Source organism: Kiloniella sp. EL199 (genome assembly GCF_900313065.1).
Taxonomy (GTDB): domain Bacteria; phylum Pseudomonadota; class Alphaproteobacteria; order Kiloniellales; family Kiloniellaceae; genus Kiloniella.
Map to the genome: position 1 here is coordinate 57,672 of NZ_OMPU01000004.1, position 57,671 is coordinate 115,342.

Here is a 57,671-nt window from a genome sequence, read left to right on the forward strand (position 1 = left end):
GGTAAACATCCGTGCATCACGAACCATACGTTCAACCGGATTACGTCTGGAATAACCAGCTGCGCCATGCATCTGTAATGCGTTATTTGTCACGGACACAGCCATCTCAGACGTAAAGAGCTTTGCTTGCGCAGCCTTTGTTTTATCTGGGAATCCTTCCCCGGAAACAGCTTCATTTATCAAAGCCCTTGCCGCACTGATCTGAACGGACATATCGGCAAGCATCCATTGAAGTCCCTGAAATTCGCAGATTGGCCGCCCGAACTGCTCTCGTTTTTGGATAAAGCTTTCAGCCTGTTCATAGGCTCCGACCGCAATACCAAGTGCAACGGCAGCAGCCCCCACACGTTGCCCATTATAGGCCATCATAAGATCACCAAAGCCTTTTCTAAGACCAGATGGCGGCTGTAACATCATGTCAGATGGTACATGCAAATCTTTCAAATGAACCTCAGTTTCAGGAATTCCCCGTAACCCCATCGTTGGCTCACGTCGCCCAATGGATAGTCCTTCGGCACCTGGCTCTCCTCGGATAACAAGAAAACCTGCAATTCCTTGAGGCTCATCATTTTCATAAACCCGCGCGAAGATAAGATGTAGTCGCGACACGCCACCACCGGTAATCCAGTGTTTTGTACCGTTCAAGACATAGCCATTACCGACTTTATCAGCACGCGTAGTCATTTCAGTGGCGGCAGAGCCACTTTCAGGCTCCGTTATACATATGGCCGGTTTATCACCATCCAGAACCAACTCAGCAGCGAGTTTTTTTTGCTTTTCCGTGCCATAGGCCATGATAGCCCCAATGGCACCCATATTGGCTTCAACAGCAATACGACTGGTAACGCCACAGGCTTTTGCCACTTCTTCAACCAACACAACAGCTTCTCGATACCCGGCCCCCGCGCCCCCATAAGCCTTTGGTATTGTCATGCCCATAAAGCCAGCATCCCGTAAAACAAAGCAGTTTTCCCAAGGATACATCTCTGCAGAATCAATCGATGCAGCCCGAGGTGCAAAGACATCCTGTGCCAGACTTCGGGCGCGTTGCCGAATGTCTTCAATCCCAAACAGACGTGATTTCTCTGTTTTATCAGAAGCTTCCGAGGCATCTAAACGATCAAGATCTGCAAGCATTTGGTTTCTCCATCCGGTTTCCCCGGGCAACAGGGCATAGGTATTCACTCCCTTTATTATCTCGCCCTTGATTTCTTCAAATCAAACGAATTAAAATGACTTTTTCCTTCAATTATTTTGATGTTATTTCATGGGTATTCGCCAACTCCGCACTTTAATAGAAATTGCTGAAACCGGCAGTTTTCAGGCTGCAGCAGAAAAGTTGGGATTAACTCATTCCGCAATCAGCATGCAGATCAAGTCATTAGAGGACGAGTTACAGACAGCACTGTTTGATCGAACTCGGCGTCCACCAGACCTTAATCCTGCGGGCATTCGGTTGTTGGGGAAAGCACAAGAAATCATCAAGCTTTACGATTCCCTATCGGAAGCGGGATCGAAAACCGGGGATCTGTCCGGCCTATTGAGACTGGGGGCCATCCCAAGTGCAACATCTTCCTTTTTACCCGAAGTCCTTGCCCAACTGGGACAAGAACACCCACGTTTGCATGTCCGGCTCGAAAGTGGGTTGAGCACCGAACTAACCCGTGAACTGATACAGGGAAAACTGGATTGTATTATCATCACAGAAGCCCAGCGTCTGGACGCAGCACTGAAATCAACAAAACTCAGAGAAGAACGTCTTGTCGTCATTGCCCAGAAAAACATTGAGAATGAAAAAATCGCCAAGACCAAAGATGGGGATATTGCCCTCTTAAGCCAACTGCCTTTTGTCCGTTTCAACCATCTAACGGGGGTTGGACGTGTTATAGAACAAAGCCTTAAAAACAGAGGCGCAAACCTCAGAGAAGCCATGGAACTTGATTCTCTCGAAGCCATCCAGCGTATGGTTGCCAAGGGTTTGGGTGCAGCAATTGTTCCCGAAAGCAGCCTCGAAGACAAATCAAATCTGTTGGTTCGTCCCTTTGGCAAGCCAAGCACAACACGGACAGTTTCACTGGTCGAGAAACATCGCGGACAACGCCCGGATCTGACAGGAATTCTAGCGACAACACTAAAAGAAATCCTGAATAGCTAATTCAGAAAAAGCGGCACCAAGCCAATCTAATAAATGGACCTACTAGAACAAAGAATTGGCCCTATCCTGCGATGTGTAATCACGAGTCCAAAAAGATTACATCAGGAAAGATGAGATGAAGCGCAATTTCGCGTATGGAGCCGAAGAAATGTCCCTGGATACCGCGTCCGCTGCAACAAACTTGCACAGTAAACCCAGTGTTTGCCCCCTCGATTGCCCCGACACCTGTAGTCTGTCCGTCGTAACGGACGGAAAACACATCATTCAGGTCCGCGGGTCTGATGCCAATCCTTACACTGCTGGCGCTATATGCAAAAAGGTATCCGACTATTATCCAGACTTCATTCATGGAGAACGCCGTTTAACGCAACCTCTATTGCGAACCGGTCCCAGAGGATCATTGGAATATAAAGCTATTAGCTGGGATGAGGCCTTTGATCATATATACAACGGCTTAAATTCTGCTATTGAAAAGTATGGTCCTCAGTCCGTGCTACCATTCAACTATGCAGGACCACATGGACAGCTCGCTGGTGGTTCAATGGATTTTCGATTTTTCCATAAACTAGGCGCGACCCAACTCGACAGAGGCCCTCTATGTGGAGCTGTGCGCGGAACAGCCTACACCAGTCTGTTTGGGAACGCCCCCGGTATGGAGCCAGAACAAGCGGTTAAATCTGATCTGATTGTTGTGGCGAGTAATAACGTCACGGTCTCGAATTTGCATTTAGCGCGGATTATTAAAACAGCCAAAAAGAATGGCGCAAAGCTAATTGTTATTGACCCCAAGAAAGTAAAAATAGCGGAACAGGCTGATCTTTTTATTCAAATCAAGCCCGGGACAGATATCGTTCTCTTTCTGGCACTGGCTGCTGAGCTGGAAAAGCGTTCTGCACTAGACACCGATTTTATTAATCGTTGGGTCTATGGAATAGACGAATATCTGAAGGCCGCAAAAAAATACTCCTTGGACGACGCTGCAAAAATTTGCCAAATTCCCATAGAGCAGATTCAAGAGTTTTTGAATATCTATACCACTGCAAAAAATGTTTCCATGTCAGTTGGGAATGGCGCAGAACGCGGCCATTCTGGTGGCTCCTCTATCCGAGCCGCAATGGCCCTTCAGGTTATAACAGGTAACATGGGGCGGGCCGGTGCTGGTGTCATTGCCAAACAAGGTCTCGCGTTCCCTGCAACAACAAACAAACTCAGACGCCCGGATCTGGCACCGGAAGGAACCAGAATGCTCAACATCGTTGATGTTGCCAAACACATACTCGACGATAGTCTGGCTCCACCGATCAAAGCTGTCTTTATCTATAATCACAACCCGGTTTGTACCCACCCGGATCAAAACAGAATGCGTCGGGCGCTCAGCCGGGAAGATGTTTTTATCGTGGGGTGTGATGTCGAGATGAACGACAGCATGACCTATGCTGATGTTATTCTGCCAGCATCAAGCCATTTCGAATTCCCTGATATCTATGCCGCTTATGGTCAAGCCCATCTGCAAAGGGCAGAACCTGTTATTCCCACTGTGGGAAGTTCCCTACCCAATACCGAAATCTTCCGTAGACTGGCCGCACGCTTCGAATTTAACGATGATACATTTAAAGCAGATGATTACCAACTGATGGATGAAGCCTATGATCCCGATGCACCACAGATGAAGGGCCTTCGCCCCAGCGAAGTACCTATTGATAGATCTTTGCCCATGCTGGCTGAAAACGATCAGGAACTCATCATGTGCCAAACAGTTTTCCCAGCAACAAAATCAGGGAAAATAGAACTCTACTCTGAAGATTTGGAACAACAGTTTGGATATGGCCTTCCCCGTTATGAAGAAGTCGAACAGGATCTTCCGTTTGCCTTGATCTCCCCTTCGTCCAGTAAACGGACAAACGCAACCTTTGGCGGGCACAAAGACTCAATTGCCATAGAGCAACTAGAAATTCATCCAGAAGATGCTCAGACAAAGGGTATTACGGACAACTCAAGGGTCAAAATATGGAATGCGCTGGGGGAAGTTATTTTACTGGCTAAAGTGACCGACAAGGTGAAACCCGGTGTTTTTTATTCACCAAAGGGTACATGGCTAAAATCAAGTGCTTCCGGTCAAACGGTTAATGCCTTGATCAATTCAGAAACCAGAACAGATATCATGTCCGGTGCTTGTTATAATGACACCTTTGTTGATATAGCTCCGGCTTGAGAACACTCAACTTACATGTTTGCTGTGCATAAAAAAGGCCGCTGAAAAGCGGCCTTTCACATAATCTAGTTGGCAAAAAATCAGAGACCTTTTTGCCCCATCTCCAAGAATTTATCACGACGCTTTTGACGAAGCTCTGCACCACCAAACTGAGAAAGTTCTTGTAAATGCTTTTCGATGCTATCGCCCAAAGCAGCAATACATACATCTTTAGCACGATGCGCACCGCCCATTGGTTCTGCGATAACCTCATCAATTACCCCAAGAATTTCCAGATCTTGAGCCGTCAATTTAAGAGCTTCAGCAGCTTCTTTAGCCTGATCACCAGAGCGCCAGAGAATAGAGGCACAGCCCTCGGGAGAAATCACGGAATAGATTGAATGTTCAAGCATCAAGACAGTATTCGCAGCGGCCAGAGCAATCGCACCACCTGAACCACCTTCGCCGATAACAGCCGAGACAAGTGGAACTTTGATCGCAAGGCACTTTTCGATACTACGTGCAATCGCTTCGGATTGACCGCGCTCTTCTGCCCCAACACCAGGATAGGCACCAGCCGTATCAACCAAGGTGATAACAGGTAACTCAAAGCGTTCTGCCATATCCATCAAACGCTGTGCTTTACGGTAACCTTCCGGGCGTGCCATACCGAAGTTGTGCTTCACACGGCTGTGCATGTCAGCGCCTTTTTCCTGACCAATCACAACAACGGATTGACCACGAAAACGCCCCAAGCCACCCAAAATGGCAAAATCTTCGGCAAACGCCCGATCCCCGGCCAACGGTGTGTAGTCTTCGATCAGCGCCTCAATATAGTCCTTGCAATGAGGACGATCAGGATGGCGCGCAACAAGTGTTTTTTGCCAAGGGCTCAACTTTGCGTATGTTTGGCGCAACAGCTTGTCAGCCTTTGCTTCCAGCTTGGAAACTTCGTCGGCAATGTTCACATCACTGCTGCTGTCAGACAGATGCCGCAGGCCTTCAATCTTACCAGCAAGCTCAGCAATCGGTTTTTCGAAATCTAGGAAATTTTGCATAAGGCGTTGTCTATCACATCGTGAAAATCAGTCAACAAATATAGTCGTCGCATAGTATCTTTCAAACGCGCAATTTCAAGTTTTTGCTTAATTCTGGTTACGCAAGTTATTCCCCGATCAACATAACAAAAGGCCACACATAACAAAGACCGGCCCTTTCAGGGGCCGGCCAACGTCATAACTCAAATCCTGTTATGCAGTCTTAACCTTCGGATGCTGCATCAACTGAGGCAATTTCTTTCGCCTTTTCAACCATCACACTTGCCTGTCGAATAGAGGCAATATCAATAAGCCTCCCATCCAGAGAAACAGCTCCTTTACCTTCACGCTGGGCCTGTTCCATCGCGTCTAGAATGCGGTTCGCTTTGTTTACTTCGGCTTCTGACGGGCTGTTAACCTCATTTGCAATTCCAATCTGGTTCGGATGGATCGCCCACTTCCCTTCACAGCCCAGAATTGTCGCTCTGTTTGCTTGGGCACGATATCCTTCCGGGTCAGAAAAGTCACCAAAGGGGCCATCAATAGCACGAAGGCCGTTCGCACGTGCAGCAACAACCATGCGCGCAATAGCATAATGCCACATATCTCCCCAGTGAAAATCTCTTGGTGTGTCACCATCAATATCTGTTAAAACACCATACATCGGATTGGGGCCGCCGATGCCTGTCGTTCGGGCCTTCGTCGATGCTGCATAGTCCGCGACACCAAAATGCAGGCTTTCATTTCGTTTCGATACAGCCGCAATTTCATTGATATTCTGCATACCCAAGGCCGTTTCAATAATCATTTCAAAGCCAACAGCTTTCTGGCGACCTTTGGCTGCTTCAACCTGTGTGCACAACATATCCAATGCATAGATATCTGCCGCAGTACCTACCTTGGGGATCATAAACAAATCCAGTCTATCCCCAGCCTGTTCGAGCACATCAATCACATCCCGATACATATAGGAAGTATCCAGACCGTTAATACGAACCGACAGGGTTTTGTTCCCCCAATCGATATCGTTTATTGCCTCTATGACATTTTTACGCGCCTGCTCTTTATCGTCTGGTGCAACCGCATCTTCCAAATCCAGAAAAATTACATCTGCTTTGGATGCCGCCGCTTTTTCAAACAATACGGGATTACTTCCCGGGACAGCCAGTTCACTACGATTGAGACGTGAAGTGGTTTCTTCTGGAATTGTAAAGCTCATGTCTTACTCCCTTGGGTTCCGGTTCGCTTTCGATTTCAGCCAACTCTTATTGTGCACCGCAACATAAACTGTGACCTGACAAATGAATTCTGTCAAGCTCGTGGAAATTCTGTGAAAGAAAAATTGCGCGCGTTGCCACAAAAACTGGCGCGAAAATACCCGATCAAGACCAGAGGATAGTTCTGAAGTTATGACAATATTCGCTATATAAAAGTGATCAGGATAAAAGAGATCAGGATTTTGAAGACAAGGGATGCTTTTCAAATACCAGTTTCTGCAAACGCTCCTGCAAAACATGGGTATAAATCTGGGTTGTCGAGATATCAGAATGTCCCAGCATTTTCTGTACAGATCTCAAATCAGCACCATTTTCCAACAGATGGGTCGCAAAAGCATGACGCAAAACATGCGGAGATACCTTGGATGGCATGACGCCACTTTTTATAGCTAGCTCTTTTAGAAGCTGACCGACGCGATGACGTGTCAGGTAACCACTCTTCCCACGAGAAGGGAAAACCCATCCCGCATCTTTGACTTTATCCTGCCCGAGATTTATAAAAAAATTATCACGTATTAGAAGATACCGGTCCAGTGCCTCACGCGCCTGAGGACTAAGAGGAACAAGCCGCTCTTTATTTCCTTTTCCCATTACAGTTAAAATACGGGAGTCACGCTGCGTTTGGGATATCTTCAAAGATACGAGTTCACTCACCCGCATCCCAGTAGCATATAACAGCTCGATTAGCGCACAAAGGCGCAAACCTTCGTCTGTCTGATCGTCTTGTGCAGCTTTCAAAAGAGCATCGGTATCTTCCACAGAAAGAAATTTTGGCAACGCTTGCGCCATACGCGGCGTGCCTATTTCCGCGACAGGATTATCTTGTCGCACACCTTCTTCCATAAGAAATAAATAAAACTGTTTTAAGGAAGACAAGTGGCGTGCCTGCGTTCGGGCACTTAGCGCCTCTACGGTTAGATCAGCCAAATAAGCCTTAATATCCGATGCTTCAACAGCCACTATATCTTTTCGGCGGCAAGACAAAAAATCATCAAACCGCATCAGATCACGTTCGTATGCTTCCAGAGTATTTTGGCTGGCCCCGCGTTCAGCAGACATCATCTCCAAAAAAGTGGAGATTCTGGATGCAGAAAACATCAAGAACCAGCCATCAATTAGATGCCACTAAGAACAGTTGCTTCAATTGCCAGCGACCGCGCTTCATTTTGTAGTCCAACGGAATAAAGAGCTTCCACGACACCTCCCAAGGCAAGACTGTGCGTATCACCAGGACCTTCTTCGCCCAGAATAATCAGACTAAGAAGAACTACCTCTGCCAAACGTCCGCCGTTTTGTGCATCCTTCAGGGCATAGAGCAAAGCTGCCGATGGCGCCAAACCGGGTGATGTTATTTCCAACGAAGCAAGCTCGCCCCAGCTCAGACGGGTATTTTCACCAAGCGCCTGCATACACGAGCGTAACATAACTAACTGTTGATTTAGAACTTCAGGCCCGACATCACTTTGCGCGGACGCCCAGCCCTTCAAGGTGCCATAGCGTTCACCACCTTCCATGCCGGAAAGTCGGGCATAGGGCCAAAGCGCCGTCAAATTGGCAGCTGCGGTTTCCTCGCTCAACATATACTGACGCGCCAAAAGCAGCCACGCATCCGCCCGTTCACGCTGTCCTGCCAAATAAAGCGTACGCCCAGCAGGTAGAGCAAACCACGTTAAATCCGCCGAATGAGGAATTTCAGCCACCAGATCTGCAATGACTCGTGACATCAGGAACGCTGTTCCATCAACCTCTGCCTGATCAAGAGCTGCTTTAACAATCTCGGCCCGTGCTGCAGGCACAGCCTGCAACTGCGCTGCTTGCAGGAACAGTGCTCGTAATGCAGAGCCATCGCGTTTGATTTCACCGCCGACAACAGCATCAATCTCTTCCGGTTCAAAAGCATAACCGCTATAAAGATTAACGAGTATATCTGGCGCTAACGCCCCGCTTTTTACAGCCGCCTCAGCCGCATAAACACGCCGTTCCAAAGAGTATTCTTCTGCCTTGACCAAAGCATCTCGAACACCGGGGTTCAGAAAATTGTCCAGCTCTTCAGGTAGTTGAGAGCTTGAAAGAGCTGCCAGTGCCCAATGTATGGGTTCAACACGTCCGGCACTTTTACCGGACAGTTTGATATTTGCCCCTGAAGCAGCAAGAGCAAGTTCTTCAAAAAGGGGGTCCGCTTCTTCGCCTGTTTCCCTCAAAAGATCCAAGCCTAGAAGTGCCTGATCAACCTGTTTTTGCAAAAAGTGGCAATAGACCATGCCACGTATCCAGTAACTGTCTTTACCTGTTGCAGACTTTCCCTGAATAACCTGACAGGCATCGCCATTTTTTCCAGTCATCAAAAGACTGTCACTTCGGTAACGTGCCTGTTGCTCGCTATCAGAACGTGTTGGAATTCTCTGAAACAGATTATCAAGATCCGAATAAGCGCCTAACTCAGCTAATTTTTCCAATCGAAGAGAAAGAAGGCTTTGCTCACTCTGCAATGGTTTGTCATCCAACGGCCGTCCGGCACTGGATAACAGCATTCTCTTTGCCAGATTGTTGCCTATCGCGGAATTGTAGCTCACAGGCATCTGCTTAATCAGAGCAAAAACATCCTGCAACGAACTTTGTCGCCACATGTCATAACCAAGCCCGCCTTGCCCGGGACTAAGTGTGCCTATGCTGTCCAGATCAAGACCACCAAGACTATCGACTTGTATCCCGCCAGAGCTAACAGGTGTACTTTCAATACCAGGCGTAGCAGGAGTCTCTGATAAAGGCTGACCAGTTATCGATTGATCAGATGTCGGTTGCTGCGGGATTAATTGAGTCTGCGCATAAGAGGACGCGCCTATACCAACAGAAAATGCCCCAATGGAAAGCCTTAAAGCAGTCCCCACGAGGATCGACTTGGACAAATTGGCAGATTTAGACAATTTGGCAGAATCAAGTAATTTGAACGACATCTTATTTGGTAAGGCGATCATTGGGAATGACCTTTTCCACATTTGCAGAAGGCGCGGGAATATCCCACGTCAAAAGGAAAACACCCCCTGCAAGCAAAGCACCGATCAGGATAACAAAGACAAAAAGGCCGAATTTCTTCATGGAGCGTAAGCTTCACTCTATCTGTTTGGGTCAATAAGCTATTCATAACACCATATATCTATCACTAGAGTATGGCGAGATTGGGACAGTCTAAAACCCGGTTTTGTATCTGTAAACAACCTGTTGGGGTACAGCTCTTTTTATTTGGACTTCAGTTGAGGGACAATCCTTCTGTATGCCCATCCACTGTCAAAACCTGACCTGAAATTTTGCTTCCCTGTGGTGAAGAGGCAAAGAGAATCATATTCGCGATATCTTCCGGTGAGACGAAAGTTCTCATTGATGTCTGTTTTTCGAATTGTTCACGCACCACATCAGGCGAAACATTTTGCGCTTGGGCAGATGCTTCAATGACCCGATCCATCCGTGGTCCTGACACAGAACCTGGCGCAACCGCATTTACCCGAATACCATAAGGCCCAAGTTCCATGGCCATTGTTTTGCTTATACCAACAACAGCCCACTTAGCCGCGGCATAAGGTGTCCGATAGGGAAATCCGAACAATCCCCCAGTAGAAGAAAGATTGAAAATTGCACCACTTCTTTGCATTTTCATCAAAGGGATGGCTTCGCGAGAAAAAAGAAACTGAGAATCAATATTCACAGAAATGCATTTTTGCCATGCATCATAATCCAGAGTTTCCAGTTCACCTGTGGGACCAGCAATACCCGCGTTATTAACCAAAACATCCAAGCCAGAAAAGCTTGCTTTCAAATCAGCGAATAACGTCTTAACTCCCGCCTCATCTGTCACATCAAGCAAGCTTTTCGTTAACTGGCCTTCCTTTTTAGGATCGCTTTCAAAAGAAAAATCATCCAACGCTTTGGGATCAATATCACAAACATGTACATTAGCCCCTTCGCGAAGAAAGGCCTCTGCTGTGGCCCTCCCCAACCCTGCGGCTCCTGCTGTAATAAGAACGCGATATCCCTGAAGATTTAAATCCATCCATCAAGTCCTTCCAAGCTCAGTTTTCCATGAATAACCCTAGAGAGTCAAAAGAAGTACACCATACAGATTTTCTGAATTTTGAAACAAAATGCGTCATACAAGTTGATATCATTCAAAATCAAATTCTGAACAACACCAAGAGCACATCTACCCCATACTCTCTTTTTTCTCTTTAACAATGAACCGGGCCATTGCCCGCGCAGAACAAGCACGACTGGAATAGGCGGCGACATAGGTACTTAGATCAGGATGAGAGCGAAGTTCATAGTCACTTCGAAGCGCACACACCACCATCTTACCCTTGGTCATCTGAACAAGTTGTTCCAGCCGCTCTGCCTGAAAATCAACATCATAGTCCATACCCGGCAATGGATAGTCTTCGGTAACACCAATCACAATATCCTCGTCACCAAAACAGCGTTCACCAGCAAGATAATCTTGCAACTCGGCCTCTGATAAAATCTCTATATCCGTCCCAGCGTCTGCCGACATTTTTTTAAGTTCTTCGCAAAGCACATCAAAAGCGGCACTGGGATCATTTGGTCCAATACCACGTGTATTAACGACCATCTGATGAGCCTCGGCAGCACTAAGACCAAGTAGTTTTACTTTGCCAACAAGGGGAAGAAGATTGTCTCTGTCCTTGACAATACGAATGGCTTTTTCTGCAGCAAGATCAGCAAGACCACGATGTTTTTCAGTTGAAATATCCTGAAGATTTGCGTTGCAAAGGTCCATATTCGTTGCCAATTGAATCCGCAGGCAGAAAATTCTTTCCAAAGCATCTTCAACCACATCCAAAGCAAGATCACCTGCTGCAACAGCCTCGACGACACCATCAATAGTTGCCCTTTGCTTGGCGATATAATTTGTTGCATCATGCTCGTAATGCTCTTCAGATAACATGACAATGTCGCAACCAGCTTTCAGCGCAAGAATAGCAGATTCAGCAGGATCATAGTTCTTCCGCATCCCCCACATGTTCATGCTGTCAGTCACAATCACCCTCTGAAAGCCCATTCTGTCGCGTAATAAATCACGCATAATCTTGGGGGAAAGAGTTGCAGGAAAATCAGGATCAATTTGTGGAAAATTAATGTGTGAAGTCATGATCATTGGCAATCCGGCATCAATGGCCGTCTGAAAAGGAATCAGATCCTGATCCAGTAAATAAGACAGACTTCTATCGACAGTTGGCAACAAGCGATGACTATCTTCACTGGTATCACCGTGTCCCGGAAAGTGTTTTCCGCAGCACACAATGTGATTATCCAAAGCCCCTTCAACAGCAGCCCTCACATGCCTGGCAACTTTATCGCGATCTTCCCCGAACGAGCGTGTTCCAATAATTGGATTATCCGGATTGCTGTTGATATCGGAACAAGGGGACAAGATAACATTGTAACCACATGCCATCATTTCTCGTGCATAGATACCATAAACCTCATGCGTTAAAGATGTATCATCCGCAGATCCCAAAGCAAGATTTCCAGGGCCTGTCGTGGTTTCAGAAACGGCGACACCCCATGCTCCTTCCTGATCCACGCCAAAAATCAGCGGCAGATCAAGCATTGTCAAGCTTGCCGCAGCTTGCAAAGTTTGCGTCAGATTTCGAGCTTCGGATACTGTCTCGGCGTTATCCTGGGAAATGTAGAACCCGGATATATAACGTTCCTGAACAAGTTCTCTGGCATAGGTGAGATCTTTGCCACCAAAGGCCAACATAAAGAGCTGCCCCACCTTTTGTTCCAACGTAAGCTTCGCTATTAACTCACGCGCATCCGCACGTGCATTTTCCAACACACCCATTGTTCTTTCCTTCAAATTTTGTTGCCTGAAGTAAGCTAAACCCTGCCTAAAGACATACAGAACGTCTTAAGATAAACGCCTGATCAAGCAGCCCGTTTTGCACCGGTGATAAGCCCTACAAGATCATCTGGCGTAATATCCTCAATCAGTACATTCGCCGCAGCACGTCCGTGACGTAAAACCACCGCACGGTGACAAACTTCCATAACGTGTTGAATATTATGGCTAATCAAAAGTACTGAGATACCCTGTGAGCTAATCAGTTTAATCAGGTTATTCACCTGAGCAGCCTGCTCGACCCCTAACGCCGCTGTTGGCTCATCCATAATAACAATGTCTGCACCCCAATTTACAGCACGGGCAATAGACACAGCTTGACGCTGTCCGCCCGACAGATTTTTGATTTCTTCCTTGAAAGATGGAATACGGGAATTCAGGCGTTTCAGGGCAATTTCACTCTGGCGACTCATTTCCTTGTGATCCAACCACCCAAAGAATTTCAAAACAGGGTTCGATGAAAGAATCTCGCGATTCAAAAACAGGTTCTTGGAAACATCAAAATTCGGGATAACAGCCAAGTCCTGAAAAACAGTTTCAACGCCTTGATCCCGTGCATCTTGTGGAGATTTAATATCGACTTTCTGTCCATTGATCAGAATTTCGCCGCTATCTTGAGGATGCACCCCAGAGATACAGCGAACCAACGTCGATTTACCGGCACCGTTATCCCCGAGAAGTCCAACAACTTCGCCTTTCAAGATTGAGAAACTGACGCCCTTCAACGCTTGTACACCGCCAAAGGACTTGTGAATTTCTTTCACTTCCAAGGCATTATCCGGCACATGATATTCAGCAGTCATCTTCTGTCCTCCTTAACACCAATGGCAACGGCAACGATAAGAATAAGACCTCTTGCGATGATTTGCTCATTTGTGGAAAACCCCCACAAAATAAGGCCATTGTTGATAACGCCCATCAGCCAGGAACCAACAACAGCCCCTGCAACGGACGCCCGCCCGCCAAAAAGGCTTGTGCCACCAATTGCCACCGCCGCTATAACAGTCAGCAAGTCAGCTTCACCAAGGCTATATCTCGCCCCATGCAAACGTCCGGCATACAGCATTCCCGCCATTGCAGCCGCTCCACCAGCAATCACCATTGCTGTGATTTTTACCTTCACCACATTAATGCCGAGGGCACGGGATGCCGTGGGGTTACCGCCAACGGCCAACAGATGACTGCCAAATCTGGTTTTCGAGAGAAAAACCCACCCTAAAACCAATGCGAACAGGGTCCAGATAAACATAACCGACACGGGGCCAAAGCTTCCTGAGCCAAAAATATAGGTGAAGCTATCGTTCGTGATCGGAATAGATTCAAGATTAGTAATGACCCGGGCAATTCCAGAAATCACCCCCATTGATCCAAGAGTGATAAGTAACGAGGACACTTTGAGCCATTCAGTCAAAACACCGTTTATTAACCCAACAAGCATACCTGCACTCAAGCCTGCAAACACAGCCACAGGCCAAGGGACAATATCAACCAGCAAACCACAGACAAGCGCAGACAAAGCAACAACAGAGCCAACAGAAAGGTCAATATGCCCCACAGCCAGAGCAAATGTCATACCCACGGCCATGACTGTAATCGGCGTGGTCTGTCGAATAATGTTCATAAAGTTCGGAGTTGATAAAAACGCCGTTTCAGAAAGCACGACAGCAAAAAAGGCAATTACGAGTATCAACGCGTAATAAACAAAATACTCTCGGTTAAGAATTTTATGAAACACCGGAGAATGTGTTTCAGACAGGAAAGTCATATCAATACCTTAGTTAAGGCCTCATCAATCAAAATAACAAAGATACCCACAAAAACTGCAATGCTTTGCAATTCAATCCTTATCAATCAGGGAATTATATCGAAAAGACCCGAAAGATAAAAAGAGAGGAATGGATAACGATACCATCACCCATTCCCCAGAGGATAAGTGATCTTTGTAAGGTGAAAAGCTCTACAACTATTGCAGCGCATCACTCAGTTTTTTCGGGATTGGGCGACGTAAAGACTTCTCCCAGGTGACAGCCAGATTATCCCTGGTCACCTTATCATAGCCAACGACAGAAAAGGCCGGAGATTCTTTATCCAAAAGTCCATAGACACCAAGCATTGCCATAGCTTGACCGATTTCATAGGGTCTGTCCGCAACCGTACCGTACATGTTACCTTGTTTGATCATATCCAGCGCATTATTTTGCCCCAGATCATGCGTGATAACCTTCACATCACTCCGCCCCTGTGCTCGTAATGCTTCAATCACACCTTCAGCCGCGACATCCCAGGCAACATAAATTCCCTTGAGATCCGGGTTCTGTAGAACCATTGCAGAAGCAAGCTCAAAAGTCTGCCCCTCTTCAGTGAAGCCTTTTCCCGAGACAATTTCTACATCTGCATGTTTTTCCTGAATGGCAGTACGAAAAGCGTTGTCACGATTATTGGTGATGAAATAACTGGCATCATGATAAATGAAACCGATTTTACCTGTCCCGCCAATTGCATCGCTCATCATTTCTGCCGCAGCAACGCCCATACCGTACATATCATCAGTTACAATACCTGTGTATTCGCTATTGGGTTTATATCCTGCAATTGGATTAGACAGCAGAACAAGTTCAGTTCCCTTATCTACAGCAGGTTTGAAAGCTGCTCCACCACTGACTGGATCAATAACCAATGTCAGAATAATATCAGGATTCAGAGCCAAAACATTTTCGACATCACTCGCCTGTCGCGCAGAGTCAAATTGCGCATCTGTTGTCGCAACAACTTCAATGCCCAATTCCTCAAATTTTGTCTTGGCTCCTTCTGTAACTGCATTAACCCAGTCACCAGAAGCATGCCAAACCAATGCCGCTTTGTAGTTTTTGTTTTTGATCGCAGCTGCTTCATCAGAGTTAATAGCAATATTACCTGCAGGTTGTGCCGCATTTCCATTTGGACCTTCTGGCGACTTGCTTAAATCAATCCTTTCAAGCGGTCCCGCCTGGGTCGCTGAAATGCCAACGGCAATTCCGGCCATCAACAAAGAAACCCAGGATAATGTTTTAATTTTTTTCACACCAAGCACGTCAGTCTCCCGTTTGTTATTTATTTGTTCATTTAATGGTATTAAAAATTTCATATTTGTCAAATATTTTGACAAATCATTATTATTAAAATAAATTCAATATGTTATATATTTAAATTTGCTATTTTCGTTTTACCCGGTAGATTAAAACGCACAAATTACAAATCCGAATTACAAACAAGGCCTTTAGCTTCATGCCCCCAAAAGGGACCAATTTAGAACAGACGAAAGCCCACAATCTGCGCCTGGTTTTAAGTGAAATACTTTCCGGCGATGAAATCTCACGTGCAGATATTGCCAAACGTACAGGTTTGACTCGCCAGACAATTTCTAACTTGGTCGAGAAACTCCTTGAAGCAAACTTTGTTACCGAGGGTAATTACAAAAAGGGTGGTGCAGGAAAACCCTCACGGATACTCCAGATATCATCGACAGCTGCCTTTAGTATCGGTATTCGGATTGAAATCAACAAAATTGCCATTAGTCTGGTTGATCTATCTGGAAACCTGATGCATTCAGAACAGGTTGATGCAACCTATTCCACTGATGAAGATGTTATTCGCCTGATCGAACCACTTTGTCTTGATGTCCTAAGAGATACCAAGACCGACATCAGGCGCGTGCTAGGCATCGGAATCATCATGGCAGAAAATGACGATCGAAATCACCGTCACGCCACCAGCGATCTGATAACAGATCCGAAAAACATTGCTGAACTTCTATACAAAGAACTGAAGATACCCACCTTTCTTGAAACCGCTGCCGCTGCTGCTGCTTTAGCAGAGTTTCTACAAGGAAGTGCTCGAAATTTCAGAAATTTCATCTACCTCTTTATAGGACCTGACTTGTCCGCAGGCCTGATGGTTGATGGTAAAATCTATGGCGGCAGATCAGCGCGCGCAGGATCTATCGGGCACCTTGTTGTGAATATAAACGGCCCTATTTGCACCTGTGGCAATCCGGGATGCCTAAATGGGTATATATCTTTGGAATCATTGACTACCTACTTGCAAAAACAAGACAAAATACAGCGTGATCCCTATGATTCTTTCGCAGACATCCCCCCGAATGATCCAAGGGTGATATCCTGGCTTGAACAACAAGCTGAATATTTCAGGGTTGGTATAAATTCACTCGAAAATCTTTACGATCCTGAAACAATCATATTAGGAGGTGATTGTCCTGATTGGTTTCTTGAAGCTGTTATCCGTTTATCCAGACCATTTATGCGATCGATCAGCGAAAGAGGAGAAAGAGACCTTCCACGTGTAATCAAATCGCCGCACGCAGATCAAATGGTACAGAAGGGAGCGGCAACCCTGCCAATACATGCTGCCTTAGGGGAAGAAAATGCAGCTTATAAATCCCAAGCACAGTTTGGCGTTTCTTACCAAAGACTTTCAGAGTTGTTGGGCCATTACATCAATGAGAAGTGATCTCCCCGACCAAATTATATTCCAGAAGCGAACAAAGACCGGAATTCGCACTTAAATCTGCCTCTCGACATTCTTTTCCTTTTGTTTCAGAGAAATCCTTTCTATAGGCTAGGCTTAAGTGATTAATGTGAATCGGTAAAAGGTACGATGTCATCAAACGGGAACTTTACTCCCCCAAAAACTGTTGTTCTCGTTGGTTTAATGGGTGCAGGGAAAACATGTATAGGCAAAAAGCTGGCACAGGCTTTGAAATTGCCTTTTGTAGATGCTGATGTCGAAATAGAAAAAGCTGCGGGCTGCACAATTTCCGAAATCTTTGAAGAGCACGGCGAAGCCTATTTTCGCGACAGAGAACGATTGGTTATTCAACGTCTGCTGGAAGGGCCCGTTCAAATTCTGTCAACAGGGGGCGGTGCCTTCATGGACGAACTCACCCGAAATACCATAGCCGAAAAAGGTATCTCGCTCTGGCTCAGAGCAGATCTGGATATTCTTGTTGAACGGACATCTCGTCGTAATCATCGGCCTCTTCTTCGAAACAGTAACCATCGCGAGATATTATCCCGATTAATCGAAGAACGTTACCCCATTTATGAACAAGCAGATATCATTACTGAGTCAGAAGAAGGTTCCGCAGACCTGACAACAGGTAATGCCCTGGAAGGACTTCAACGCTTTTGCCACAAATCGTTGTAAATAAAAGCGGAACAAGTCAGTAACGAAGCCACCTACGAAGATAGAATAGAATGCGCACAGAAACCTATGAACGGCTAACACTTGATTTAGATGACCGCAGCTACGACATCCTTGTCGGCGAAGGTTTAGTCGCCAATGCTGGCTCACTTGTTCGTCCCTTCATAAAACAGGATCGAACTTTCATCATTACAGATGAAAACGTCGCCAAACACCACCTGCCGACTCTGGAAACTGCTCTTAAATCAAAAGATATAAAAAGTCACACACTGATTTTACCTTCTGGCGAGCAAACCAAAAGCTTTCGCCAACTGGATCACGTAATCGACTTTCTGCTTGAGCACAATATCGATAGAAAATCGACACTCATAGCCTTTGGTGGCGGCGTCATTGGCGATTTGGCTGGCTTTGCAGCAGCCGTTGTAATGCGAGGCATTGATTTTATTCAGATCCCGACAACTCTGTTATCTCAGGTAGATAGTTCAGTTGGCGGAAAAACAGGCATTAACACAGCACGAGGTAAAAATCTGGTTGGCAGTTTTCATCAACCAAAACTTGTTCTTGCTGATACAGGCTTACTTGAAACCTTGCCTAGAAGAGAGCTCCTCGCCGGCTACGCAGAAGTTGTGAAATACGGGTTGATTAACGATCCTCAGTTTTTTGAATGGCTGGAAGACAAGGCAGGAAAAGTTATTTCCGGCGACATATCTGCCCGAACACATGCCGTGCTTGTTTCCTGTGCAGCAAAGGCCAAAATCGTTGCCCAGGACGAAAAAGAGTCTGGTGCACGGGGACTGCTTAATCTGGGACATACCTTTGGGCATGCTCTAGAGGCAGAAACAGGATATAATGGATCTTTGCTTCATGGCGAAGCCATCTCTATTGGTATGGTTATGGCACATGATTTATCAGCCGAGCTTGGTTTGTGTTCGGAGCAGGACGCCAAAATCGTTCGCGCACACTTTGAGAATATCGGCCTGCCGATATCAACAGATTATGTATCTTCTAATGCTTTGGGTGGAAAAAAACTTGAAGTTTCCCGCCTGATGGATCACATGAGCAGAGATAAAAAAGTAAGTAACGGACGCCTGACCTTTGTTATGACAAAAGGCATTGGTCAGGCTTATCTGGATAACGCGGTAGACATGGCGGTGGTTTCTGATTTTATGAAACGCTTTATTGCCTGAATGCTCGTTCCGCCTTATCCACAACCCCTGAAAGGGCCATGGAAACAGAGTTAATTCTCTCAATCGGTGCCATTGTGGTACTGCTCGCAATCTCCGCCTTTTTTTCTGGCGCAGAAACCTCAATGACAGCGTCTTCAAAGCCACGCATGCATACGCTTGAGCAAAGCGGGGACAAGAAAGCCAGAATTGTTAACAAGCTTTGGAGTGCAAAGGAAAGGCTTATCGGGTCAATCCTGCTGGGAAATAACCTCGTCAACATTTTAGCATCCGCTCTAGCGACCTCGGTCTTGATCCGCCTGTTTGGTGAGGCTGGTGTTATATATGCGACCCTCGCGATGACCGCTCTGGTACTTATATTTGCCGAAGTTCTCCCCAAAACTTATGCTTTGAGACACTCTGACAAAGCAGCTCTTACCTCTGCGCCAATCTTGCGACCAATCGTATTCATTTTTGGACCGATTGCACTCGCGGTTGAAATCATCGTTCACGTCATCCTGACGATATTCACCAGTACAAAAGCAGATTTGGAAAACAGCGAAGTTGCTGAAGAAGAATTACGTGGTGCGATTGACCTTCACGAAGGTGAAGGAAAAGAGGTCCGCCACGAGCGTGAAATGCTCAGATCTATTCTTGATCTAGATGATGTTGAAGTCGATGAAATCATGACCCATCGACAGGATGTCAATTCAAGCGACATTGACCAGGCACCAGCACAAGTTATCGAAGATGTTTTATCCAGCGCCTATACCAGGATCCCGCTTTGGCAAGATAAGCCCGACAATATCGTTGGCGTTTTACATGCCAAAGCCTTGTTACGTGCAATTCGTGCTCATGAAGGCGAGTTGGATAAAAACACGCTGATCGAAATTGCCAGCAAGCCTTGGTTTATCCCGGAATCGACAAGCCTTCTTGCCCAGCTCCATGCCTTCCGGGATCGACATGCCCACTTTGCCATCGTTGTCGATGAATATGGCGAAATGCAGGGTATCGTTACACTTGAAGATATTTTGGAAGAAATTGTCGGTGACATATCAGATGAACATGACATTGACATCGAAGGTGTTCAGACCGTTACAGAGAATGAATTCATCATCAACGGTACTGTAACCATCAGGGATTTGAACCGACAATTTGAATGGAGACTTCCCGATGACGAAGCGGCAACATTGGCCGGGCTTATTTTACATGAAGCACGCCAAATCCCTAAAGTAGGACAAACCTTTGTTTTCCACCGCATGAGGTTCGAAATTCTGGAACGTAAACGTCATCAGATAACGTCAATACGTGTATCTCCTGTCCCGGAATAACCTAAAACGGAAACTCTATAATAACAGAGGTCACCACATATGCCCCTACCCCCGGCAAAGAAGCGAAAACATCTTCATCAACGACGTTATGACTTTCAGGGATATGAGCGTGAAGATAATCTATGGGATATTGAAGGACGCATTACAGATGTTAAATCCTACCCCTTTGACAACCAGTTCAGGGGCACAATCGAACCTGGCGAAGCCCTTCATGATATGTGGATCCGCTTGACAGTTGATATTAACTTTATCGTTCAGGATGTAGAAGCCTGTATTGATGACAGTCCCTATTCAATTTGCCCTTCAATCACACCAAACTTCAAAAGAATCATTGGATTGAAAATTGGTCCGGGATGGCGTAATGCCATTCGACAAACTGTTGGCGGCACTGAAGGATGCACACATCTTGTTGAAATGCTGGGGACAATGGCAACAGTTACATTTCAAACCCTTTATCCGGCGATGATAAGAAATCAGGCAAAAACCAGAAATGAAAAGAAGCCTTTGAGGCGCCCGGGTATTATTGGCACCTGTCACGCGTATAGTTCTGATGGAGAGATTGTCAAGCACGAATGGCCGGATTTCTATACCGGCAGCTCCTAGAGTACCGATAAGAAACCGCAGTTATTTATTTCTTAGATATTGTTGGATATTGCGACACAGGAATCGGCTTCCAGCCTCTTTTTTCCTGAGCTGCTGTTCTGAAATACGATAACGTAAAAACCCGGATTGCAGCAGTTAAACTTGATTGAACCCGCCTTCCTTCAACAAGATTACAAATCTCGTTCAAGGCAAGGCCTTCACGTTCGCAAATCTCGCCTAGCCCTCGCCACATCATAGGCTCTAAACGCAATGATGTACGCCGCCCGCGAATCGTTACATTCTTCAGAACCAGGTCATTTTCTCCAGCCAGTCGCTTCATCTCCTTTTGGAGATCTCGTCGACTTTGCGAAAGAAATGACATCTTATCATTTTCTTTCGCCATTCAGGAAACACCTTTACCTGTAGAATCTATCTCTGCAGGAGTGTTTGCCTTAATCTGCAAAGCGTGAATTGTTGATGCAAGCTCTTCTTTTAACAACTCATGAACCATTCGTTGTCTGTTAATCCGATTAACACCCGCAAACTTTTCAGAAACAACTTCTATCGAAAAATGGCTTTCCCCGCCTTCACGATATCCAGCATGGCCAATATGATGATGCGAATCATCCGTTACCACAAGGTAAGAAGGCAATAATCCTTCCCGCAATCGCGCGTCAATTGTTTCTGTCATTCCCATGGTACTGCACCTATTACCCATAGATATCAACTTGATAATGCCAGTATAGTACCTATCAATACACCACATTTTCAATGTAATTTAAAAAATTACCCTTAAAATGACGTTAATTCACGTTAATTTCACGCAGTTATTGTTCGGGATGACCGATAAAACAAGACCCACTACTGATCATTCACCTGCTCACAAAATGTAAGCATACAAAACCTTTGGTCTTAATTATTCCATAAGGCTGGTACTTGTATCAGAACCTAAGAATCACCATAATTCGACTATGAAAAAATCTATGCATGACGCTTCGTTACAAACACCTTGGGACCCGGCAGAAGCTAAAAACTGCTGCGAGGCCAAAGGCTGTGAAAATGCCGGCGAGTATCGTGCACCAAAATCCAGATTTAAATTAAATAGCTACTATTGGTTTTGTCTCGACCACGTCCGTGAATACAACACTGCCTGGAATTACTGCAAGGATATGGACGTTGCCGACGTAGATAAATTGCGCCGACAAGATGCCGTTTGGGGAAAACCAACCTGGCCACTGAATGGAGCAGGAAAAGAAAACTACGCAAAAAAACTGGATGATTTGGATAAAGCCTGGCGTTCTTTTGCCGGATATGACAACAACCAGTCAGAACAAGCACAAAAATTTATACCCGAGGAAGAACGAAAAGCTCTTCGTGTATTGGGACTCGAAACAATAGAATCCTTAAAAGAGATCAAAAAACGCTACCTGACACTGGTTAAAGAACTGCACCCGGATACAAATGGTGGCGCAAAAGGAGCAGAAGATCGGCTCAAAAAGGTCAATCAGGCCTATAGCCTTTTAAAAAACAGCATTTTTGTAAAAGAAATACTTCAAGAAACCGACCTGACGTCCTAGTGTAACGTCCGAGAAACAATAACACCCTAACAGCAAGTATGGATGCGACGATGTCCTCTAAAGTAATTGGCCATGGCGAAATGATCATGGGCGGCCCGGATACAACAGTTTCAGCTCGTGAAGCTTTTGGTATAGACAGTGATATGCAGGTACCTGCATTCAGTACACGTAACGAATACGTTCCAGAAGAAGATCCAACGTATCAGTTTGATCATGACACAACATTGGCGTTGCTCGCGGGCTTTGCCTTTAATCGTCGCGTGATGATTCAAGGATATCATGGAACAGGTAAATCAACCCACATTGAACAGGTGGCATCTCGCCTGAACTGGCCTTGTATTCGTGTCAATCTGGATAGTCACATCAGCCGTATTGACCTTGTTGGTAAAGACGCCATCGTCCTGAAAGAAGGCAAACAAGTCACTGAATTCCGCGAAGGTTTGATGCCTTGGGCGCTACAACGTCCTGTTGCTCTGGTTTTTGATGAATATGATGCCGGCCGTCCTGATGTAATGTTTGTTATTCAACGCATTCTAGAGGTCGAAGGTCGGTTGACTCTGCTTGACCAGAACCGTGTGATTACGCCACATTCATCTTTCCGATTGTTTTCAACAGCAAACACTGTTGGGTTGGGCGACACCACGGGACTTTACCATGGGACTCAACAACTCAATCAAGGTCAGATGGATAGATGGAACATCGTTTCCACACTGAACTATCTTCCGCACAAGGATGAGATGAATATCGTACTGGCCAAACATCCAGAATACGATACGGAAGAGGATCGTGATCTCATTGCAAACATGGTTTCCTTAGCTGATCTAACACGGAGCGGCTTCATTAATGGTGATATTTCTACCCTTATGAGTCCGCGTACTGTTCTGTCATGGGCCGAAAATGCAAAAATCTTTGATAACATTGATTTTGCCTTCCGCCTCACTTTCCTGAACAAGTGTGATGAAATGGAACGACCACTCGTGGCAGAGTATTTCCAAAGATGCTTTGGACGCGAACTCGCAGATGGCAGTGAAAAATCTTCGTCATAATCGACGAGGATCAAGACGGTAAGTGCAGGTATGAGTAAAGCTGAAACGCCCTTAGAACAGTTTAAACGCGCGACATCATCCACAGTCAAAGCTATGGCAAAGAAAAGCGAGCTCAGTGTCGTTTTTTCCGCGAATGGCCGTGGCTTGAACGGTGATGAACTCAGGCTCCCCATGCCTGCCAAAGATTTACCCGAAGAGGATGTGCAGCGTATTCGCGGACGGGCAGATTCAGCATCTCTCCGCCTGCGGTACCACAATACAAAAACACATCAAAAGCTGAAACCGACTGATAGCCAGGCCGCTGCTATATTTGATTCGGTTGAACAAGCCAGGTGCGAAGCCCTGGGCATGTCCCGTATGGAAGGAGTAGCCCAAAACCTTGAAGCCCTGCATGAGGATACGCTTGATCAATTGGGGTATGGCAATGCTGTTACCTCAGATGATGTTCCCCTGAACGAAGCTATGGCTGTTTTGGCCCGGGAAGCCCTGACAGGAAGACGCCTGGAAAAAACATCTGCCAAAATTGCTGAAATCTGGCGCCCCAATCTCAGTCAGGAGATTTTCGAAACTCTTGATGGCCTGGGGGAACACGTAGCAGATCAGGCACAGTTTGCCCGTGCTTTACAGGATCTGCTCGGCCAACTTGATTTTGATCTTGAGGACAGCGAAGAATCAGAGGCTGAAGAACAGGATGATCAGGATCAGCTCGACGATACGTCCGAAGATCAGGATCAACAACAAACGTCAGAACAATCAGCCCCTATGGAAGCTGAAAGCAGTGATCAGGGTGACGCCGAAGGTGCACCCGATGACGGCGGGGAAAGTGACGGACAGCAGATGGATGGCCAGGGTCAGGAATCTGCAGGGTCACCAGATCAGCAGCAACCAGAGTTTGATTCTGATCACAACTTTTCTGCGGCTCATGGCTATTCCTCGTTCACGACACAGTTCGACGAAATTATCGAAGCACAGGATCTGTGCGAAGATGAAGAGTTATCCCGCTTAAGAGAACTGCTGGATAAACAGCTCTCTCACCTGCAAGGTGTCATCTCCAAACTGGCGAACCGTCTGCAACGACGTTTGATGGCACAACAAACCCGGAACTGGGAATTTAATCTGGAAGAAGGTTTACTTGATACAGCGCGCTTGACCCGCGTTGTAACAAACCCCTTGCACTCACTCAGCTTCAAACAGGAAAGCGATACTGAGTTCAAAGATACGGTTGTAACACTCTTGATTGATAATTCCGGTTCTATGCGCGGACGCCCGATTACCATCGCGGCAATGAGCGCAGATATTCTTGCCAGAACACTGGAACGATGCGGTGTTAAAGTCGAAATCCTGGGCTTTACCACAAAAATGTGGAAAGGCGGACAATCACGGGAACGCTGGATTGAGCAAGGTAAACCCGGAAATCCGGGCCGCCTGAACGATCTTCGACACATCATCTATAAAAAAGCTGATGCCCCGATGCGCCGATCCAGAAAAAACCTCGGTTTGATGCTGCGCGAAGGTATTCTCAAAGAAAACATTGATGGGGAAGCTTTGTTGTGGGCGCACAACCGTTTGCTCGCCAGAACAGAACACAGACGTATTCTCATGGTTATTTCTGATGGTGCCCCTGTTGATGATTCGACCTTGTCTGTAAATAGCGGTAGTTATCTGGAAGATCATTTACGCGAAGCCATTGATCTCATCGAAAAACGCTCACCTGTCGAGCTTCTTGCAATTGGGATTGGGCATGATGTTACCCGCTATTATAAACGCGCCGTCACAATCAGTGACGCTGAACAACTTGGCGGTATAATGATGGAGAAACTCGCAGAGCTGTTTGCGGAAAGCCCAAGAAGCACCGATAGTTCTTTGGAAAGTATCAAGCGTTAACCTTACCTGAAGTTCTGACTAACTTTTTGATCCCACAGCTTACATCAAGCTTGTGGGGTTATTTCTAATAATGATTCGCAAATATACTTGACACTTATCAATCACAGAACTATTAGTTGCGAATGATTTTCAATATCGGCTTTTATAATGGTGCCTGACAACTTAAAGAACACACAAAGTCCCATAGATGCCCCCGTGGATAATATGGGCAATCGCTCTGGCCAAATGCCACGAGTTTCTGCAGAAACTTTGATGCAAAATAACAGAGAAATCGTCATTGAATACCAAGGTAGTGATTACCGTCTTCGCATAACCTCTAATAACAAGCTGATACTTACGAAATAACCTCGTCTCTCGGGTGCAAAGAGAGATCGCCAGCCAGCTCGCCACCTTGTCAATCTGACAAAAAGCCAGCCAGCCAGCAATGTTACATCAACATTCTCCGGTTTGGTTTTTTTGATAAGGTGCATGATCCGTGCAATATATTTCTTACAAAGGGCTCTTGCTTGCAAGCGCGGCTCTGGCTCTCCTATCCACGCCTCTAAAGGCACAGGACAACACTTCTGTAGACAGTGAAGATACAGAAACAGTCGCCTCGGACCAACAGCCTGTCTTTACCTTTGATACTATCTCTGTAACCGCTTCGCGTGACGAAAAGCTTGCGATTGATAGCCCTGCCTCAATCTCAATCGTAACCGAAGAAGAGATTGATCGTCGTCAAGCTGAAACAGTGCACGATCTCCTAAAAGATTTACCGAGTGTTGAGTTAGAAGGTGGGACAAGAAATACAGTTATAAAACCATCCATACGCGGCTTGGGTGGACAACGGGTTGTCACACGAATTGATGGCGCCCGGCAAAACTTCAATTCTGGGCACAAGGGCGGTTTGTTTATTGATCCAGCTTTGTTAAAGCAAGTTGAAGTTCTTCGTGGGCCTGCCTCAACAATTCACGGCACAGGGGCCTTGGGTGGCGTGGTTGCTTTTGAAACAAAAAGTGCTGACGACTTTCTGGAAGCTGATGAGAAATATGGCGCTCAAATTTCGACTGGCTTCAGCACAGTCGATAATGGCGTTCATGGTAATTTAACAGGTTACGCCCGTCCCATAGAAAACATTGATCTCATGGCAAGTGTAACACGACGCAAAACAGATGATTACGATGCTGGTGACGGAAAGAAGAGAGCCTATACTGATGATGATTTGGTTTCAGGCCTTATCAAAGGTGGCATTGACATTGCCGATTTCCATCGATTAGGTCTTTCATACAGACTATATCGTGACGATCATAATCTACCTGCCACACCAGATGGATTGAGTACCTCTTCAATCGTTGAACGCGAAAGTAAAGAAGACAGCTTTGTTTTAGATTATAACTACGACAACCCCGATAATCAGTGGTTTGATAGTGCTTTTAAAGCTTACTATAACGTAACAGATATTGATGAAGTCAGAATTTCAGACGGACGCCACCAAGAACGAACCTTGGAAACATTGGGCCTGGAAGGCTTCAACACATCTCATCTGAGCTTACATGATAACGCTCAGTTGGCTGTAACCATTGGCGGTGAGATCTTCCAAGATACCCAAGAAGGTGAAAGTAACGGCGCCGATATTGGCGGATATCCCGATGCCGAGCGTAATATTTACGGTGTTTATCTAGACAATACTTTGACTCTTTTTGAAGACCTCGAACTAACCGCCGGTCTTAGATATGACTCCTATTCTCTCGAAGCAGACGGAGAACAGGATTCAGAAGAGACATCGACATCCCCTCGCTTTGCCGTCAGCTATCAAGTACTGCCGTTCCTACAGCCATACGTAAGTTATGCGGAAGCTTTCAGAGCCCCGTCATTAGGAGAAACTTACGCTTCAGGATTACACTTCCCAGGCGGAGGACCAGTACCAAACAACTTCTTTGTTGCGAACCCGAATTTAAAACCGGAAACAGCAAAAACATGGGAAGTTGGGGCAAATATCAAGCACGACAACCTTTTCCTCAATGACGATGCACTACGGGCCAAAGTTTCTTACTTTAGGAATAACGTTGATGATTTCATCGAACTAAATGTCGATGTTGCTGGCGGAACCACAACAAGCAGCAACGTAACAAAAGCAAGAATACAAGGTTTTGAAGCCGAAATTCATTACGACACACCTACCGTTTATGGATCACTTAGTGGTTCGAGAATTCGTGGTAAAAATTCGGACACTTCAGAACCCCTATCAGGCATTGCCGGTGACAAAGCAGCTTTGATGTTAGGATATCATTTCCAGGATATCGGTCTTGATCTCGGTGGTCGTGTTCTTGCTGTTCGTGATCAGGAACGCGTCCCTAATGGAAATGATGAAATCGACGGTTACGCCACCTTTGATGTCTTTAGCACTTGGGATGCCCGCGACTATGTTCCTGGCCTAAAAATCAATGCCGGTATCGATAACATTCTCGATAAAAACTATCGACGCGGAGCCGCCGTTCTGGATGAGCCCGGACGTAACTTCAAAGTTACAGCCAGTCTGAAATTCTAGGGGGTGTCATGCAGGGGGTCACAGTGATTAGATGGATCATCAGTTGCACAGTTGCATTTGCCCTTCATCTGGGCATACTGCTCTGGTCTGGAAAAATCCTGCCCCCTGCTTCGACAATATCATCAGAAAGTGCTTCTCTTGAATCAGGGAATCAACGTTCGGTTTCTTTGGCCACGGCTAACTTAAAAGACACGTCACCAGCCCCAGTAGAAAAAAATACGCCTTCAAAAAAACCAAGTGTACCAGATACAAAACCAGAACTGGCACTAGTAACTTATCCTGACAAACAACAATCTGTTATCAAGACAGTTCAAAAGACAGACACAATCCCGGCAGAAAGCCGCGCTCTAACTGAACTTCTACCAAAAGCAGAAACACCAACAAAAGAAAAAGTTACTGAGAACAAAGTTCCGACAGTTCCACAAGTCGTTCAAGAAAAAGCTGTTATTCCCCCAAAACCAAAACCCAAGCCCAAAGCGCCTTTGAAAGTTGCGGCACTGGAAACATCTACAAAGGTTAAAGAGAAACAGCATTACGACTTAGAAAAAAACGCCAAGCCTGAAAACCCAAAGAAACAAAACGTTTCCCCCGAAGCAACCAAAGTGCTTTCACCAACGACTTCGGAAAACATAAAGCCCGAAAAACAGCAGGAAACGGCACAACAGGCGAATATAACGACTGTTCAAAGCCCACAAAACAAAGCATCAAATCAATCCGGTTTCCTGAAGCAAGCAGGTCAGAGCACAAAAGGCTTAAACCAAAAGGGATCGTCCAACAATCAAATCGCTTCACTGACATACAACGATTTGCCACTGCTCACTCAGCCATCTTTTTCGCGCCCACCGCGTCCACCAGAATATCCACAACGGGCGAAACGCAAGAAACTGCAAGGCAACGTAGTTCTCAGAGCCAAAATAGATCGAAGCGGCATTGTACAGGAAATCCGTGTCTGGCGTTCATCAGGGCATCGCTTGCTCGACAAAGCAGCAGAAAAAGCCATGCGTCAATGGCGTTTCACCCCAGCACGTCAAGGCGGTATCACAACCGCCTCGTGGGTAGAGTTTCCCATTAATTTTTCGATCAGATAACAAGATTGCAAATTCAGGAGCATCGTCATGCATACCGCCCCCTCAATTGAATACAAAACACCACTAGAAGCATGGACAGATCTAAGCGCAGGAACAGCAAAGGGATATGCCCGCGACATTGCCCGCGCGATGAATATTACAGAGGGGCAACTTGTTGCGGCTGGCGTAGGTGACAATGTCATTCGCCTTGAAGCCGAATGGGGGCAACTCATTCAGGAGCTTGGTTCACTTGGCGATGTAAAAATTATTACCCGTAATGAGCATGCTGTTCATGAGAAGGTAGGACTCTTTGATAAAATCAGTGCAAAAGGCCCCATGGGCATCGTCCTTAATCGTGAGATCGACCTGAGACTATTCCTAACCAAATGGGCATTCGGCTTTGCAGTCACAACCGAAACCAGCAGCGGAAAGAGAAAAAGCCTTCAGTTCTTTGATCACGAAGGTACTGCTATTCACAAGATTTTTCTGACTGCAAACTCTCATGAAGATGCTTATCAAACACTTGTTGATCGCTATAAAGCAGTGGAACAATCTTCTGAACTTCAACTGGAAAGTTACGATCCTGCCAACGCCCCGGCTACAGATAACACCATTGATCTTGAATCTCTAAAAAACGGGTGGGCGGCTCTAAAGGATGTGCATCAGTTTCACGGACTTTTGAGAAAACACAACTGCGACCGCCACCAAAGCTTCAGACTGATTGGCAAAGAGTTCGCCGAGAAACTAACACCAACTGCCTTAAAAAGTGTGTTGGAGCAATCCGTAACGGACAACATTTCCATTATGGTTTTTGTAGGCAACAAAGGATGCATTCAAATACACACAGGCCATATTGAAAAAGTTAAAGAAATGGGACCTTGGATCAACATTCTTGATTCCGGTTTCAATCTGCATCTCAGACAAGATCACATTGCAGAAATCTGGCTGGTTAGAAAGCCGACCAAAGACGGCGTTATCACAACCCTCGAAGTTTTCAACGACAAACAGGAAAGTTTTGCTCTGTTATGCGGAGAACGTGAAATGGGCCAACCGGAAAACATTCACTGGCAAAACATGCTCGAGAATCTGGAGCGTCATGCAACAGTTTCAGCTGCTGCAGAATAGTTGGTGGGAAAATAGTAAAATGTATAGAGATACCCCCATGTTTTTTAGCCCTGGTTATATACCAAAGCGTTATAAAACAATCATAGTGTTTTTGGTTTGTCTTTTGACTACAATAATTGGCAGCCAGGCAAGCGCAGATGCAAACCGGATCATAACGCTCGGAGGCCCTGTTACAGAACTTGTCTATGCTCTTGAAGCAGGAGACAAAATTGTTGCTACAGATACAACCAGTGAATACCCGGCAGAAGTCCTTGACCTACCCAAAGTGGGCTATATCCGGCAACTCTCTGCGGAAGGTCTTTTAAGCCTGAAGCCTGACCTGATTATTGCTTTGGAAGGCTCTGGCCCTACGCATGTTTTGGAAACTATTCAGGCCGCAGGCATCAAGGTGGTCGAAATACCCAAACTGGTCAACATGGCATCCGTTGCCACAGGGATTGAGTTGATTGCGGCCCAAACCAATCAACAGGCATTGGGAAAATCACTCAGCACAACGATATCAGCACAACTTAAAAAGCAATATACCGCAGTTAAAGATCTGCCTGAAAAACCTTCTGTTCTTTTCCTCCTGAACACAGGCCATGGCGGTCCCATGACTGCAGGCGGGGATACTGCCATTGATACAATCATCACCTACGCTGGTGCAAAAAACATCGCGGCTGATTTACAAAGTTTCAAACCTTTGGCCAGCGAGTATATCCTTGGCAACAACCCTGATTATATCCTGATGTCAAAAAAATCTCTCGAGATAAGTGGTGGCGTTGAAGCCCTTGTGAAAGACCCGCTTTTGGGAAAATTGTCCGCGATACAGAATGGTCGCATCGTCACACTTGATGGTACGCTTCTTTTTGGCTTGGGGCCAAGAACCATAGATGCTGTGGAAACCCTGTCTTCCCAGATCAACAAACAGAAACTCTGAACGAACAATGGCCCAGGCCCTGGCAGCAACCCCAAAACGTCGCAAACTAAAAAACAATAAAAAGCCTTATTATACTTTAGGAGGGTTGTTTTTTATTCTTATCATATCTTCAATCATATCACTTGGTATTGGGGGGGTAGCAATTTCGCCCCTGTCAAACATTGAACATTTTGCAGCTTATATCGGTTTGGGCGAAAGCAAACTTGAATTACACCAAGTGCTCGTCATAGAATCGATTCGCCTCCCCCGGATTGTTCTGGGACTTGTCATCGGTGCCTCTTTGGGACTTTCCGGTGCCGTGTTGCAAAGCCTGTTCCGTAACCCCTTGGCTGACCCAGGTTTAATTGGTGTTTCCTCCGGTGCTGCATTGGCTGTTGTTTCCATCATCGTACTGGGCGACACATTCTTTGCTGCATTTTTAGAGTTGACCCGTAATTTTGCACTCCCTGTTGCCGCCTTTACCGGAAGCTTGCTTACCACAGCATTAATTTATCACCTGTCCAGACGTGACGGCCTGACAGATGTAGCCATGATGGTGTTGATGGGCATTGCCGTGAATGCAATTGTTGGATCACTTATCGGGTTACTCACCTATCTGGCCGATGATGCAGAACTAAGATCTCTGACCTTTTGGTCCATGGGGAGTCTTGCTGGCGCGGGGCAAGCAGCGTGGCCCTCTGTTTCAATTATGATTATTGCTTCACTCTTTTTGCTGAAACTTTCAAGCCCTCTCAACCTTTTCCTTCTGGGCGAAGCCGAGGCCCACCACTTAGGCATTCCAACAGAACGAATCAAACAACAGGCCGCTATTGCGGCTGCTTGTGCGACGGGTGCTGCAGTGGCTGCGGCAGGCATGATTGGCTTCATAGGCTTGATTGCCCCCCACCTCTCTCGCTTGATTGGCGGGGTGGATAACCGCTTTGTTTTACCGGCTGCTGCCTTGATTGGGGCAAACCTCATTGTTATTGCCGATACGATCGCCCGCATTATTGTGTTACCAGCCGAGCTTCCTATCGGACTGGTCACAAGCTTTATTGGCGGCCCTTTCTTCTTCGCTCTTCTGTTCCGTGAATTCAAAAAGAGGCGCATGTGACTCTCAGAGCAATCGCAATTGATATAGAGATCAATTCAACGAAGCTACTAAAAGGTATATCGCTGGAACTCACTCCGGGGAAACTCTTGGGTGTCTTGGGGCCTAATGGTGCCGGAAAATCAACTTTGTTAAAGGCACTATCCGGTGATCTTTCCCCGACACACGGAACAATTACCCTTGATGATATCCCTCTTCAGAAATGGCAAAGTATAAACCTCGCCAAACGACGTGCCGTCATGCCACAAGCATCACAGTTGGTTTTCCCTTTCTCTGCACATGATGTGGTTGCCATGGGGCGATGGCCTTACGAGAAGCTATGTTCACCTTTTATCAACAGGCTCGCGGTAGAAAAAGCCATGATCCTTGCGGGCATAAAGCATCTCGCGGATCGTCCTTACCCCGTCTTGTCGGGGGGTGAAAAACAGCGCGTGCAACTCGCCAGAACCTTAACCCAGAGCATCGGCCTGACAGGCGATACAGAAACAAAATTTCTGTTACTGGATGAGCCAACTGCAGGTTTGGACATTGCACATCAGCACGCTGTTCTAGCCGCAGCCAAGAAACAGTGTAAAGAGCGAGGTACGGCAGGTCTTGCTATTCTCCACGACCTCAATCAAGCCGCTCAATACTGTGATTCAATTGCAATCATTTCAAACGGCACATTAATATCCAACGGTCCAACTCCTGAAGTGATGGAACCTGAGCTTTTGTCTGATATTTTTAGCTGCAATATATCAAGATCTATAGATAGTACATCTTCGACCCCTGTTTTTCTTTCTTCAATCTGAGCCGAGAAATATCTTTTAGTTCATATTCTTATGCCCTTCGGGGCTTCTTTCTTAGCAAACCAAAATACTTTGCCTTACAAAAGTCACAGCCTCTTCACCCTAAATTCATAAAGAATGCCAATAATCGTTTATGATACTTAGAACAAGTGGGACAGAGGCAGGCAGGAATGATCACCAGAGTCCTATGTATTATAGCTAGCATAGCCATCTGCTTGATGGGCTATACAGCCTATCTGGACAGAAGTTTGGAGGTCATCGAAGTCGCTAAAATTCCCCTCACGATCAAAGCCGTTCCTGTTCCGAACCAACAGCCAATCGCCCGAACAACAGAGTTTAAAAAAGCTCCTTCTCTTCATTGGCGCGGCGGTATTAAGATCAGTTCACCTCATAAACGCTTCGGCGGTTTGTCAGGGCTGGAAGTTTCAGCGGATGGGCGTTCTCTTTTAGCTATTGGAGACAAAGGACTCTGGTTTACCGGACGTTTGAATTACGACTTGAACGGTAACCTTTTATCTCTCACAAACGGTTTGCTCTCAACGATGAGGGGAACACAAGGTCAAAACTTGATTCGCAAAAAGGATCGGGATAGTGAATCAATTGCTCTGGCAGATAATGGGGCAATTTATGTTAGTTTTGAACGCGATCATCGCATTCTTGAATATTCAGCACCTCTAGCAACAACAACAGGTTCTATCCGTTTACCACGTGAATTCACAGATATCGCCTCAAACAACCGCGGTATCGAGGCTCTGACCTGGCTCACTGGTGATTGTCTTTTGGCCATCCCGGAACGAACAACAACAGCAACATCAAAACAAGGGAGCGTCATAGAAGCCTATCTATGGCACCAGCAGAGTTGGGACAAACTTTATCTTGAACCCAATAATAACTTCCTTCCAACCGGGTTAAGCAGCACTCCCGAAGGTGATTTGTTACTTCTTGAGCGAGAGTTTTCTTTTTTGGAAGGTTTCAAAACCAGCTTGAGGTTCTTTCCCGCATCAGAAATTCAAACTGCTTTATCCATGCCAGATTATGTAATGCGAGGAGATGTACTTGCGACATTTGAAGGTGCACAATCCATTGATAATATGGAAGGCATCAGTAGTCGGATCGGTGCAAAGGGCGAGATCCTGATCTATCTCTTGTCAGATGACAATCTTAGCTTCGCACAGGATACACTATTATTGATGTTCGAATTACAAAAACAAAGAAAGCCCGCTGGCAAAAGCACAGCGGGCTGTTCTAAGAATAAGACTGCTTATTCAGCTGCTTTGGAAACCAAAGCTTTCTGAACGCGCTTTTTCATTTCCCGAGCTTTTTTGCCCAGTTTTTCAGATGGTGTTGACAGCAAGAATGCGTCAAGACCACCGCGCTTTTCGATGGTGCGGATAGCTGCAGTGCTCAGACGGAACTGAACAGTCTGACCTAGAGCATCGCTCAACATCGAAGTCTTTTGAAGATTTGGCAGGAAGCGACGCCGTGTTCTATTCTTAGCGTGGCTCACATTGTTGCCAGTCTGTACCTCTTTGCCGGTAAAGTCACAACGGCGTGCCATGGTTTTAATCCCGTAAACTCGATGAAAATAAAAATCTAATGCCAATACGTCGGCTCGGCGCGAGTTTTAAGACACAGTCGTCCGAGGGTCAAGATAAAAGCACGATTCATTCAAAGATTCGTAACGAATCTGTAAAAACGCCAAGTTTACAGCGTTTTATTATCATACATCAGGCCTTGAGAAAGATATTCAGCAGCTTTCTCGCCGCCGTAGCAGGCGCAATTCTACCAGAAACTACATCGGATTCCACCTTTTCAAGAGCCTTATCAATCTCTGGCTTGTCCTTAAAAGCAAGCAGAAGAGATTCTTTAATCTCACTCCACATCCAGGAAACAGCCTGCTTCACCCTCTTATCAGGTATCTCATTACTTTCCCAAAGCTTAGTTCTGAATTCTTCTATCGCTGACCAGATTTCATCAATACCTTCATTATGCAGTGCAGAGCATTTCTTAACCCTGGGCTTCCAGTTCGAACTGGAAGGGCGCATCAAGCCCAAAGCCGCATGGTATTCTGCTGCGGCCCGATTTGCTGCCGGCGCAAGATCACCATCCGCTTTGTTGACGACAACCATATCCGCCAGCTCCATAATCCCCTTTTTAATGCCCTGTAACTCATCACCACCGCTCGGCAGTAATAGAAGCAGGAACATATCAACCATCTCAGCAACAGCTGTTTCTGACTGACCAACACCTACGGTCTCAACCAAGATGACATCAAAGCCCGATGCTTCGCACAACAACATAGCTTCGCGAGTTCGTCGCGCAACCCCGCCAAGCGTTGCCCCAGCCGGAGAGGGGCGTATAAAGGCTGCCTCTTGCCGGGACAGAATCTCCATACGGGTCTTGTCCCCAAGGATAGAACCACCCGTTCGCTGCGACGACGGATCGATGGCCAAAACGGCGACACGAAAGCCTTTACCGATTAAATGCATCCCGAAAGATTCAATGAAGGTTGATTTACCGACCCCTGGAACACCGGAAATACCAATCCGGATAGACTTCCCGCTCATCGGTAAGATTTGTTCCAGCAAAAGGTCTGCATCTTCCCGGTGATCTACCCGAGTTGACTCAATAAGGGTAATTGCCTGTGCCAATGCACGCCGTTGCCCATCAGCAATACCCTTAATCAGCGTCCCGATCTTGTCATTATCTTTCGTCATAATGTCGCTTAACCTACTACACTATCTCACCAACCGGATCATCTTGCCCAGCTGCCTTCTCAACTTCAGCAACCTTCTGTGCAACTTCTAACTGACGACGCCACATTTCAGCATAGTGCCCTTCTTTTTCAAGCAACTCACGATGCGTACCACGTTCTTCAATCCTGCCTTGTTCAAGGACGATGATCTCATCCGCATCAACAACAGTAGAAAGACGGTGGGCAATAACCAACGTCGTTCTGTCTTTGGATACATCATTGAGGCTGGCCTGAATTTCCTGCTCTGTTCGACTATCCAATGCAGACGTTGCCTCGTCAAACAACATGATTGATGGATTTTTAAGAACTGTTCTGGCAATGGCAACACGCTGTTTTTCTCCGCCAGAGAGTTTCAACCCACGTTCTCCCACGACGGAATCATATCCATCCGGTAATGACAGAACAAAGTCATGAATCTTGGCAAGCTTTGCAGCAGATTCGACCTCTTCACGCGAAGCATCCGGTCGTCCATAAGCGATGTTGTAGAGAATTGTGTCGTTAAATAACACGGTGTCTTGAGGCACGATACCAATCGCCTGACGAAGAGATCCCTGTTTCACCTTAGCAATATTCTGCCCGTCAATTAGAACTTCACCAGCATCCAAATTATAAAAACGGAAAAGCAGACGACTGATTGTGGACTTACCAGCACCACTAGAGCCCACAATGGCCAGCTTTTTACCTGCAGGAACTGTAAAGCTAACACCTTTCAGGATAGGCCGGCGCTCATCGTATCCAAATTGGCAATCTTTAAACTGAATTTCAGCACCGCTAACGGTCAACTCATTTGCATCCGGCTCATCTTTGATCTCAAGATCTTTGTGGAGCAACTCGAACATGGTATGCATGTCTATAAGTGCCTGACGAATTTCCCGATAGACAAACCCCAGAAAATTCAACGGCATTGCAAGCTGCAACAGATAAGCATTGACCATGACAAAATCACCCACGGTCATTGCACCATCTACAACACCATAGGCAGACATGATCATCATCAGACTGGCCCCGAGCGAAATAACGCCGGACTGGACAATGTTTAGGCTGGAAAGGCTTGTTCGGCTGCGAATAGCCGCGTGTTCATAAGCAGCAAGACCGCGATCATAACGTTTGGTTTCATGCTCTTCATTGCCAAAATACTTAACTGTTTCAAAGTTTAATAAACTATCCACAGCTTTGGTATTGGCATCGTTATCAGCCGCATTCATATCTCGGCGTAGCGTTATCCGCCATTCAGTAATACGGAGAGTCAGGAAAATATAAGCAAGGATTGTCACAAGTGGAACGACCGCAAAACGCCAGTCAAACAAGAACCAAAGCAGGATACAGACAACCGTTATTTCAATAAGCGTCGGAATGACATTGAACATCAAGAAGGTGAGCATAAACTCAATCCCCTTGGTTCCCCGATCAATCGCTCGGGTTACGCCCCCAGTTCTGCGTTCGATATGGAAGCGTAAGGAAAGTGAATGCAAATGCCGAAAGGTAACTAGAGCCACACTTCGGATGGCATTCTGCACAACCTTTGCAAACAGGCCTTCACGAATATTATCAAAAGCAATAGCACCAACTCTGGCAGTACCATAGGCTATCAAAAGGCCAAGCGGGACAACAAGCAGCGTTGGGTCATCTATACTCAACGCATCAACCGCACCTCTTAGAATATAAGGCACGGACACATTTGTGAGCTTTGCAAAAATCAAAAGCGCAAAACAAAAGATAATCCGAGCCTTAAGATCAAAGCGACCTTCCGGCCAGAAATAGGGCAGCAGTGTTTTTAGAGTATCCAACTGGCTGTTATCGCCCTCTGACTTAGGAACATCTTCACGCATCCGGCGCATATATCATCACTCCATACGGCCAATAGAACGTGCCAGCAAGACATAGAGCTTTCCAACATCTGCAGTCATAAATGTTGCAGATAGAACGTCCTCGCTATCGCATTCACGGGCCTGAGACATCAGGTTATCAAATTGATCCAGATAGCGATTCACCTGATTTCTGAAGGTCTGATTTGTCTCAAAATAACGTTTAACTTCACGTGTATCGTAAAGATCTTTTTTCTTTAAAATGGACCGTGCAAAAATCGAACGGTCCCCCTTGTGATATCGTTTCCAATATTCTTCAGGCAAGTCCTCGTCCAAAATTTTATTCAAATCAATGGCCGAAGAATTGAGATCATCAATAAGAATTGTCGCGCCACGCAAGAAGGCATCGCGTTTATTCGCCGAGCGATCTTCCCTTAATTTCAGGGCCTGACGTGTCGCTTCTTCTGAGGCATGCGCCAGATCCCGGGCCTGTTGCCCAAAAGCATCTGCAAGCGACGAAACCTTACCATGTAGTTCCGTGACTTTGTTACTATCTTTCGAGAACGTCTCACTCAGTTTTTCCGCGCTTTTAAGAGCACCATCCGCTGAACCTTTCAAACTGGAGGCAGCCTTTTCAGCACGGACACCAATATCCTCAACCTGTTTCAGGGATTCTTCCGCCAAGGCGGCAAGCTTCTCTCTTTGCTGATCAACATGATCTTTCAAGGTATCTGCTGTTTGGCGCGATTCATCGGATGCCTTGCTCAATGCTTCGGTACGGGCGTCCAGCGAAGTACGAACATCTTCCAAAAGGGTACTGAAATCATCCGAAAGCGTTTTGAAGGCATCCAGTTCGTCATGAACTCCGTGACGAAGATCCTGCACGGCCTGATTAGCTGCACTTGATCCATCGGCAAGCGCCAGTGTCTGAAGTTGAAACACTTTGGCGACTTCCGTGGTATGACGCACGGCCTTATCAGCGGCAAGCTCCATAAGCCTTGTCTGATCCTTAAGTGCCTTGGATGCCTCTTCAACATTCTCCTGCGCACTTTTACTAACCTGTCCGATTTCACGGGTATGCTCGCTCAAGCCACCCATAACAACATCGGCGAGATCGCTGAGCCGTTCGGATGATTCTTCCAGACTCACAATTCCCGGGCGGATTTTTTCCGCTGCTGCCACCAAAGTATCCTGCGCTTGGGCTGTTGCCTCCGTCAATCGAGACGCTTCTTCTCGACCGGCCAGAGAAACGGCTTCGCCTAAATCCTTGGTTACGAGCGTCAGGTTATCAGCAACTTCCTTGCCGCTTTTATCAAGTTCTCCCGCCTGCACTCTGAAACGTTCGTTCATTTCTCCCGCACGTAAAGCCACGTCCGCAAAAAGCTCTCGGACTTCTTCTGCATCTTTACGCATTGCATCAGAAAGGGAGACCGCTTTGTAACCAATTTCAGCAGCAAGCTGTTCCATGGCCTGATTCTCGCCAGACAATCTTTCGCCAAGTTCCGAAACTTTAGCGCCTGCCCCTTCAAGTAGCTGCTCAACGTCTCCGATACGGTCTTTGATCAAGCCTTTGAATTTTTCACCCTCGGCATCAATTGTGTCCTGAACAAGCTTCAAGGTTTCAAGGTCTTGTTTGAGGCTCTCGCGCATGGTTTCACTGCAAACTTCTGCGGTCGTACCAGCTGCGGCCATATCCTCAGCCTGTTGCTTTAACATTTCACTGGCATCTTCAGTCCGCCCGATCGTGCGCTCAACCGCTTCGTCCAGAACATCGACAGAATCACGCAATGTCTTGCTAATCGTCTCGGCCATAACCTCACTGCGCACTCCGGAACTTTCAAGGGCCGTAACCTGCTCCTTAACCGCTTCACGTGCATTTTCAAGGCTGGAATGAATTGAATTATGGACGTCTTCGAGCGAACTTTGCTGTGTCGTCAGCGTTTCCTGAATCTGCTCTGTTTGCGAAGATGCCCGAATAGCAGCACCAGTAAGTTGCTTTGTTTGTTCTTTAAATGCGTTAATCAAACCTGTCAGGCGCTTTTCTACTTCCCCCGAAGCGCTATTCAGGCTTTCGGCCTGTTCCTGTAGCTGACGCGTGATATCTTTGACCCGAGTATTTTCTTCGTCATCGGGATAGGTGAGCTTATCCAGTTTCACAAGAAGCTTACGTGTTTCACTTGAAAGCGCCGCACCTCTGAGAATAAAAAGCAATATGGACCATAAAAGAACAAGCGGCAGTGTAATTCCAGCAAGCACTTGCCCCTGTTCCTGAGGCACCATGCTTTCTATCACATCCAAACCAACCTGATTTTTAAAATACTGGTAACAAATCCACAGCCACGCCCCTGATGCTGCCACCCCGAACAGCGCCAAAGTTCTTGTGATCCAGGTATGCCCTGACATCCCCTCACTCCCTGTTTAATCACGATTTACGATCGCCTGAGAGAGATAATAAGGCAGGAAAGTCCTATAGTCCAAGAAAGACCATTAAGATCAGAGCCTTCTTAAGCATTTTTTTTGAGACATTTTTATCAATCAGCTTCTTTTGTTCAATAAACCGATTATTTCCTGTGCAGCCAAAGGAATATTACTACCCGGCCCATACACAGCAGAAACGCCAGCTTGTTTCAGGGCATCATAATCTTGTGCAGGGATTACACCACCACAAATAACAAGAATATCATCTGCTTTCTGGCGCTTGAGTTCATCAATCAACTGTGGAACCAGCGTCTTGTGACCAGCAGCCTGTGTCGAGATGCCAATAACATGAACATCATTTTCGATAGCCTGCTGCGCTCCCTCTTCCGGAGTTTGGAAAAGAGGACCGACATCGACATCAAAACCAATATCCGCAAAGGCCGTCGCAATCACTTTTGCGCCACGGTCGTGACCATCTTGTCCCAATTTCACGACAAGCATTCTGGGACGACGACCTTCCTGCGCAGCAAAAGCTTCGACTTCCCCCTGAATTCGAGCGAAATCATCATCGCCATCGTATGCAGATCCATACACGCCGGAAATACTCCTGTTTACAGCACGGTGGCGACCATACACCTTTTCCAAAGCATCTGAAATTTCGCCAACAGTGGCTCTTAATCGTGTTGCCTGAACAGCTAAATCAAGCAAGTTGCCTGACCCATCTTCTGCGGCTTTGGTTAAGGCAGCAAGTGCTTCTTCACAGGCCTTGTTATCACGTGTCTTGCGAATTTCACTCAGACGCTCAATCTGTTGCTCTCGAACGGCCGTATTATCAATATCAAGAATCTCGATATTATCTTCTTTTTCAAGGCGATATTTATTCACACCGACTACAGTCTCTTCGCCACGGTCAATACGTGCCTGCTTCTTCGCTGCAGACTCTTCAATCCTAAGTTTTGGCATGCCGGATTCAACAGCCTTGGTCATGCCACCCATTTCTTCGACTTCGTCAATAATTTTACGAGCTTCTTCAATAAGGCTTGCGGTCAGACTTTCCACATAATAGCTGCCAGCAAGAGGATCAACGACCTTTGTTATGCCCGTTTCTTCCTGCAAAATCAGCTGCGTGTTCCGGGCTATTCGAGCGGAAAAATCTGTTGGTAATGCTACTGCTTCATCCAATGCATTGGTATGAAGAGACTGCGTTCCTCCCAAAGCAGCAGCCATAGCTTCAACGGTAGTCCGAATGACATTGTTATAAGGATCCTGCTCGGTCAAAGAGACACCCGATGTCTGGCAATGAGTCCGAAGCATTAAAGATTTTGTATCTTTGGGATCAAACATCTTTTCCATATAATGTGACCACAGAAAACGTGCGGCACGAAGCTTTGATGCCTCCATAAAAAAGTTCATGCCAATCGCAAAGAAAAAACTAAGTCGTGGCGCAAACGCATCTACATCCAGCCCCTTTGAAATCGCAGTGCGTACATATTCCAAACCATCGGCAATGGTAAAGGCAAGCTCTTGCACACAAGTAGAACCTGCTTCCTGCATATGGTAGCCGGAAATAGAGATTGAATTGAAGCGCGGCATATTCTTGGCTGTGTAGCCGATAATATCGGACACAATACGCATCGAAGGCGTCGGCGGGAAAATATAGGTGTTCCGCACCATGAACTCTTTGAGCACATCATTCTGGATTGTTCCAGACAACTGATCCGGCTTAACACCCTGTTCTTCGGCGGCAACAATATACCCCGCCAGCACTGGCAACACAGCCCCGTTCATTGTCATGGAAACAGACATTTGATCCAGCGGAATGCCGTCAAAAAGGATTTTCATATCCTCAACAGAATCAATCGCGACACCTGCTTTACCAACATCACCAACCACACGCGGATGATCAGAGTCATAGCCTCTGTGCGTCGCCAAATCGAAAGCAACAGAAAGCCCCTTTTGCCCCGCAGCAAGATTCCGGCGGTAAAAAGCATTGGACTCTTCAGCCGTGGAAAAACCTGCGTACTGCCGCACAGTCCAGGGGCGTGCGGCATACATGCTGCCCCGCGGGCCACGCAAGAACGGTGCGAACCCTGGCAAAGTCCCCATAGTACCCAGATCTTCGAGATCTTCTTCCGTATAGATAGGCTTGACCACAATACCTTCGGGAGTTTCCCAATTCAGGCTATCGCTTTTCTTGCCACGAAGTTCTTTTTCAACAAGCCCTTCCCAGTCCGCGATTGTTTTTTTGGGAAAATCAGACATTCAACGTCCCTCCTAGCTTTCAGGATCTCGCCCCGGCTTTTATTCTTATCATTGTTCTTGCCTTAGAACATCTATCCTGCTGACAGATAATCCTAAAACAGAATTTTATTGCAGCGCAATATAACCAGCTTTTTCACCACAAGTCTATGCCCTGTGAAAAGCCCAATAAAGCAAAGCCAATCCAGCAAAATTGCAGATGTGAAGTTTTTTACAAAAAATCTGCGACAGAAATCACGCGTTGTAACGTTATACTTCTACTTAATGACAGCTGCGGGGCGTGCCCCCAAGGAATGAAGAAAATGCAAAATGATCCCAATTCCCTAAATAACTCCAATCCCGAGGGATTTGATTCACATAGACTGGAGCGCCATCGTTTCATGACCATGATGGGTGTTCTACCCGCAGCGGGGTTTATAGGTATAAGCACACAAAACGTTTGGGCTGTTCATAATCAGGTCAAAATTAGTACAAGAGGTCAATACCGCTACATTTCAGCAAATGGCATCCCTGATCATCGCACAGGGAATTTTCCAAATCGTAGAAATCCCAATGCCATCCAAGCACAAAGCCATAAATTCCGGGTCCCCTTGCTGCCCAAGAAAGCTTTGCGCATAACAGATGTGGAATTCAGCAGTTTTGGTGTCGCAATAAACGGTGTTCCGTTCGATCCAGCTGCAAATGAATTTTGGCGCCGAGATCGGCATTCTGGATGGCGTTACGAAGCAATGTCCGGGAAAATCGATCTGGGACTGGATAAAAACAATGCACATGTTCAACCAAATGGCGCCTATCACTATCACGGCTTACCAACTGGCTTGATACGAAATTGGTCAGACAATCAGCATTCATCCCTTATCGGCTATGCCGCTGATGGTTTTCCCATATACGTTCTGTACGGCCATAAAGATCCGACACAACCACAGAGTATCATTATCCCGTTAGCATCCAGCTATAAACTAAAAACGGGTACTCGTAATGGAGGGCCCGGAGGTCAGCATGATGGCAGTTTTGTTCAGGATTACGAGTACCAACCCGGCCTTGGGGATCTGGACGAATGCAATGGACGTTTTTGTGTGACACCAGAATATCCTGAAGGCATCTATGCCTACTTCTTAACCAGTGAATACCCTTTCATCCCGCGCAAGTTTAAAGGCACTCCAGATAAAAGCTTTAAAAAAAGAAGAGCCGGTCCCGGAAACCAACGCCCCAGAAATCATTTAGGGTCAAAATCGGGCAAAAAACCACCCAGACCCTGAACAAGAATTAATTCGTCATCTTACCATTTAAAAATAGGCATTGCAGCAACCGGGTATTGACCATAACGATTGCATAAACCGACAAGCTTCAACATATCAGTTGGCGAGTTCAAGCCATTGAGATCTTCAGCATGAATACCACCTGCAATGAACAAGCCGTGAATACTTGCAGCATTGGCCCCTGCAATATCAGTGCGCAAAGAATCCCCCACAGCAAGAACACGTGACCCGTCCTCAATGCCAACGAGCTTCATGCATTCCTTGTAGATATCCTGATAGGGCTTACCGTGGTACTGTACTTCTCCGCCCATATCTTCGTAATGATGAGCCACAGCACCGGCACAAAGTTCGCGCTTGCCCCCCCGGATTACTTCCAGATCAGGATTGGCGCAAACCATCGGCAAGTTACGTTCAAGCGCAGGCTCTAGCAGATAGTCGTACCGCTCGACTTTATCCTCTGGATCCCAAATCCCGGTCAGCATAATGAAATCGGCATGATTGATGTCATCAACAAAAGTAAAATCCAGACCTTCTTTCATGCCAAGATCTCTCTCGGGGCCAATCAGGAAAGCATTTTGTCCCAGCCTCTGGTAAAAAGGCAGTATCCGTTCTTTTAGATTTCGCCAGGTAACTTCACCTGATGAAAGAACAGCATCGGCAAGATTCCGGGCAACCCCCAGCTCTTCATTTCGAACGGTCACAGATTCAGCACGTCTGGGCGCATTGGACAAAATAACGATCCTTTTTCCAGCTTCTCTTATTTTCTGCAGTGCATTCACAGCCTCGGGAAAAGCTTCGAGACCATCATGCATCACCCCCCACAAATCGATAACAAACCCATCATAATTATCAATGATTTCGGAAACCCCTGATAACAGCGGGATCGTACGAGGTGTGGTTGACATAAAAACTTCCTACAAGATATCTGATCTAAAGATTAGTGAAGATCCTTGTGCCACAAGCGTCATGGCTTGCAAAGCTTTAGTCGCCACTTCAGCAAGATGACTTTAGTTTGTACCTAAATGTTTTGGAGAAAACTTAGCTTACGGCTTGGCGGGTCTGGGTTCTCCAAAAAGATACCCCTGGCCATAGGCAACATCCTGATCAAGAACCTGCACAAGGGCATCTTCGGTTTCGATTTTTTCGACAACCAGTTCTATCGGCAAACTTCTTAAATCATTCAGGAATTTTTGGGTTTTGCCTCTGTCCTCAGAAAAGAGCCAACCCTCGAACTTGAGGAAACGAACCCGCCCCGCGGCCAGAGCTTTTAAATCCATATCCAGTGTTCCCACTCGATCAAGTGAAAGCCGACAGCCATGCCCCATCAGCCGCTCTAAACTTAATAACTCACTAGCTTTTAAGTTCAAAAACTCATCTTGTGCGACTTCGATGATCAAATGCGGGGCAATTTCAATATTTCCGCGCACAAAATCGACAAAATCATCGAAAAAATCCTGATCCTTTAAGGTGTGAGATGATAAATTAACAAAGAAAGAAACATCTTCTCCAGAACGAAGAATTTTTCGAATGATCTGCACACAGCGAAATAGAAGCATATTATCAATCGCTGTAATCAACCCCGCGCGCGTAGCAATAGAAACATACTGCCCCGGCTCAATGACCTGACCATTCGAAGTTCTCAGACGGGAAAAACACTCATAGAATTTTCTTTTGCGCTGAGGCAACGCAACAACCGGCTGCAAAAACATATCAATTCGATCATCACGTAAGGAGCGCCTTACAATTGATAATACTTCCGTTTCACTCAGATCACTTAAAACAGAAACTTCTTCTTTTGCTGTTTCTGTTTTTTGTCTCGCACTCATAGATCGCTCATTTCTGAAGTCATCCAGAAAGTCGCTTTTTACAACCTGTTGCTTTTGTCGAGTGTTTTCCTTTTTTTCGGGCTCTTGAAACTGAGAACTTTCTTCATCATCAAACAACCCGAGAAAAGGATCCGTTAATCTCGGCATGAGGGTTTTGAGAAGATTAACCTCGGACAGGGCATCATTAATAATATTTTGCTCTTCACTTAGTTTACTGGATTGACCTGCGGCCTCAAAAGCTTCGGCCATTCCTTTTATCTCTCTGCGGGTCCAGGAAATGCGATCTCTTAAAACAGCTTGGTTGTGGTGAAGCGTTTCAAGCTTTGCCGTTGTGTCCTCATCATTCCCCCGACGCGTAATAATTTCATGAAGCACGACGCCAGCCAGAAAAATCCACAAACCCAGCAACATGGCCCCACCTGTTTGCAGGTCAGGAATATAATTAGGCCCAAAAAGAACAGCGATAAGCGCGAGGCCACAATATATTGTGATAAAGAACAAGTGGTGTAGTAGAGGCATAAATTTTATTTCGATTAGATATAACGAATAAGATAATCAATGACACAAGGTTCTTGAGAGACACTTAACAAAGCACTCATAATCTGACAGATTTCAAATATCTTTTCCAACTATATAGATGGTCTACCTGACATGATGGTTAAAATCCTTCACAATTCCCGTTGCAGCAAATCTCGTGAAACTCTGAAAATTATTGAAGAACAAGGACACGAAGTGGCAGTTGTTGAATATCTTAAAGGCGCGGTCACTGAAAACCAGCTGACAGATATTTTAAAACAGCTTGAGATGAACCCACGTGACCTCATGAGAAAAGGTGAAAAAATTTATAAAGAACTTAATCTTTCGGATACCACTTTAAACAACGAAGATCTTGTAAAAGCCATGATAAAGCATCCGATCCTTATTGAACGCCCGATTGTCGTCAGCTCTAGGGGTGTCAGAATTGGCAGACCGCCTGAATCTGTATTGGAAATCCTGTGAGACAAGAAAAATTTATCTGTGGTCTGCGCCGACGGCTTCGGGCACAGAACCAAAACCATCTTGCTGCAACAAGACAATCAACTCGTTAAGGATCTGGGGGATAAGAGGCGGTCCGGCATAAACCAAGGCAGAGTACAGTTGTACCAATGAAGCTCCTGCCCTTATTTTTGCATAGGCTTGTCTACCACTGGCGACACCACCAACACCGATTAAAGGAATTTTGCCCTTTGTTAATCGGTACATATCCCCCAAAACTTCTGTAGAGGCTTCAAAAAGCGGCGCGCCACTCAAGCCACCAATCTCGGTACGATGTTCACTTCTGAGGCTTTCAGGACGCTCAATTGTTGTATTTGTAATCGTCAGACCATCCAGAGAAAGATCCAGTGCAACCGATGCAATGTCCTGTTTATCTTCTACAGTTAGATCAGGTGCAATTTTCAAGACAAGTGGCGGAGCCTTATCACCAAGTGTCTCAGCCAACACCTCTTGCACTCCGGCAATCAAAACTTCAAGTTCCTCTCGCCCCTGAAGAGCTCTCAATCCCGGTGTATTAGGTGAAGAGACATTAATCACCATATAATCAGCATAAGGTGCTAATTTACGGGCACCCTTTTGATAGTCATCAAGAGCAACTTCAGTCGCTTTGTTTTTCCCGAGGTTAACCCCGAGCAATCCGGAAAGTTTCTTCTGGCGAAGCTGCGCTAGCTTTTCTTCAGCAGCCTCCATTCCCCCGTTATTGAATCCCATACGATTAATAACGGCTTGATCTTCAGACAAGCGAAATACGCGCGGTTTCGGATTACCCGGTTGGGCCAGAGGAGTAATAGAACCAACTTCGGTAAATCCCAGCCCCTGATCAAGCATCGGTTCGACTGCGTCAACGTTTTTATCAAAGCCTGCAGCCAGCCCCAAAGGATTAGAAAACTCAAGACCCCATAGGCTGGTTTTAAGAATTGGATCAGCAATAGCTTTTTGCGATGGGGCAAGCCCATACTTAAGACACCACAAAGTAAAGTTATGCGCTCTCTCAGGCGACAAGAGGCGGACACAAGGACCAATGATATCAAAGCTGTTCACAAAATACTCCTGCGATCATATTTAACCTGCAACGCAGAGGGAAGTACCATAGCTATCTCTTCGCCGCCACCCTTTGATACAATCACAGTCCTGAAACATCAGCCTCGACAATATATCCAACATTAATGCAAATTATTTCCGCAACCAGTCGGGAAAAGCATGTGTCCCATCATCTGTAAGAGTTAATGCAGCTGTTCTTGTAACGGCAGTTAACGGCAAATCACTATATAAATGAGGGAAAAGCGCTCCTCCTCTGGAAGGTTCCCATTTCAACGCCTCGCCGAGTAAGGCCGTATCAACCTCCAGCAAAACAAGTTCATCCTGACCTGCACGATGTTTCGCAACTGAGCCGTGAACCTGGCCGCGTCCAGAAAAATGAATAAAACCATCCGCTTTATCTTGTGAAGAGCCTGAATAGGTTCCCGCGTCTTGCGCCGCGGACCATTCTTCAAATTTGCAGACGTGATATATATATCTTTCAGTCATGACATTATCTTCTTTTTCGAATCATACAATCGCAAAAAGCATTGCATTTTGCAAAAAACAATGCATCTCATTTACTGCAAAATGCAACACTCGTACCATTATAACAACTTATAATTTCATTCGACTCAAGCTAAAACCCGCAGTTTATAAAGGATTTTAGTCAATCTTAAGTCGTGAAAACAAACAGAAACACCACCTGATACCTTTACATTCCGCAGAAACCCTCATTTTTTGCAAAATATCTTCAGTAGCACCTCGAAACCAAACAACCTCTTTTGATTTTTATTCCATTTAAAATCAATATTTTAGCAACAAAAAATATTTAAAATTACAAAAATAAAACAAACTGGCACGCTCTCTGCAATACTCCCTGTCAGGAAGTCTATTGCGAGCTAGACATCCTAGTATAAAGGAGAAAACCCATGGCATACCAAAACATGACAGCGAGCACTATCGGCAGCAGAGCATTGGCAACTGCTCTAGACGCCGTATCAGCCATGGGACAGTCTGATCGTTCAATGATTTCGGCTTCTCCAAACACAGCGATTTACAATGTAGGATCGCAACAAAACGACCTGGGCGAAGAAAATATTCGGCAACTCTTCGTTTCTATGGTTGAGGCAGAACAGTAACCCCCTCACGTTCTCAATCATCCAGGTCGCTAAAGGACTGTCTTTAGCCTGTGAAAGACAGCCTAATGGCGGGAAGGTAACTTCCCGCCATTTCTTTTTCCCAACATACAAATATTCCTATAAGAAAAACAATCTAACGTTCACAAAAAACTCGACACACATTATTATAAAATGTCCTTAGCAGAGACAATCTTCCATTCACCGGGTTGCATGTTTCCAAGCTTTAGTTTGCCAATCGATTCACGAACCAACCGCAATGTCGGGAAACCGACCGCAGCCGTCATTCTCTTTACCTGACGGTTTTTACCTTCGGTTAAAGAAATTCGTATCCAGGCTGTTGGTATGTTCTTTCGTTCCCGGATAGGTGGCGTTCTGGGTGGTAACTTCGGCTTAAACTTCAGCAGTTCAACCTGACAAGGCTTTGTTTTATATCCCTTGATAACCACTCCGCTTTTTAGCTGCGACAATGCTTCTTCATTCGGAATATTTTCCACCTGTACAAGATAACTACGCTGGTGACCATTTCTGGGATGAATAAGACGATCAATAAAGGGACCATCGTTACTTAAGAGCAATAAACCTTCACTGTCTTTATCCAAACGTCCTGCAGCATACACCCCACGTGGCAAATCAATTTCACGAAGAGTCCGTTGCCCTACCTCGCCCGTAAACTGACTCAAAACATTATAAGGTTTATACAAAGCAACATACGTGAAAGCAGATTGAAGATCGCTATCTTTTCTGACACCGGAAGCCTCTCTCCTTATTTTCCTCATGGAAAATTTAGACGAGGCATTCTTGCCAGAATACATACTTTCTTTTTTTTGAACCATGACAATTATCTAACGCATCAAAAGTTTTCAGTCACGCTCCATTTAAACGTTGCCTCAGATTCTACACTTGCAATTACACACTTCCGGGTATCAGAAAGACCAAAAGTGTCAAATATAAGTTTTTGATCCTATTTTCTGTAAAATCGAGGTATAATTCCCATAGAGTACTGGTGCCACGTTATATAACAACAATTAAACAGGTGACCGTACAATGCTTAAACATGCAGACATATGGCGTGCAATTGACAGTTTAGCCGTACAGAACTCGTTATCACCATCGGGCCTAGCACGGAAAGCAGGCTTGGATCCAACAACTTTCAATAAAAGTAAACGGGTCACCCCCAAAGACAAACAGCGGTGGCCCAGCACAGAATCTATCGCCAAAATTCTTGACGCAACAAATTCAACTTTGGCTGAGTTTGTTAATCTGGTCGGGGAAGAAAGCGCTGGCCTCTTAGCCAAGAAAATCCCTGTTCAGGATTTAATTCAGGCATCTTCAATGGGACAATTTGATCATAATGGCCATCCCGTCGGAGAAACATGGGACGAAGCCCTCTTTGCCCGTGTAGATGACACAAACGCATTTGGTTTGGAAATTACAGGCAATAGCTATCATCCAGTGTACAATGATGGCGATTTATTAATCATTTCACCAAATGCTGATCTGAGACGGGGTGACAGAATTGCCTTAATGACAATGAACCATGAAATCCTGCTCAAAGAACTCGTCAGGAACAGCCCGCTCAGAGCTGAATTGAAAGGTTTTGCAACATCACACCAGGATATAACGATCATGACACAGGATATTATCTGGATTGCACGCATTATCTGGGCCAGCCAGTAAAGGACTTTCCCAAACAGGCTACCCTCGGATTTAACCAAGTGTAAGTCATGATTTTTACCTTTTTTAAAGGCTTTAGCGTCATATTAATGTAACAAGCGATGCCTTTATTTGTCGCTTAAAGCGTATAGTTAACACAATTTAGAGGCACGCAGTATGGCTAAACTGGACATGGATGGTCCCCACAAGCTGGAAGAGAAGGTTATTCTCAAAGAGATAACCCAACCAATGCCCGGTTCCTTTGCACTTGGACACCTCGGTGCCGATAGAAGCTTTGAAGTCCTGTATGTAGGCTATGCAGAAAAAACCGTCCAGGAAACACTGCTTCACTGTCTGAAAAAACGCATTGGACAAAGTGGTCTAATGGGAAAGCTGACTGGCAAAAACCAGATTAATGCCTTTAAATACAGTTACGCAAACTCACTGGAAGCTTGCTTCCAGAAGACCTGCAAAAATTTCCATGACTTTGGCGGCTCTAAAAAATTGAACAATAAAAGCCATCCAAAACCTCCCAAAGGGTTTGATTGGGTTTGCAACAGATGCACAGAAGAACTGACCGCCAACTTTAAAGTCAAGGCTGGATAACCCTCTAATTTTACTTGTAAAAAGTTACTAAAGACAAACGCTCTTGAACAAAAAAACGTGATCACTGTTTATGCTGTATATTCTACACTTCTGCTGACAAATCTTCTCCGGCTAAAGCTCGTTCAATCAGCTTTATACTCTCATCAAGGCCATAAAGCGCAAAGAAAGTACCCATTCGTGGGCCCTGAGATTGGCCAAGCAAGACTTCATATAGGCATTTGAACCAATCACGCAGGTTATCAAACTCGTGCTCTTTACCAATAGTGTAAACTTCCGTTTGAATATCCTCTGCACGTGTACCAACAGGAAGCCCTTTCAAAACCAACAGAAGATCGTTCAAAGCTTTGACTTCTTTACCTTCTGGTGCGCGATATTGAAGCTTTGGCTTCACAAAATCCTGATAATAACGGACAGCAAAACCAACCAGTTTATCCAGGAAGGGTGTACTTTCCGGCGAAGCTTCGGGTGCATACTGTTTAATAAATCCCCAAAGGCGATCCGCATCATTCGCGTTACAAACACTTGCTAGGTTCAGTAAGATCCCAAATGAAAGCGATGTCTGTTCAGACGGCACATTCCCTGTGTGAATATGCCAGGCCGGGTTCTCAAAAAGCTTGCTTTCGTCCTGCTCATCGACTTTCCCCTTGAAAGTCAGATAGTCATCAACAGTACGCGGGATAATATCGAAATAGAGCTTCTTTGCCGTCCTTGGTTTGTTATACATGAACAAGGCCAGGCTTTCCTGTGGCGCATATGTCAGCCACTCTTCCATTGAAAGGCCGTTACCTTTGGATTTGGAAATTTTTTGCCCCTGCTCGTCCAGGAAAAGCTCGTAGGTAAAAGTCTCAGGTCCCTTGCATCCCAAAACTTTTTGAATCTTTTTACCCAACTTGACTGAATCAATCAGGTCTTTGCCTGACATTTCATAATCTACATCCAGTGCATATTGACGCATTGCCCAGTCAGGCTTCCATTGAAGCTTGCAATTTCCACCGATAATCGGAACTTCAATCAGATCGCCACCTTCGTCGCGGAAAGAAATTGTTCCTGCATCCACATTGGTTTCCTCAACTGGTACCTGAAGGACTTTTCCAGTCTTGGGACAAATGGGCATAAAGGGACTGTAAGTCGCCTGACGCTCTTTGCCCAAAGTCGGTAGCATCACATCCATGATCTTGTCGTAGTTAATCAGAATTTCCAATAGTGCCTTATCAAATTGGCCTGACTGATAAACTTCTGTGGCAGATAGAAAATCATACTGGAAGCCGAAACTGTCCAGGAATTGTCTAAGACGGGCATTATTATGATGCCCCAGGCTTTCATACTCGCCAAAAGGATCTGGCACTTTTGAAAGAGGCTGCCCGATGTTCGCTGCCAGCATGTCTTTGTTAGGCAGATTATCTGGTACTTTACGGAAGCCATCCAAATCATCAGAAAAACAGAAAAGTTTGGTCGGGATATCGCTCAACTGTTCAAAAGCATTCCGCACCATCGTTGTGCGGGCTACCTCGCCAAAAGTTCCAATATGAGGCAATCCCGAGGGGCCATAGCCTGTCTGGAAAAGTACATAACCCTTCTCTGGTATCTTCCCACCGATACGAGCCAATACTTTGCGCGCTTCTTCAAACGGCCATGCTTTCGCCTGCATAGCAAGTTCCCGGTGGTTAGACATCGTTTTAATCCCTCAAGGGTGTATATGTTAATTTAATGAAAGTCGCTCTGACGCCATTTAGTGACATGTCAGTGACGGGGAAATTAGGCGCAGGAAAGCCCCGCGTCAACTATAGTCGTTTAACTTAATTTTTATTCACTGCGTGAAGAGAGAAGTGTAGATAGCCTACACGAATAATAAAACAATCAACGGGATCTCGGTGAATAAGAGCTAAGTTGAACGATTATAAAAGCTGTAGCAAAGGATGATACTTCATGAATTCCAACAAATGTTCGCCGCTTGTTCTTTTTCAATAGCCATTATCGACACCCCCTTTTATAAGAAGATTAAGAAAGCCGTCTTCAGCCGTTAAGGTGGCTCGAACAAATTTAGCTAGAGCATAAATCTTACGAAATACTAAAGCGAGATAAAACACCAAAAAATGACACCCAAGATATGACATCGGAACCCCCAGCAGCAAAACAGACCACGACTAGCCAAGCCGAGGCAATCATGATGCCGAAAGCTCCTTTGCTGTTGTCCGGATTGCGATTTTCTGTCTGGATCAGCCCAGATGGCGAAGTCGAAAGACTACCTAACACAGAGGCTGCTCGTCGTGTCACTCTTGAACCGCCAATGGTTTGCCACGCCAAATCCACAGCACAAAGACTGGGAATAGATCCTTTTCAATCCTATGATGTTCTTGAGCTAATCGCTTTTGTACGCCCCGCAGCGGCCTGCACACCAACTCCTCGGGGGCTCGCAGCCTTTATAGGCGCACCGGAACCCTCATCAATCGAAGCGGCAGCAATACTTCTTCATCAAACATCCGAACTTCTTTTACGTGAACAGGCATCCAAGGGCAGGCAATATGATCCTTACGCTGCGGACATTGCCAGAACAATGATGATGGCAGGATGGCTTTGGGGGCCAGCGATTCTATCTGCTATGCAGGAAGAAAATCTGCATTCGCCAGCCTTAAAACCCGGTCGTGGTTTACGTGTATGGGAACGCCTTGAAGAATGGAGCGATCACGCCCCCGAAGATCCACCGAGACACCAATCTGTTAAGCCAGAAGAAGCAAGGCGCCGCCTCTCTGAACTACTTGGCGATGATGCAGAAATTCGCCCGCAACAGGTTGATTATTCTGCCGCCGTTTCCAGTGCCTTTGCCCCCAGAGATGTTTCAGGAGAACCCAATATTGTCTTGGCAGAAGCAGGAACTGGCATCGGCAAAACCTTGGGTTACATTGCACCTGCAAGTGTCTGGTCCGAAAAAAATGGTACACCGATCTGGATATCTACCTTTACACGAAACTTGCAAACTCAGATCGACAGCGAGTTAAACAGGCTTTTTCCGGAACGACGCGAGAAATCAAAACGCGTAGTTATACGCAAAGGTCGCGAAAATTACCTTTGCCTTCTGAATCTCGAAGAAGCCACTCAGGCTCTCATGACCAAACCACACGATGCCATTGCCATTGGCCTGATGGCCAGATGGGCTTCACGCAGTAGAAATGGAGACATGGTCGGGGGAGATTTCCCCGGTTGGCTCGCAGATTTGGTTGGAAAAAACAAGTCTCTCGGCCTGACTGACAGGCGCGGCGAATGTATCTATTCCGGTTGTCCACACTACAGCCGCTGCTATATCGAACGTAATATTCGCAAAGCCAAACGGGCAAATATCGTTGTTGCTAACCATGCACTGGTCATGATTCAAGCTGCCCTGGGCGGGGGACGTGATGAAGGATCTCTTCCCAGTCATTACGTTTTCGACGAGGGTCATCATCTCTTTGACGCTGCCGATAGTGCCTTTTCGGCTCACCTCACAGCTCAGGAAAGCCAAGAATTACGCAGATGGATTACTGGTGTAGAAACGGGTTCATCCCGCTCTGCCAGTCGGGCTCGTGGACTGAAAAAGCGACTGGAAGATTTGATTGCTTCGGATGACAGGACTCGCGATCTTGTAAACGAAACGGTACAGGCAGCAAGGCATCTTACAGGGGACGGGTGGGTCAATCGCATGGAAGATAACCTTCCCTCTGGCCCGATGGAAACGTTTCTTTGTCATCTAAGAGAGCAAGTTTATGCGCGCACTGACCATGAAAACTCTCCCTATAGTCTCGAAACTGAAACCAAACCGGCCATTCCCGGCCTCATAGAATCAGCGGTTGAATTACGCTCTGCACTCGAAGAGCTTCTGGAACCAATTAAGAATCTGTGCCGACGCCTGGAACAACGTCTTGATAATGAAGCAGACGAGTTAGACAGCGACACCCGCCGACGGATTGAGGCCGCTTGTAAAAGCCTTGAACAACGTGGCAGTAATCAGGTTCAGGCATGGATTGCGATGCTCAGTGCGCTGGAAGAAGAGATCCCAGAGGATTTCACGGATTGGCTTTCCGTTGAACGCGCTGGCGGTAAAGATCTGGATGTTGGCTTGCACAGACACTGGATTGACCCCACAAAACCGCTGGCGAATACTTTGTTGTCTCAGGCTCATGGCACGGTCATAACATCAGCAACCCTTACAGAAGGGAGTGGTAATGAAGAAGGGGACTGGATCGGCGCTGAACGCCGAAGTGGTGCGTCTTTCGTTCCCGGCATACCCACACGAGCTCGCTTCAAATCGCCTTATGATTACGTAAACCAAACCCGCGTCTTTATCGTCAACGATGTTCGCAAAGACGACATGGATCAGGTTGCAGCCGCCTATCGAGAACTTTTCCTCGCCTCCCAAGGTGGAGCTTTGGGCCTGTTCACTGCCATATCCCGTCTCAGATCTGTTCATCAAAAAATGGGGCCAGAACTCGACAGAGCTGGTTTGACTCTCTACAGCCAACATGTCGACAATCTGGACACCTCAACACTCATTGATATTTTCAGGGCAGAAAGAAACTCGTCCCTATTAGGAACCGATGCAGTTCGTGATGGCGTAGATGTACCTGGCGATTCGCTGCGCCTGATTGTCTTTGACCGTGTTCCTTGGCCACGGCCAACAATTCAACACCGTGCTCGTAAAGAGCATTTTGGTGGTAATCGCTATAATGACAGCCAGACAAGACTTAAGCTTAAGCAGGCATATGGGCGCTTGATCAGGCGCGAAAACGACCGTGGTATATTCGTCCTTCTGGATCCCATGATGCCAACAAGACTCCAAAATGCTTTCCCTGAAGGTGTGTCGATACAAAAAACAGGATTAGCAGACACCATTTCCCAAATTCGAACGTTCTTCAATACATCCTCTAGATAACCAGAAAACATACCATCTTGGCCTGCAAAAACTGAGACCAGGTCCTTCATTTCATCCCAACGTGGAAATTTCTGTTTTTTTTGCTTGCAAAAGCAAAATAGGAAGAATAAACCTCACTCCGGATCGGGGAGTAGCGCAGCCTGGTAGCGCATCTGGTTTGGGACCAGAGGGTCGGAGGTTCGAATCCTCTCTCCCCGACCAGTTATTCCAAAAGGAATGATTGACCACAAAGACCGCCTTCGAGCGGTCTTTTGTCATTTTTGATCATCCATTTCCACAAAATAAGATCCAAGTATTTATAAGATCCAAGTATTTTGCCTGATAAATCCTTACAGCATTCTCTCCCAAGCTCATTGTAACATTACAATGTCGAGCATTTAATTCTTTCACTATACGCCACGCACTATCCTGATTAGGCTCTTGATCTGTTGATTACTTCCATTTTGGAGCCTGATAATGTCGCTAGATCTATTACTACTGTTTATTCCCGCGGCCTTTGCAATCAATGTTTTGCCTGGCCCTAACAATATGCTCGCCATGACAAATGGCCTGCGCTACGGGTTGTTTGATGCAATGAAAGGCGGGCTAGGTCGCCTGGTTGCTTTTGTCATCCTTATTGTCCTCACCACCACAGGCTTAGGGGCCATTCTCGCGGCGTCAACGACAGCCTTTTACGTTCTGAAAATCGGCGGCGCCATCTATCTTGTTTATCTTGGCATTCGTTTGTGGCGTTCTAAAACAGAAGATATTGGAAACATTGATGAACTTCAGAGATTTAAAATCTCTACCTATGCCATTATTCGACAGGAATTCCTGGTTGCAATCAGCAACCCCAAGGCGATTTTAGTCTTCACCGCGTTCTTCCCTCAGTTCATTGACCCCGTCCTTCCGATGTTGCCACAGTTTGCAACAATGGGGGTAACCTTTGTTGTTCTCGAGATTATTGCTCTGTTCCTCTATGCCATTTCCGGTAAACAACTTGCTTTCCTAACCAGAACTCAAAAAGGTCAACGAATGATGAACCGGACTAGCGGATCATTCCTCATTGCAGCTGGCGGCCTTCTTGCCACATCCAGTAAATAAAATTCCCTCTGCGTACCTTAGAAAATGCCAGAATAATCCGGCATTTTCTAATTTGGGACAATTTATTTTCACATTCAGGGAATAAAATCAGCGCTGAAGTGTCTTCTATCTACACCAATATTCTTAAATTTTTGAAATAAGGAAATAAAGACAATGAAGACAGCGTTAAAAATAATCCTCGCGACAACTACTCTTATAATGGCTTCTCCTCTTGCCGTATCTGCAGAAGATCTGGAAGGTGTCGTCACCATCAGCGAAACATCTCTAGGTAAAATCCTCGTCAACACTTCAGGAATGACACTTTATTCCTTTGATAAGGATTCAGAGGGAAAGTCAGCCTGTAATGGTGGTTGCGCAAAGGCTTGGCCCCCGCTTTTGGCTTCCTCCTCTACCGCGGAAAAAGGAAATTACACAAAAATCACACGTGATGATGGCGCGCAACAATGGGCATATAAAGGGATGCCACTTTATGGCTGGGTCAAAGACAAAAAGCCCGGCGATGTGACCGGAGATAAATTCAAGGGCGTCTGGCACATTGTAAAACCTTAATGCCACTACGACAGACCAAAGGCCAAAGCCATTATGGACGAGTTTCTTGATCAACTGACAAAGTCTATCCCTGTTCTCAGGCGATATGCTTATGCATTGGTCAAAGACTCGTCCAAGGCTGATGATCTGGTTCAGGACTGTCTAGAAAGAAGTTTGACAAAGCGGCATCAGTGGAAAGGCCAAGGGAGCTTAAAGCCTTGGCTATACAGGATTTTAAGTAATATTCATCTAAATCATTATCGACAAAGCAAAACCAATCCTATCCATTTACCAGCTGAATTGAATGAGAGAACATCAATGGGCCTGGGCACAGATACAACGTCACAACAACTGGATCATCTGTATTTACGAGATCTAGATCAAGCAATAACCCAACTGCCTGATGATCAGAAACAGGTTCTTTTACTTGTTGCCTTAGAAGGCCTAAGCTATTCGGAAGTCGCAGCAATTACACAAGTACCTCTTGGCACCGTAATGTCACGCCTTTCC

The 57,671-nt window shown here is 46.0% G+C and carries 51 protein-coding genes and 1 tRNA gene (2 of these 52 cut by a window edge); 28 read left to right on the forward strand and 24 right to left on the reverse strand.

Annotation, left to right across the window (positions count from 1 at the left end; all coding sequences use genetic code 11):
- Nucleotides 1–1,137, reverse strand: partial view of a 3-sulfinopropanoyl-CoA desulfinase gene (acdA, locus tag D9A03_RS00985; protein ID WP_120495376.1) — the 5' portion only. 159 nt of this gene lie to the left of the window's left edge; the window shows 1,137 of its 1,296 coding nt (coding positions 1–1,137); the start codon lies at nt 1,135–1,137; its stop codon lies off the left edge, out of view.
- A gap of 130 nt (nt 1,138–1,267) precedes the next feature.
- On the opposite strand from acdA, the gene D9A03_RS00990 reads away from it, so the two are divergent.
- The gene (locus D9A03_RS00990; RefSeq protein WP_120495377.1) at nt 1,268–2,155 is read left to right on the forward strand and encodes a LysR family transcriptional regulator; all 888 of its coding nucleotides are present in this window, start codon (nt 1,268–1,270) and stop codon (nt 2,153–2,155) included.
- 115 nt (nt 2,156–2,270) lie between these two features.
- Entirely contained in the window at nt 2,271–4,367 is a 2,097-nt protein-coding gene (locus D9A03_RS00995) for a molybdopterin-dependent oxidoreductase (protein WP_254054947.1), read from the forward strand.
- Between the two features lie 80 nt (nt 4,368–4,447).
- Here the strand turns inward: D9A03_RS00995 and D9A03_RS01000 are convergent, their stop codons facing one another.
- The 10 genes from D9A03_RS01000 to D9A03_RS01040 all read right to left on the reverse strand — a co-directional run bounded on the left by D9A03_RS01000 (nt 4,448) and on the right by D9A03_RS01040 (nt 15,644).
- The gene (locus tag D9A03_RS01000; RefSeq protein ID WP_120495378.1) at nt 4,448–5,404 is read right to left on the reverse strand and encodes an acetyl-CoA carboxylase carboxyltransferase subunit alpha; all 957 of its coding nucleotides are present in this window, start codon (nt 5,402–5,404) and stop codon (nt 4,448–4,450) included.
- A 202-nt stretch (nt 5,405–5,606) separates the two neighbouring features.
- Nucleotides 5,607–6,602 carry a CoA ester lyase gene (locus D9A03_RS01005; protein WP_120495379.1) on the reverse strand — a complete coding sequence of 332 codons (996 nt, stop codon included), beginning with the start codon at nt 6,600–6,602 and terminating at the stop codon, nt 5,607–5,609.
- Between the two features lie 232 nt (nt 6,603–6,834).
- Nucleotides 6,835–7,758 (reverse strand): site-specific tyrosine recombinase XerD, encoded by a 924-nt coding sequence (gene xerD, locus D9A03_RS01010; protein ID WP_120495380.1) that lies wholly within the window; start codon nt 7,756–7,758, stop codon nt 6,835–6,837.
- A 17-nt stretch (nt 7,759–7,775) separates the two neighbouring features.
- Nucleotides 7,776–9,635, reverse strand: coding sequence for a hypothetical protein (locus D9A03_RS01015; protein ID WP_162937908.1), 1,860 nt, complete (start codon nt 9,633–9,635; stop codon nt 7,776–7,778).
- Nucleotides 9,616–9,756 carry a hypothetical protein gene (locus D9A03_RS19710; RefSeq protein ID WP_162937909.1) on the reverse strand — a complete coding sequence of 47 codons (141 nt, stop codon included), beginning with the start codon at nt 9,754–9,756 and terminating at the stop codon, nt 9,616–9,618. The genes D9A03_RS01015 and D9A03_RS19710 overlap by 20 nt, the downstream gene beginning before the upstream one ends.
- A gap of 151 nt (nt 9,757–9,907) precedes the next feature.
- Nucleotides 9,908–10,705 (reverse strand): SDR family oxidoreductase, encoded by a 798-nt coding sequence (locus tag D9A03_RS01020; RefSeq protein WP_120495382.1) that lies wholly within the window; start codon nt 10,703–10,705, stop codon nt 9,908–9,910.
- 150 nt (nt 10,706–10,855) lie between these two features.
- Entirely contained in the window at nt 10,856–12,517 is a 1,662-nt protein-coding gene (locus D9A03_RS01025) for a glycoside hydrolase family 3 protein (RefSeq protein WP_120495383.1), read from the reverse strand.
- Nucleotides 12,518–12,600: 83 nt separating this feature from the next.
- Nucleotides 12,601–13,377: an ATP-binding cassette domain-containing protein gene (locus tag D9A03_RS01030; protein WP_120495384.1), complete on the reverse strand. Its 777-nt coding sequence runs from the start codon at nt 13,375–13,377 to the stop codon at nt 12,601–12,603.
- A complete protein-coding gene (locus tag D9A03_RS01035; protein WP_120495385.1) occupies nt 13,374–14,339 on the reverse strand; it encodes an ABC transporter permease in 966 nt (321 codons plus the stop codon). The genes D9A03_RS01030 and D9A03_RS01035 overlap by 4 nt, the downstream gene beginning before the upstream one ends.
- A 198-nt stretch (nt 14,340–14,537) precedes the next feature.
- Nucleotides 14,538–15,644, reverse strand: a complete 1,107-nt coding sequence (locus D9A03_RS01040; RefSeq protein WP_254054949.1) for a substrate-binding domain-containing protein — start codon at nt 15,642–15,644, stop codon at nt 14,538–14,540.
- A gap of 194 nt (nt 15,645–15,838) precedes the next feature.
- On the opposite strand from D9A03_RS01040, the gene D9A03_RS01045 reads away from it, so the two are divergent.
- The 5 genes from D9A03_RS01045 (at nt 15,839) to D9A03_RS01065 (ending at nt 20,870) form a co-directional block, all read left to right on the forward strand.
- Nucleotides 15,839–17,080, forward strand: coding sequence for an ROK family transcriptional regulator (locus D9A03_RS01045; protein WP_120495387.1), 1,242 nt, complete (start codon nt 15,839–15,841; stop codon nt 17,078–17,080).
- A 147-nt stretch (nt 17,081–17,227) separates the two neighbouring features.
- A complete protein-coding gene (locus D9A03_RS01050; protein WP_120495388.1) occupies nt 17,228–17,776 on the forward strand; it encodes a shikimate kinase in 549 nt (182 codons plus the stop codon).
- Between the two features lie 50 nt (nt 17,777–17,826).
- Nucleotides 17,827–18,960 carry a 3-dehydroquinate synthase gene (gene aroB, locus D9A03_RS01055; protein ID WP_120495389.1) on the forward strand — a complete coding sequence of 378 codons (1,134 nt, stop codon included), beginning with the start codon at nt 17,827–17,829 and terminating at the stop codon, nt 18,958–18,960.
- A gap of 38 nt (nt 18,961–18,998) precedes the next feature.
- The gene (locus tag D9A03_RS01060; RefSeq protein ID WP_120495390.1) at nt 18,999–20,267 is read left to right on the forward strand and encodes an HlyC/CorC family transporter; all 1,269 of its coding nucleotides are present in this window, start codon (nt 18,999–19,001) and stop codon (nt 20,265–20,267) included.
- Nucleotides 20,268–20,306: 39 nt separating this feature from the next.
- Nucleotides 20,307–20,870, forward strand: coding sequence for a DUF2889 domain-containing protein (locus D9A03_RS01065; RefSeq protein WP_120495391.1), 564 nt, complete (start codon nt 20,307–20,309; stop codon nt 20,868–20,870).
- 25 nt (nt 20,871–20,895) lie between these two features.
- Here the strand turns inward: D9A03_RS01065 and D9A03_RS01070 are convergent, their stop codons facing one another.
- Entirely contained in the window at nt 20,896–21,252 is a 357-nt protein-coding gene (locus tag D9A03_RS01070) for a ribbon-helix-helix domain-containing protein (protein WP_216825347.1), read from the reverse strand.
- Nucleotides 21,253–21,546, reverse strand: coding sequence for a BolA family transcriptional regulator (locus D9A03_RS01075; protein ID WP_120495392.1), 294 nt, complete (start codon nt 21,544–21,546; stop codon nt 21,253–21,255). It lies immediately after the preceding gene.
- Between the two features lie 286 nt (nt 21,547–21,832).
- Here D9A03_RS01075 and D9A03_RS01080 point away from each other — a divergent pair, with 286 nt between their 5' ends.
- From D9A03_RS01080 to D9A03_RS01130, 11 genes are all read left to right on the forward strand, one after another.
- Entirely contained in the window at nt 21,833–22,426 is a 594-nt protein-coding gene (locus tag D9A03_RS01080; protein WP_162937910.1) for a J domain-containing protein, read from the forward strand.
- 50 nt (nt 22,427–22,476) lie between these two features.
- Nucleotides 22,477–23,472, forward strand: a complete 996-nt coding sequence (cobS, locus tag D9A03_RS01085; protein WP_120495394.1) for a cobaltochelatase subunit CobS — start codon at nt 22,477–22,479, stop codon at nt 23,470–23,472.
- 30 nt (nt 23,473–23,502) lie between these two features.
- Nucleotides 23,503–25,356 (forward strand): cobaltochelatase subunit CobT, encoded by a 1,854-nt coding sequence (gene cobT / locus D9A03_RS01090; protein ID WP_120495395.1) that lies wholly within the window; start codon nt 23,503–23,505, stop codon nt 25,354–25,356.
- A 225-nt stretch (nt 25,357–25,581) separates the two neighbouring features.
- The gene (hemP, locus tag D9A03_RS01095) at nt 25,582–25,701 is read left to right on the forward strand and encodes a hemin uptake protein HemP (RefSeq protein WP_256386276.1); all 120 of its coding nucleotides are present in this window, start codon (nt 25,582–25,584) and stop codon (nt 25,699–25,701) included.
- Nucleotides 25,702–25,831: 130 nt separating this feature from the next.
- Nucleotides 25,832–27,883 carry a TonB-dependent hemoglobin/transferrin/lactoferrin family receptor gene (locus tag D9A03_RS01100; protein WP_120495396.1) on the forward strand — a complete coding sequence of 684 codons (2,052 nt, stop codon included), beginning with the start codon at nt 25,832–25,834 and terminating at the stop codon, nt 27,881–27,883.
- Nucleotides 27,884–27,891: 8 nt separating this feature from the next.
- Nucleotides 27,892–28,971 (forward strand): TonB family protein, encoded by a 1,080-nt coding sequence (locus D9A03_RS01105; protein WP_120495397.1) that lies wholly within the window; start codon nt 27,892–27,894, stop codon nt 28,969–28,971.
- 27 nt (nt 28,972–28,998) lie between these two features.
- Nucleotides 28,999–30,075 carry a hemin-degrading factor gene (locus D9A03_RS01110; RefSeq protein ID WP_120495398.1) on the forward strand — a complete coding sequence of 359 codons (1,077 nt, stop codon included), beginning with the start codon at nt 28,999–29,001 and terminating at the stop codon, nt 30,073–30,075.
- A 103-nt stretch (nt 30,076–30,178) separates the two neighbouring features.
- Complete coding sequence (locus tag D9A03_RS01115) at nt 30,179–30,994, forward strand: hemin ABC transporter substrate-binding protein (protein WP_162937911.1); 816 nt, start codon at nt 30,179–30,181, stop codon at nt 30,992–30,994.
- Nucleotides 30,948–32,087: an iron ABC transporter permease gene (locus D9A03_RS01120; RefSeq protein ID WP_254054950.1), complete on the forward strand. Its 1,140-nt coding sequence runs from the start codon at nt 30,948–30,950 to the stop codon at nt 32,085–32,087. Before D9A03_RS01115 ends, D9A03_RS01120 begins: the two co-directional genes overlap by 47 nt.
- Nucleotides 32,084–32,875, forward strand: a complete 792-nt coding sequence (locus D9A03_RS01125) for a heme ABC transporter ATP-binding protein (RefSeq protein ID WP_162937912.1) — start codon at nt 32,084–32,086, stop codon at nt 32,873–32,875. Before D9A03_RS01120 ends, D9A03_RS01125 begins: the two co-directional genes overlap by 4 nt.
- 167 nt (nt 32,876–33,042) lie before the next feature.
- Nucleotides 33,043–34,167, forward strand: a complete 1,125-nt coding sequence (locus D9A03_RS01130) for an esterase-like activity of phytase family protein (RefSeq protein WP_120495402.1) — start codon at nt 33,043–33,045, stop codon at nt 34,165–34,167.
- Here D9A03_RS01130 and rpmB read toward each other — a convergent pair.
- The 5 genes from rpmB to scpA form a co-directional block, all read right to left on the reverse strand.
- Nucleotides 34,134–34,430 carry a 50S ribosomal protein L28 gene (gene rpmB / locus D9A03_RS01135; protein ID WP_046509460.1) on the reverse strand — a complete coding sequence of 99 codons (297 nt, stop codon included), beginning with the start codon at nt 34,428–34,430 and terminating at the stop codon, nt 34,134–34,136. The two genes, D9A03_RS01130 and rpmB, sit on opposite strands and share 34 nt — an antisense overlap.
- A 169-nt stretch (nt 34,431–34,599) precedes the next feature.
- Complete coding sequence (gene meaB, locus D9A03_RS01140) at nt 34,600–35,589, reverse strand: methylmalonyl Co-A mutase-associated GTPase MeaB (RefSeq protein ID WP_120495403.1); 990 nt, start codon at nt 35,587–35,589, stop codon at nt 34,600–34,602.
- A gap of 16 nt (nt 35,590–35,605) precedes the next feature.
- Nucleotides 35,606–37,465 (reverse strand): ABC transporter ATP-binding protein/permease, encoded by a 1,860-nt coding sequence (locus D9A03_RS01145; RefSeq protein ID WP_120495404.1) that lies wholly within the window; start codon nt 37,463–37,465, stop codon nt 35,606–35,608.
- A gap of 6 nt (nt 37,466–37,471) precedes the next feature.
- The gene (locus D9A03_RS01150) at nt 37,472–39,835 is read right to left on the reverse strand and encodes a hypothetical protein (protein ID WP_120495405.1); all 2,364 of its coding nucleotides are present in this window, start codon (nt 39,833–39,835) and stop codon (nt 37,472–37,474) included.
- Between the two features lie 132 nt (nt 39,836–39,967).
- Nucleotides 39,968–42,112, reverse strand: a complete 2,145-nt coding sequence (scpA, locus tag D9A03_RS01155) for a methylmalonyl-CoA mutase (RefSeq protein ID WP_120495406.1) — start codon at nt 42,110–42,112, stop codon at nt 39,968–39,970.
- A 299-nt stretch (nt 42,113–42,411) separates the two neighbouring features.
- Between scpA and D9A03_RS01160 the strand changes: the two genes are divergently transcribed.
- Entirely contained in the window at nt 42,412–43,368 is a 957-nt protein-coding gene (locus D9A03_RS01160; RefSeq protein ID WP_216825348.1) for a YHYH protein, read from the forward strand.
- A gap of 20 nt (nt 43,369–43,388) precedes the next feature.
- On the opposite strand, the gene D9A03_RS01165 is transcribed toward D9A03_RS01160, so the two are convergent.
- A complete protein-coding gene (locus D9A03_RS01165) occupies nt 43,389–44,273 on the reverse strand; it encodes a TIGR01459 family HAD-type hydrolase (RefSeq protein ID WP_120495407.1) in 885 nt (294 codons plus the stop codon).
- A 138-nt stretch (nt 44,274–44,411) separates the two neighbouring features.
- Nucleotides 44,412–45,713, reverse strand: a complete 1,302-nt coding sequence (locus tag D9A03_RS01170; RefSeq protein ID WP_120495408.1) for an EAL domain-containing protein — start codon at nt 45,711–45,713, stop codon at nt 44,412–44,414.
- Between the two features lie 132 nt (nt 45,714–45,845).
- Here D9A03_RS01170 and arsC point away from each other — a divergent pair, with 132 nt between their 5' ends.
- Nucleotides 45,846–46,193 (forward strand): arsenate reductase (glutaredoxin), encoded by a 348-nt coding sequence (arsC, locus tag D9A03_RS01175; protein ID WP_120495409.1) that lies wholly within the window; start codon nt 45,846–45,848, stop codon nt 46,191–46,193.
- Nucleotides 46,194–46,205: 12 nt separating this feature from the next.
- Here arsC and D9A03_RS01180 read toward each other — a convergent pair whose 3' ends face one another.
- Nucleotides 46,206–47,270, reverse strand: coding sequence for a quinone-dependent dihydroorotate dehydrogenase (locus D9A03_RS01180; protein ID WP_120495410.1), 1,065 nt, complete (start codon nt 47,268–47,270; stop codon nt 46,206–46,208).
- Nucleotides 47,271–47,402: 132 nt separating this feature from the next.
- Nucleotides 47,403–47,756 carry a DUF952 domain-containing protein gene (locus D9A03_RS01185; protein WP_120495411.1) on the reverse strand — a complete coding sequence of 118 codons (354 nt, stop codon included), beginning with the start codon at nt 47,754–47,756 and terminating at the stop codon, nt 47,403–47,405.
- A gap of 422 nt (nt 47,757–48,178) precedes the next feature.
- Here D9A03_RS01185 and D9A03_RS01190 point away from each other — a divergent pair, with 422 nt between their 5' ends.
- Complete coding sequence (locus D9A03_RS01190; protein ID WP_120495412.1) at nt 48,179–48,388, forward strand: hypothetical protein; 210 nt, start codon at nt 48,179–48,181, stop codon at nt 48,386–48,388.
- 164 nt (nt 48,389–48,552) lie between these two features.
- Here the strand turns inward: D9A03_RS01190 and D9A03_RS01195 are convergent, their stop codons facing one another.
- On the reverse strand, nt 48,553–49,221 hold the full coding sequence (locus D9A03_RS01195) for a pseudouridine synthase (RefSeq protein WP_216825349.1): 669 nt from the start codon (nt 49,219–49,221) through the stop codon (nt 48,553–48,555).
- A 211-nt stretch (nt 49,222–49,432) separates the two neighbouring features.
- On the opposite strand from D9A03_RS01195, the gene D9A03_RS01200 reads away from it, so the two are divergent.
- A complete protein-coding gene (locus D9A03_RS01200) occupies nt 49,433–50,065 on the forward strand; it encodes a helix-turn-helix transcriptional regulator (protein ID WP_120495413.1) in 633 nt (210 codons plus the stop codon).
- Between the two features lie 153 nt (nt 50,066–50,218).
- Nucleotides 50,219–50,647 (forward strand): hypothetical protein, encoded by a 429-nt coding sequence (locus tag D9A03_RS01205; protein WP_120495414.1) that lies wholly within the window; start codon nt 50,219–50,221, stop codon nt 50,645–50,647.
- 82 nt (nt 50,648–50,729) lie between these two features.
- On the opposite strand, the gene D9A03_RS01210 is transcribed toward D9A03_RS01205, so the two are convergent.
- Nucleotides 50,730–52,319 (reverse strand): lysine--tRNA ligase, encoded by a 1,590-nt coding sequence (locus D9A03_RS01210; protein ID WP_120495415.1) that lies wholly within the window; start codon nt 52,317–52,319, stop codon nt 50,730–50,732.
- Nucleotides 52,320–52,754: 435 nt separating this feature from the next.
- On the opposite strand from D9A03_RS01210, the gene D9A03_RS01215 reads away from it, so the two are divergent.
- The 5 genes from D9A03_RS01215 to D9A03_RS01235 all read left to right on the forward strand — a co-directional run.
- Nucleotides 52,755–55,550 carry an ATP-dependent DNA helicase gene (locus D9A03_RS01215; protein ID WP_120495416.1) on the forward strand — a complete coding sequence of 932 codons (2,796 nt, stop codon included), beginning with the start codon at nt 52,755–52,757 and terminating at the stop codon, nt 55,548–55,550.
- A gap of 124 nt (nt 55,551–55,674) precedes the next feature.
- A tRNA-Pro gene (locus D9A03_RS01220) sits at nt 55,675–55,751 on the forward strand.
- Between the two features lie 255 nt (nt 55,752–56,006).
- Nucleotides 56,007–56,633: a LysE family translocator gene (locus D9A03_RS01225; RefSeq protein WP_120495417.1), complete on the forward strand. Its 627-nt coding sequence runs from the start codon at nt 56,007–56,009 to the stop codon at nt 56,631–56,633.
- Between the two features lie 153 nt (nt 56,634–56,786).
- A complete protein-coding gene (locus D9A03_RS01230; protein WP_120495418.1) occupies nt 56,787–57,182 on the forward strand; it encodes a hypothetical protein in 396 nt (131 codons plus the stop codon).
- 33 nt (nt 57,183–57,215) lie between these two features.
- Nucleotides 57,216–57,671: the 5' portion of an RNA polymerase sigma factor gene (locus D9A03_RS01235; RefSeq protein WP_120495419.1), read on the forward strand. The gene runs 114 nt beyond the window's last position; only the first 456 of its 570 coding nucleotides appear in the window; it begins with the start codon at nt 57,216–57,218; its stop codon lies beyond the right edge, outside the window.

Bases quoted from the DNA above. Each gene is read 5' to 3' on its own strand.
- D9A03_RS00990 (WP_120495377.1), top strand. From the start codon at position 1,268: ATGGGTATTCGCCAACTCCGCACTTTAATAGAAATTGCTGAAACCGGC.
- D9A03_RS00995 (WP_254054947.1), top strand. From the start codon at position 2,271: ATGAAGCGCAATTTCGCGTATGGAGCCGAAGAAATGTCCCTGGATACC.
- D9A03_RS01000 (WP_120495378.1), bottom strand. From the start codon at position 5,404: ATGCAAAATTTCCTAGATTTCGAAAAACCGATTGCTGAGCTTGCTGGT.
- D9A03_RS01005 (WP_120495379.1), bottom strand. From the start codon at position 6,602: ATGAGCTTTACAATTCCAGAAGAAACCACTTCACGTCTCAATCGTAGT.
- xerD (WP_120495380.1), bottom strand. From the start codon at position 7,758: ATGTTTTCTGCATCCAGAATCTCCACTTTTTTGGAGATGATGTCTGCT.
- D9A03_RS01015 (WP_162937908.1), bottom strand. From the start codon at position 9,635: ATGATCGCCTTACCAAATAAGATGTCGTTCAAATTACTTGATTCTGCC.
- D9A03_RS19710 (WP_162937909.1), bottom strand. From the start codon at position 9,756: ATGAAGAAATTCGGCCTTTTTGTCTTTGTTATCCTGATCGGTGCTTTG.
- D9A03_RS01020 (WP_120495382.1), bottom strand. From the start codon at position 10,705: ATGGATTTAAATCTTCAGGGATATCGCGTTCTTATTACAGCAGGAGCC.
- D9A03_RS01025 (WP_120495383.1), bottom strand. From the start codon at position 12,517: ATGGGTGTGTTGGAAAATGCACGTGCGGATGCGCGTGAGTTAATAGCG.
- D9A03_RS01030 (WP_120495384.1), bottom strand. From the start codon at position 13,377: ATGACTGCTGAATATCATGTGCCGGATAATGCCTTGGAAGTGAAAGAA.
- D9A03_RS01035 (WP_120495385.1), bottom strand. From the start codon at position 14,339: ATGACTTTCCTGTCTGAAACACATTCTCCGGTGTTTCATAAAATTCTT.
- D9A03_RS01045 (WP_120495387.1), top strand. From the start codon at position 15,839: ATGCCCCCAAAAGGGACCAATTTAGAACAGACGAAAGCCCACAATCTG.
- D9A03_RS01050 (WP_120495388.1), top strand. From the start codon at position 17,228: ATGTCATCAAACGGGAACTTTACTCCCCCAAAAACTGTTGTTCTCGTT.
- aroB (WP_120495389.1), top strand. From the start codon at position 17,827: ATGCGCACAGAAACCTATGAACGGCTAACACTTGATTTAGATGACCGC.
- D9A03_RS01060 (WP_120495390.1), top strand. From the start codon at position 18,999: ATGGAAACAGAGTTAATTCTCTCAATCGGTGCCATTGTGGTACTGCTC.
- D9A03_RS01065 (WP_120495391.1), top strand. From the start codon at position 20,307: ATGCCCCTACCCCCGGCAAAGAAGCGAAAACATCTTCATCAACGACGT.
- D9A03_RS01070 (WP_216825347.1), bottom strand. From the start codon at position 21,252: ATGGCGAAAGAAAATGATAAGATGTCATTTCTTTCGCAAAGTCGACGA.
- D9A03_RS01075 (WP_120495392.1), bottom strand. From the start codon at position 21,546: ATGGGAATGACAGAAACAATTGACGCGCGATTGCGGGAAGGATTATTG.
- D9A03_RS01080 (WP_162937910.1), top strand. From the start codon at position 21,833: ATGCATGACGCTTCGTTACAAACACCTTGGGACCCGGCAGAAGCTAAA.
- cobS (WP_120495394.1), top strand. From the start codon at position 22,477: ATGTCCTCTAAAGTAATTGGCCATGGCGAAATGATCATGGGCGGCCCG.
- cobT (WP_120495395.1), top strand. From the start codon at position 23,503: ATGAGTAAAGCTGAAACGCCCTTAGAACAGTTTAAACGCGCGACATCA.
- hemP (WP_256386276.1), top strand. From the start codon at position 25,582: ATGCCACGAGTTTCTGCAGAAACTTTGATGCAAAATAACAGAGAAATC.
- D9A03_RS01105 (WP_120495397.1), top strand. From the start codon at position 27,892: ATGCAGGGGGTCACAGTGATTAGATGGATCATCAGTTGCACAGTTGCA.
- D9A03_RS01110 (WP_120495398.1), top strand. From the start codon at position 28,999: ATGCATACCGCCCCCTCAATTGAATACAAAACACCACTAGAAGCATGG.
- D9A03_RS01120 (WP_254054950.1), top strand. From the start codon at position 30,948: ATGCTGTGGAAACCCTGTCTTCCCAGATCAACAAACAGAAACTCTGAA.
- D9A03_RS01130 (WP_120495402.1), top strand. From the start codon at position 33,043: ATGATCACCAGAGTCCTATGTATTATAGCTAGCATAGCCATCTGCTTG.
- rpmB (WP_046509460.1), bottom strand. From the start codon at position 34,430: ATGGCACGCCGTTGTGACTTTACCGGCAAAGAGGTACAGACTGGCAAC.
- meaB (WP_120495403.1), bottom strand. From the start codon at position 35,589: ATGACGAAAGATAATGACAAGATCGGGACGCTGATTAAGGGTATTGCT.
- D9A03_RS01145 (WP_120495404.1), bottom strand. From the start codon at position 37,465: ATGCGCCGGATGCGTGAAGATGTTCCTAAGTCAGAGGGCGATAACAGC.
- D9A03_RS01150 (WP_120495405.1), bottom strand. From the start codon at position 39,835: ATGTCAGGGCATACCTGGATCACAAGAACTTTGGCGCTGTTCGGGGTG.
- scpA (WP_120495406.1), bottom strand. From the start codon at position 42,112: ATGTCTGATTTTCCCAAAAAAACAATCGCGGACTGGGAAGGGCTTGTT.
- D9A03_RS01160 (WP_216825348.1), top strand. From the start codon at position 42,412: ATGCAAAATGATCCCAATTCCCTAAATAACTCCAATCCCGAGGGATTT.
- D9A03_RS01165 (WP_120495407.1), bottom strand. From the start codon at position 44,273: ATGTCAACCACACCTCGTACGATCCCGCTGTTATCAGGGGTTTCCGAA.
- D9A03_RS01170 (WP_120495408.1), bottom strand. From the start codon at position 45,713: ATGCCTCTACTACACCACTTGTTCTTTATCACAATATATTGTGGCCTC.
- arsC (WP_120495409.1), top strand. From the start codon at position 45,846: ATGATGGTTAAAATCCTTCACAATTCCCGTTGCAGCAAATCTCGTGAA.
- D9A03_RS01185 (WP_120495411.1), bottom strand. From the start codon at position 47,756: ATGACTGAAAGATATATATATCACGTCTGCAAATTTGAAGAATGGTCC.
- D9A03_RS01190 (WP_120495412.1), top strand. From the start codon at position 48,179: ATGGCATACCAAAACATGACAGCGAGCACTATCGGCAGCAGAGCATTG.
- D9A03_RS01195 (WP_216825349.1), bottom strand. From the start codon at position 49,221: ATGGTTCAAAAAAAAGAAAGTATGTATTCTGGCAAGAATGCCTCGTCT.
- D9A03_RS01200 (WP_120495413.1), top strand. From the start codon at position 49,433: ATGCTTAAACATGCAGACATATGGCGTGCAATTGACAGTTTAGCCGTA.
- D9A03_RS01205 (WP_120495414.1), top strand. From the start codon at position 50,219: ATGGCTAAACTGGACATGGATGGTCCCCACAAGCTGGAAGAGAAGGTT.
- D9A03_RS01210 (WP_120495415.1), bottom strand. From the start codon at position 52,319: ATGTCTAACCACCGGGAACTTGCTATGCAGGCGAAAGCATGGCCGTTT.
- D9A03_RS01215 (WP_120495416.1), top strand. From the start codon at position 52,755: ATGACATCGGAACCCCCAGCAGCAAAACAGACCACGACTAGCCAAGCC.
- D9A03_RS01225 (WP_120495417.1), top strand. From the start codon at position 56,007: ATGTCGCTAGATCTATTACTACTGTTTATTCCCGCGGCCTTTGCAATC.
- D9A03_RS01230 (WP_120495418.1), top strand. From the start codon at position 56,787: ATGAAGACAGCGTTAAAAATAATCCTCGCGACAACTACTCTTATAATG.